The sequence below is a fragment of the Micromonospora pisi genome, assembly GCF_003633685.1.
Lineage (GTDB): Bacteria > Actinomycetota > Actinomycetes > Mycobacteriales > Micromonosporaceae > Micromonospora_G > Micromonospora_G pisi.
In genome coordinates, this window is the sequence record NZ_RBKT01000001.1 from 2,761,834 (window position 1) to 2,819,504 (window position 57,671).

Below are 57,671 nucleotides of genomic sequence, written 5' to 3' on the forward strand. Positions count from 1 at the left end.
GTACATCGACCAGAAAGCCCGGCTCGACGCCACGCTGGCCCGGCAGACCTCGCAGGCCAAGGAACTGGACGCCGGCAAGAAGAAGATCGAGGGCGAGATCAAGAAGCTCTCCGAGATGCGCCGCAAGGCGTACGGTTCGGTGAGCACCAGCGGCAGCAAGTACACCGGCAAGATCCCTGCGGTCTCCGGCAAGGCTGGCGTCGCCGTCACCTACGCGTACAACGCGATCGGCAAGCCGTACGTCTGGGCCGCCGAGGGACCGAACGGCTACGACTGCTCCGGCCTCACCCTGGCCGCGTGGAAGGCCGCCGGCAAGTCCCTACCGCACAACGCGGAAATGCAGTGGAACCAGGTGGCACACATCAGCCGGGGTTCGCTCCAACCCGGTGACCTGGTCTTCTACAGCGGCCTCGGGCACGTTGCGCTCTACGTCGGCAGCAACCAGGTGATCCACGCACCGAGCTTCGGTGAGAACGTGACACTGGCCAGCGTCGACATGATGACCCCGTACGGCTACGGCCGGGTCGGCTAACCTGCCCGGGTGACCACGCCCGAGAGCACCGACGCGCTGGCGGGTGCGGCGATCGAACGCCTGACGCCGTACCTGCCAGCGGTCGGCACGACCGGCCCCGACACCCCAGGCGTGGATTCCGCCGCCCGGTCGCTCCACCGGACCGTCGCCGCCCGGCTGCACGCCCTCGGCGAGACCGAGGCGCTGGCCGAGTTCGTCCGGCAACCCCGCAACAATTCCCTGGTACGGCGCCTGCTCGCCACGGCGATCCGGGAGGACCCGGCGTACGCCGCCGAACTCGCCGCCGCCGTGGCCGCCGTCCCACCCCCCAGCGCCGCGTCGCAGACTCCCGCCGGCCCCGCGACGGCGACCGCCGCCGCCACCCCAACACCGGCTCCGCCCGGAACCGGACGCCGGTTCTCCCGGCGCGCACTCCTCATCGGGTTGACCGTGGTGGTCGTCGCGGTGGCGGTGGTCTGCCTGATCGCCCGGAACATCCTCGGCGACCTCGACGACAGCGGTGGCCTGACCAGCCAGTCCTCCTGCGCGGATTTCCGCCAGGCACCGAGGGAGGACCGGATGCGGGCACTCCAGGCGATCGCACTGGCGCGGGGCGTTCCCGAGTTGGACAGCCCGTTCGGGCTGACCGCGGTCACCGAGGCCTGTGCCACCCAACCGGAGCGGCGCGTCGGCGACGTGGTCGCCAGCTTCCGCGACTGACCCAGGTACGCGTGCGGCCGGCGCCCTGTCGGGGCACCGGCCGTGGCTTGCTCGCGTTGTCGGTAGGCGGCTGGCTGTTCGGTCAGGCGGCTGCTCTAGGCGGCCTGGAGGCCCTCCGCACGGGCCAGCTCGCGGAGCCGGCCGAGCGCCTGGATCTCCAGTTGACGAATCCGCTCACGGGAGAGCGAGAAGCGCGAGGCGACCTCGGTGAGCGAGTGCTCGCGGCCGTCCTCCAGCCCGTACCGGGCCCGCATGATGCCCGCCGAACGGTCGTCGAGGTGGTTGAGCAGCCCTTCGATCCGCTGCCGCTCCAGTGCGGTCAGCACGATCTCCTCGGGCGACGGGGCGTCGCTGTCGGCGACCAGGTCACCGAGGTTGGTGTCGCCGTCGTCGCCGACCGGGGTGTCCAACGACACCGTGTCCTGCGACCAGCGCACCAGCTCGTGCACCCGCTCCACCGTTACGCCCAGGGCCGCCGCGATCTGCTCCGGCTCGGGGTCGGAGCCCAGCTCACGGGTGAGCTGACGCGCCACGTTACGCATCCGGTTGACGTCCTCGACCAGGTGCACCGGGAGCCGTACGGTCCGCTCCTGCTGGGCGATCGCCCGGCTGATCGCCTGACGGATCCACCAGGTGGCGTACGTCGAGAACTTGTATCCCCGCTCGTAGTCGAACTTCTCCACGGCCCGCACCAGGCCGGTGTTGCCCTCCTGGATCAGGTCGAGCATCGGCATCCCGGAACGCACGTAACGACGGGCGATCGAAACCACCAGTCGCAGGTTCGCCCGGATGAACAGATCCTTCGCCCGCTCCCCCTCGACCACCAGGCGCTCGAGCTCCTCGCGACCGACGCCGTCCGGAACCTGCTCGGTGTCGAGCAGGTGTTCCGCGTAGAGGCCCGCCTCGATCGACTTCGAGAGGTCGACCTCCTTGGCCGCGTCGAGCAGCGGTGTGCGCGAGATCTCGTGCAGGTAGACGCCGACCAGGTCGCGCTCCTCGGCAACCTCGTCGGTACGCATCACGATGCTCTTCTCCACGTCGCTCACGGTCCCCTCGTCTGCCCCGGTTGCCCGGTTACCTGCCATCCCCACGTTCATCAGCCCTCCCCCGTAACCCCTGCTGTGCCCTGTGGCGCTGACACCTACACAACAGTTGAGACGCGTTGGGGATTCCATCTCGTGGGTCGAAAGTGTCACGAATGCCTGAGTAGTTCCTGTGAGCACGATCGAAGCTTGCTGTCAGGAGGCCCGTTCAACTGCCCGAAACCCGGTTCCGCGCTGATTCGCGGATCGGTGGCGCAGCCCTTGAGCCTGCTAAATGGCAACACCGCGACATAACGACGCGCAGCGATCCGCATCACCGCTGGCCTGCGATCCTCGTCACTGCAACAACACGCGCCAGGACCCTGGTCGGTTCACCACGGTCCGGGAATACCCCTGTGAGTGGTGAACAATCCGGCCGGCGCGCAAAGTCCCCTTGATCAACAGATCGCGGTGTCCGCATACCGACCGCCCCCGGCGCCGACAGTCAGAGCCGTCGGGCCGGGCTCCCGCTGCGGCTCGCCAATCCGACGAAGAGGCAGTCGACGACGGTGAGCTGGGCCAGCCGGCTGGCTGTCGCGCCCGTCCGGTACGTGGTCTCCCGCCCCGCGGTGACCAGTACGACATCGGCCGCCCCGGCCACCGGCGACCGGGGGAAGCTGGTCAGGGCGACGGTGGTCGCGCCCCGGTGTCGGGCCCGCTCCAGCACGGCCAGGGTCTCGGCGCTCTCCCCGGAGTGCGAGATCCCGATGGCGACGTCACCCCGCCCGAGCAGGGCGGCCGAGGCCAACGCGGTCTGCCCGTCCGGGAAACAGGAGACCAGCCGGCCGATCCGGTGCAGCTTCCGCTGGAGGTCCAGGGCGGCGAGTCCGCTGGCACCGGCCCCGTGGACCTCGATCCGGCCGGCCCGCTGGAGGGCCGCGACGACCTGTTCACAGACGACCGGGTCGAGCTGTTCCGCCGTTTCCGTGACCGCCCGGGCGTCGTGGTAGGCGACGGTCGCGATGACCTGTGCCAGACCTGCGCCGGGCGGGATGTCGCCGGCGACCACCCGACCGTCCGGCGGTTCGGTCCGCCTGGCCGCCTCGGCGGCCAGGCGGATACGTAGTTGCGGGTAACCGGTCAGCCCGACCGAGCGGCAGAACCGGACGACCGTCGCCTCCGAGGTTTCGGCCGAGGTGGCGAGATCGGTGATGGTACGGCGGGCGGCGCCGGCCGGATCGGCGAGGACGAAACGGGCCACCCGTTGCTCGGCCGGCGAGAGGGACGGCAGCAGGCCGCCGATCTGGACGATCAGCCCACCCGGCTCATGACCTGGGTAAACCTGTGCAATCTTTCCCACCAGCGAAAGCTACTGACGGGCGGCCCACTCCCGCAACACCTCCGCCTCCTGCGCGGGTTCCAACCCGCCCGCCTTCACGTCGCCGGGACTGGCCCGGATCCACTCCAACGTCCGGGCCGCGGTCTGGGCGATCGGCCGGATCCGCAGCCCCGCGGCCAGCGAGTCGGTCACGTCCCGAGCCAGGAAGCCGCCGTACTCGGGCAACGGCAACCAGAGCGGCAGGGACCGTTCCCCGGTCCAGGGCCGGACGTCCCGGGCGAGGAGGAAGTCCTGCTCGACCCAGGTCAGCTCCGGGTCGGGCCGGCCGACCCCGGCGGCGACCTCGGCCAGGAAACGGCTCCGGGACAGTGCTGCGCTCATCCCGTCGAAGGTGCCGGCGAGGCCGTTCTCGGCCGCGTACAACAACCACTGGGCCAGGTCGTCGACGTCGACGAGCTGGACCCGGTCGTCCGGGGTGCCGGGGGCAAGTACCTCACCACCCCGAGCCAACCGGGCCACCCAGTACGGGAACCGGTCACTTGGATCCTCCGGCCCGACGATCAGACCGGCCCGGCAGATGAAGGCGCGTTCCGGGCCGACGCCGTCGCGTACCGCGTCTTCGCAGGAGACCTTGCAGGGGCCGTAGAAGTCGGCGTGTTCGCCGACCGGGTTGTCGACCTCGACCGGGGCGGGGACGGTGAGCTTCGCCGTGTCGGCCCGCTGACCCGGGGTGGCGTTGTCGGCGTATACCGAGCAGGTGGAGACGTACGACCAGTGGCCGACCCGGTCGGCCAGGGCGGCCACCGCGTGCCGGGCGTGGCTCGGCCGCCGGGTCACGTCGACCACCGCGTCGAACCGCTCACCGTCCAGTGCGGACAGACCAGCCGGGTGGTCGCGGTCCACCTGGACGAACCTGGCCCCCGCCACCGGCTCGCCGGAGACACCACGGGCGGCGCAGGTGACGTGATGGCCGGACGCGCGGGCCAGCCGGGCGACCGCGCGGCCGAGGAAGACGGTGCCGCCGAGGATGAGAAGACGCATGCCACTGATCCTGCGGCCGGTCCGGCGCGACCAGCCAGCCCCGTCTGCCGAGAGCAGAAAGGCTTCGCGTTCAGCGCAATCCGACGCGGGACCGCTGCGCGTTCGACGAAACCCGCCGTTGGAGGCCGCCGGCCGGCTCGACCGTCGGCGGCCGTGGCCCCGGGTCAGCCGCCCGGGGCCTCGGCGTCCGGGGACGGCCTTTCGGGTCAGCCACCCGAGCTGACGGCCCGGCCCAGCATCACCGGAGGCGGCGGGGACGCCGCTTCAGGCGGTGCCGGCAGCCGGACCGGCGACGGTTCGGGCGACCGGACGGTCGGCGGCGGCTCCGGTGTGAGCCAGGGCCGCAGGTAGACGGCGATCTGGGCGGTGACCTCGTCCGGTGGACGGTTGGCGTCGATCACCACGAAGGTGCCGTACTCCGGCAGGGAGCGGTAGGCGGCGTCGGCCGCGATGAGGTACTCCATGCTCTCGTGGTCGGTGCCCCGGATGCCGATCCGCCGGTACGCCTCGGCCGGCTCGACCGAGAGCAGGAAGGTCACCTCGGGCTCGGGAAAGAACCGGTAGAAGAGGCGGGCCAGCCGTTCCCCGCGCCGGCTCCCGCTGTGCACCCGGACGCTGGCGTACTGGTCGACCGCGTAACGGTCCATCACCGCCAGCCGGCGGCGTACGGCGGAACGGAGCAGCGCGCGGACGATCGCCAGCCCGCGCAGTATCGACTCGACGATCAGCAACCCGGTGGGGCCGAGCAGGCGCACGGCGTCCGGGCGCCCGAGTCGCCGGGCGGCCCGGCCGAACCAGCGCCGACCGCCGGCATTGCGCCAATAGGTGGAGTGCACACCGGCCCGGTTGAGTGCCACTGCGAGCCGGTGTGCCTGGGTGGTCTTACCTGAGCCATCGATGCCGACAAGCGCGACGACGCGAAGTCGCCCCCTGCCGACCGTTTCAACGTGCCGATCCTGCGCAGATGGGGCCACGCTCAGCAACGGTACCGGGCGTTCGCACTCCTCGATGCATTTCAGGATGGTATGGGGTGAATTTCCGGAAAAACTGCACGGCTTTTCGACGACAATGAGGTAATTGTCGGCCAGGATGGATCTCGACCCGCGTGCCGTCCCAGGTGTGAAGGAGCGGGGTGCGGGGTACCGACAAATCTGCACCCAACCGACCAGATGCCCGCCACAACCCACCACGGGAGCTGTCATGGATCACCGCGGGGACGAGGGTTTGCTGCACACCCTCAAGCGGGTCGCCGCCGTCCTCAAACAATCCGAGATTCCCTTCGCCCTGGGCGGAAGCTTCGCGGTATACGCCCACGGCGGCCATTCGAGCGACCACGACGTCGACTTCCTGCTCCGTGAGGAAGACACCGAACGTGCCCTGGAGGCTCTGGTGGCGGAGGGTTTCGTCGCCGAACGCCCACCGGAGGACTGGCTGGTCAAGGTCTACGACAACGGCCGGCTGGTCGACCTGATCCACCGCCCGATCGAAACCCCCGTCACCGACGACACCCTGGCCGACACCGTGGTCCGTCCGGTCGACGCGATCCACATGCCGGTGCTCACCGCGACCCGGCTGATGGTGCACAAGCTGCTCAGCTTCTCCCAGCACTACTGCGACTTCGCCCGTGGGCTGCCGCTGGCCCGCTCCCTGCGCGAGCAGATCGACTGGGCACGGGTCCGCGAGGAGACCGGGCACTCGCCGTACGCCGAGGCGTTCCTGATCCTGCTGAACCGGCTTGACGTCGTACCCGCGACCGACGGGGCGGCCGCCACGACCGCGGCAGCCGACCTTGAGGCCACGCGGGCCGAGAAGGAGGTGCTGGCATGACCGAACCGGACCGGGTCGCCGTCGAGCGGCCCGACGACTATCTGGAAGCGGCCGTGCAACGGCTGTTGACCGAGAACGCCGACATCGCCGAACAGGGCATCAACGTGGTCCGCCGGGACCAGTCACTGGTGCTCTACGGCGAGGTGGAGAGCCAGCAGCGACGCGAGGAGATCCTGCGCCGGGTCGCCGAGACGTACCCGGACCTGCCCCTGAAGGTCGACATCGGACTCATCCGCGCTCAGGCCCCGACCGAGGTGGAGGAGTTGCCGTGAAGGAGGCGACATGGTGATCCGGATCGCCGCGGTCGGCGACGTACACCTCGACGAGGACGTGGTCGGCCGGTTCCGGCCGGCACTCGACCAGATCGCCGAGTACGCCGACGTACTGCTGCTCGCCGGGGATCTGACCCGGCACGGCTCCGAGTCCGAGGCGCGCTGCGTGGCGACCGAGTTCGGCGGGCTGGACGTACCGGTGGTGACCGTGCTGGGCAACCACGACCACCACTGCGACCAGGTGCCGCAGGTGGTGCGGGTGCTCGAGGACGCCGGCATCACCGTGCTGGAGGGCACCGGTGTGGTGCTGAAATGCGGCGAGCACCGGCTCGGCATCGCCGGGGCCAAGGGCTTCGGCGGCGGATTCGCCGGCCGGTGCGCCAGCGAGTTCGGCGAGCCGGAGATGAAAGCGTTCATCCGGACCACCACCGCGGTCGCGGATCGGCTCGGCACCGCGCTGCGGGAGCTGGAGGCGGACGTACGCGTGGCGCTGACCCACTACGCGCCGGTGCCGGACACCCTGGCCGGTGAACCGTTGGAGATCTATCCCTTCCTCGGCTCCTATCTGCTCGGCGAGGCCATCGACTCGGCACCGACCGCGCTCGCGATCCACGGTCACGCCCACCACGGCACGGAGCGCGGCACCACGCCCGGGGGAGTCCGCGTACGCAACGTCGCACACCCGGTGATCAAGCAGGCCTACAGCGTGTTCCACCTCTCAGAGGAGGCGGATCGGGCGAAGGTTTCTGCGGAAATCGGGTCGGGTATTGACCGGTCATGGACCTGATTCTTTGGATTCTCGCAGTCGTACTGGTCGTCTCCGGCGTGCTCGCACTGTTCCGGCGGCAACTGCTCTGGGGCATCGTCCTCATCATCATCGGGCTGCTGGTCGGCCCGGGCGGGGTCAGCATCTTCAACTAGCCGCCTGATCCCTCATCCCCTCGATCCGATCCCTCCCCCTCCCCGAAAGACCTCCCCTCCCCCTCCTCTCCTTCCTGTTCTGGATCACGATTCCTTCGACCCACCGGGGTCGTCGTACCGGGTTCTCGTCCTCCCCGACGGAGGCCCGGTGCGACGACCCCGGTGTCGTACCCGGCGGCTGTCGTAACCGCCGCGGCGGACATCTCGACTTGTCGATCGCTGAATCGCACAAGATCCACTATGTGGAACGGGGCCGATCGTCGCGCCGCACGTCGGAACGGCCAGCGGTAAACGAGCAGGTTTCCGAATCGTTACGGGCTCGTGCCACGGGAGGGGTGGACGGCTCCACTTGCAAGCGCTTACATATGGGCACGCCCATCGGGGCCGGCGTCACCGACGGGACCTCCCGACGACCGCCGGCGAAGGAAGGAGGACGGCATGGCGGTCTTCACCAGACCACGCCAGGCCCTCGTGATCGCCAGCGCACTCGCGCTGACCTTCAGCGCCACCGCCTGCTCGTCGAGTGGCAGCGACACCAACAGCAACGCGGACTCCCCGGAGTGCGCCGCCTACAAGGCATACCAGGGCAGTGACGGCGAGAAGGTCAGCATCTACGCGTCGATCCGCGACGCCGAGGCCGACATCCTGCAGGACTCCTGGTCGCAGTTCGAGAAGTGCACCGGGATCGAGATCGACTACGAGGGCAGCGGCGAGTTCGAGGCCCAGTTGCAGGTACGGGTGGACGGCGGCGACGCCCCGGACATCACCTTCATCCCCCAGCCCGGCCTGCTCAACCGGTTCGCCGCAGCCGGCAAGCTCAAGGCGGCATCGGCCGAGACCAAGGCGATGGCCGAGCAGAACTTCTCGCCGGACTGGCTGAAGTACTCCACCGTCGGTGGCACCTTCTACGGCGCGCCGCTCGGCTCCAACGTGAAGTCCTTCGTCTGGTACTCCCCGAAGACGTTCAAGGAGAAGGGTTGGCAGGTCCCGACGACCTGGGCCGACCTGCTCACGTTGAGCGAGAAGATCGCCGCCAGCGGCGAGAAGCCCTGGTGCGCCGGGATCGAGTCCGGTGACGCCACCGGCTGGCCGGCGACCGACTGGATCGAAGACCTGATGCTTCGTACGGTCACTCCCGACGTCTACGACCAGTGGACCACCCACGGCATCCCGTTCAACGACCCGCGGGTCGTCAGCGCGCTCGGTGAGGCCGGCAAGATCCTGAAGAACCCGAAGTACGTCAACGGCGGCTACGGCGACGTCAAGAGCATCGCGGCCACCTCCTTCCAGGAAGCCGGTCTGCCGATCCTGCAGGGCAAGTGCGCACTGCACCGGCAGGCGTCGTTCTACGCCAACAACTGGCCGGCGGGCACCAAGGTCGCCGAGGACGGCGACGTGTACGCCTTCTACTTCCCGGCGGTCGACCCGGCGAAGGGCAAGCCGGTGCTGGGTGGTGGCGAGTTCACCGTCGCCTTCGCCGACCGGCCCGAGGTGCAGAAGGTGCAGACCTACCTCGCCTCCCCCGAGTACGCCAACGCCCGGGCCAAGCTCGGCAACAACGTTTCCGCGAACAAGGGCCTGGACGTCAACAACGTCCCGAACCCGATCGACAAGCTCTCCGTGGAGATCCTCCAGGACCCGAACACCGTCTTCCGCTTCGACGGCTCGGACCTCATGCCGGCGGCCGTCGGCGCGGGCACGTTCTGGAAGGGCATGATCGAGTGGATCAACGGTAAGGACACCGCTGCCACCCTCGACCAGATCGAGAGCACCTGGCCGAAATGAGCTCACCCGGTGGTCCGGTCCGGCGTACCGGACCGGACCACCGGCTCGTCTAGTGGCCCCGGGGAGGGCGGATGAACTTCGACTTCGCGGACGAGGCACCGAAGCTCGTCATGCTGCTGTACGGGCTGGTCGCCTTCGTCGTCGTGGTCGGCGGCCTGCTGCTCCTGCTCGATGTCGTACCAAACTGGTTCGCCCGCCGGCGTGAGGCCCGGCTGGTCGCCGTCGCCGACGCCGGCCCGCCGGCCGGCGCCGCCCGAGCCCGGCGCCCCAGGCGCGCCGAAGGACTCTTCGGCCTCTTCTTCCTGCTGCCCACCGTGCTGCTGCTCCTGGTCGGCCTGGTCATCCCGGCGATCCGGACCGTGGTGCTCTCCTTCATGGACGGTGGCAGCGACGCCTGGGTCGGATTGCGTAACTACGGCTGGTTGTTCAGCCAGGACGAGATCGTCCGGGTTTTGATCAACACCCTGATCTGGGTGATCCTGGTGCCGCTGCTGGCCACCACCACCGGCCTGCTCTACGCCGTGATGGTGGACAAGGCCCGGTTCGAGGCGGTCGCCAAGTCACTGATCTTCCTGCCGATGGCGATCTCGTTCGTCGGCGCCAGCATCATCTGGCGGTTCGTCTACGCCTACCGGGGCGAGGGCCAGGAGCAGATCGGTCTGCTCAACCAGGTGGTGGTCTGGTTCGGCGGCGAACCCCGGCAGTGGCTGCAGGAGCCGCCGCTGAACACACTGCTGCTGATCGTCATCCTGATCTGGATCCAGGCCGGCTTCGCCATGGTGGTGCTCTCCGCCGCGATCAAGGCGATCCCGGGCGACATCGTCGAGGCCGCCCGGCTGGACGGGGTGACCCCGTGGCAGATGTTCTGGCAGGTGACGCTCCCGAGCATCCGGCCGGCGCTGATCGTCGTGGTGGTGACCATCTCGATCGGCACACTCAAGGTCTTCGACATCGTCCGGACCGCGACCAACGGCAACTTCGACACCAACGTGATCGCCAGCGAGATGTACAACCAGGCGTTCCGCTACGGCGAGACCGGCCAGGGCTCGGCACTCGCGGTCTTCCTCTTCGTCCTGGTGATCCCGATCGTGATCTACCAGATCCGCAACCTGCGCAAGCAGCGGGAGGTATGACATGACCACCGCCGTTCCCGTACGCGCCGGCACCGCCGCCACCGCGACCGACCAACCGACCACCGTCGGCGGCCGGGTACGAAAGCGGCTCAACAGCCGGACCGCGACCGTGGTCTCGATCGTCATCGCGGTGGTCTGGACGCTGCCCACCTTCGGCCTGTTCATCTCCTCCTTCCGGCCCGAGGACCAGATCAAGACCACCGGCTGGTGGACCTTCTTCAGCGACCCGCAGTTCACCCTGGAGAACTACCAACAGGTTCTCTTCGGTCGCTCGTCCTCCTCCGGCCAGTTGGCCAGCTACTTCGTGAACTCAGTGGTGATCACCATTCCGTCGGTGCTCTTCCCACTGGCGTTCGCCGCGCTGGCCGCGTACGCGCTGGCCTGGATCAACTTTCGCGGCCGGGACTGGATCTACATCGGCATCTTCGCGCTCCAGATCGTGCCGCTGCAGATGGCGCTGGTGCCGCTGCTCCGGTTCTTCTCGCAGGGCGTGAGCCTCGGCGGCGTCACCCTGATGCCGGCCTGGGATCTCGCTGACGAACAGCGCTTCGTCCAGGTCTGGTTCGCCCACACCTGTTTCGCCCTGCCGCTCGCCATCTTCCTGCTGCACAACTTCGTCTCGCAGCTCCCCCGGGACCTGATGGAGGCGGCCCGGGTGGACGGGGCGACCCATCCCAAGATTTTTCGGACGATCGTGCTGCCGCTGATCACTCCGGCGATCGCGGCCTTCGGCATCTTCCAGTTCCTCTGGGTCTGGAACGACCTGCTGGTCGCGCTGATCTTCGCAGGGGGCGGGGACGAGACCGCGCCGATGACCGTACGTCTGGCCGAGATGGCCGGCACCCGGGGCAGCGAGTGGCAACGGCTCACCTCGGGCGCGTTCGTCTCGATCGTCATACCGTTGATCGTCTTCCTCTCCCTACAGCGGTATTTCGTCCGTGGCCTGCTCGCCGGCAGCGTCAAGGGCTGAGCCCGGGGCACCCGACGGAGGTGGCGGGGCCGCGAGGTGGCGGCCTGACTGAGCGGAGCACGTAACACCGTGACCAAGATCGACGACGTCGCACGGCTGGCGCGGGTCTCCACCGCCACGGTTTCCCGCGCCCTGCGCGGGCTGCCGACGGTGTCGGAGTCCACCCGCGCCCGCGTGCTCGCCGCCGCCGAACAGCTCGGATACACCGCCTCACCCAGCGCCTCCCGGCTCGCCGGCGGGCGTACCGGGACGATCGCGGTGGTCGTCCCCCAGATCACCCGCTGGTTCTTCGGCACGGTGGTCGACGCGGCCGAGGAGACCCTCCGCGAAGCCGGGTACGACCTGCTCCTCTACAACCTCGGTGACCAGGAGAGCAACCGCCGGCAACTGCTCCACGCCAGCAACCTGCAGAAGCGGGCCGACGCGTTGATGCTGGTCTCCACCCCACTCTCCGAAGCCGAACTGGCGACCATCGCCCAACTACGACTGCCCGGGGTGACGGTCAGCTCCGGCGCCGCCGTACCGGGATGGCCCAGTGTCCGGATCGACGACGTCGGCGCGGCCCGGGCCGCCACCGCCCACCTGCTCTCGCTCGGTCACCACCGGATCGCGCACCTGGCCGGTGACGCCTCCGCGGAACTCTCCTTCACCACCCACATCGACCGGCGACTCGGCTACCAGCAGGCGTTGCTCGCCGCCGGACAGAAACCTGATCCCCGGCTGGACGTCGAAGCCCAGTTCACCGTCGACGGTGGCAGCCAGGCGACGCTCGACCTGCTGAGCCGGGGCGAACCACCAACGGCGATCTTCGCCGCCTGCGACGAGATGGCGATGGGTGCGATGTCCACGCTCCGCTCGGCCGGCCTCCGGGTGCCACAGGACGTCAGCGTCATCGGGCTGGACGACCACGACCTCGCCGCCGCCGTCGGGCTGACCACGGTCGCCCAGCCGGCCGCCACCCACGGCCGGCTCGCCGCCGGCCTGCTGCTCGACCCCTTGGCGGGACGCCCCCGGGCGACCTCGGCATCGATCATCCTGCCCACCCGCCTCGTCGTACGAGAGTCGACCGGGCCACCGCGCAGCGGGTGAGCCCGTCGCCCGCCCAGCCCTGGGCAAAGTGGCCAGAACACCGGCAGACTGAGACAGAACGACGCAACACCCCGGACCATGCCGGCCACCGGCCGGCTGCCCGAGTACCAACCTGCCCGACACCCATGGGGAGCACGCCCTGAACAGCCAGCAGACTCCATCCTCGACCACCGAGCTGCCGCAGACCTCGGTTGCACCGAGCGACCAGCCGGAACCCGCGCAGTGGTGGCGAGAGGCGGTCATCTACCAGATCTACCCCCGCTCCTTCGCCGACGGCAACGGCGACGGTGTCGGTGACCTCCCCGGCATCACCGCCCGCCTGGACCACCTCGTCGAACTCGGAGCCGACGCGATCTGGCTCTCCCCGTTCTACCCGTCGCCGCAGGCCGACGCCGGGTACGACGTGGCCGACTACCGCGGCGTCGACCCGCTCTTCGGCCAACTCGCCGACGCCGACACGCTGATCGGCGCCGCCCACGCGCGCGGCCTACGGGTCATCGTCGACCTGGTGCCCAACCACACCTCGGCCGCCCACCCCTGGTTCGGCGCCGCCCTGGCCGCCGCCCCCGGCAGCCCGGAACGGCAGCGCTACATCTTCCGCGACGGCCGGGGGGCCGCCGGCGAGGAGCCGCCCAACGACTGGCAGAGCGTCTTCGGCGGCCCCGCCTGGACCCGGGTCACCACTCCCGACGGACAGCCGGGTCAGTGGTACCTGCACCTGTTCGACCCCGGGCAGCCGGACCTGAACTGGGACCGCCCCGAGGTACGCGCCGAGTTCCTCGACATCCTGCGGTTCTGGCTCGACCGGGGCGTCGACGGTTTCCGGGTCGACGTCGCACACGGCCTGATCAAGCAGGCCGACCTCGCCGACTGGAGCTACCCGCAGGAACCCCTCTCCGGCGAGGGCACCGACCGACCGCGCCCACCGATGTGGGACCAGGACGGTGTGCACGACATCTACCGCGACTGGCGGGAGGTGCTCGACAGCTACCCGGACGAGCGCATCCTGGTCGCCGAGGCGTGGGTGCAGCCCGCCGAGCGGCTCGCCGCGTACGTCCGCCCGGACGAGATGCACCAGGCATTCAACTTCGAATACCTGGAGGCGGCCTGGACCGCCCCCGCCCAGTACGCGGTCATCACCCGTTCGCTGGAGGCGACCTCGGCGGTCGGCGCACCCACCACCTGGGTGCTCTCCAACCACGACGTGATCCGGCACGCGTCCCGGCTCGGCCTGCCGGTCGGACAGACCCGGCCGAACGGGATCGGCGCCGACGACCCGCAGCCGGACGGCGTACTCGGGTTGCGCCGGGCCCGCGCCGCCACCCTGCTGATGCTCGCCCTGCCCGGCTCGGCCTACCTCTACCAGGGCGAGGAACTGGGGCTGCCCGAGCACACCACGATGCCCGACGAGGCCCGACAGGACCCGACCTGGGAGCGCAGCGGGCACACCCACCGGGGCCGGGACGGCTGCCGGGTGCCGATCCCGTGGGAGTCGAACGCGCCGTCGTACGGCTTCGGCCCGACCGACCGGAGCTGGCTGCCGCAGCCCGTGGTGTACGCCGAGTACGCGCTCGACCTGCAACGAGGGGTGACGGGCTCGACGTACGAGCTGTACCGGACGGCGCTGCGGCTGCGCCGTGAACACGGCCTGGGCCGGGGCGGGGTCTACTGGCTGACCAGCCCGGACGACGTGATCACCTTCCGCAACGGGGAGCTGACCGTACTGACCAACTTCGGTCCGGAGGCAGTGCCGCTGCCGGCCGGCGCCACCGTCCTGGTCTCCAGTGCCCCGCTCGACCCCGACGACCAGGTCCCCACCGACGTCACCGTCTGGTACCACGCCTGAGGGGTAAGGACGGGCCCCTTGTTAACGCATAGCGTTAACAAGGGGCCCTTCCTTACCCGCCGTCGGCGCGGACCTCGTCGGCGCGGTCGTGCAGCAGGGTGTGCACGTCCCCGATGTCCCGTGGCGAGGTACGGGACGCCAGCCAGTACATGATCCCGGTGGGGATGAAGAAGAGCTGGAACGCGGCCAACCCCACGGCGAAGTTCAACGGTGGTGGGAAGGCCGCCCGCAGCCCCTGGAAGGCCACCCCGACCAGCCCGTTGCCGGCCGCCCGACCGACCCCGTTGACCAGGTTGCCGAGACTGTAGACGGTGCCCCGGTGCTCGGGTGGGTTGACGTCGGCGATCAGAGCGAACCAGTTCGGTGAGTTCGCCGAGGTCAGGGCGAGCGCGAGCAACGCGGTGAGCAGACTGAACCCGACCGTCGGCTCGGTCAGCACACTACCGAGCACCGCGCCGATCACCGTCCCCGCACCGGCCCCGTCCGGGACGTCGATCCGGATCGGAACAAAGAACAGGACCAGGTAGAACGGCACGGCCGCGAGGATGCCGACGGCCGCGACCAACGCCCGGCCCCGGGGCGTACGCCGTTGCAGCGCGTCGCCGACTAGTCCACCGACAATGGAGAGCACCCCGCCGAGTTGGAACAGGGTGGCGAAGACGCTGCCCACGATGATCGCGGTGGCGGTGGAGAGACCCTGGTCCTCGGCCCGCTCCTGGAACAGCACCGGCAGCCAGACCAGTGAGCCGAAGGCCGCCTGCGCGGTCAGTCCCTGCAGGATCAGCCAGCGGTTGGTCCGCCGCCCCAGGATCACCGGCAGGTCGGCCCGGCCGATCCGGTAGTCGTACTCGTGCCCGGTGGCGATCGCCCCGGCGAGTTCGGGTTCGCTCTGCCCACGCTGGATGTCGTACGTGAACAGGTAGGCGACCGTGGCGACCAGCCCGGCGACGCTGAGCACCAGGAACGGCAGCCGCCAGTCGGTCGAGCCGAGGATGCCGCCGAGCAGCGTGCCGGCGAGCGTACCGACGCCCTGGGAGAGGCCCCAGAAGCTCATCACCAGCCCCCGGCGGCTGGGCGAGATGAGGTCGGTGACGACCGAGAAGCCGACCGAGCCGACGGCACCGAGACCGATCGCCGCCACCGCCTGCGCGGCGAAGAACGCGGGCCAGCCGCCGGCCGCGCCGAAGAACTCCGGGTAGTTGCCGGCGGCGGCGCTGCCGGCCGTACCGAGCGCCCAGAGCAGGGTGCCGATCATCAGCAGGGGCTTCCGGTTGGTCCGGTCGCCGTAGTACGCCCAACCGACCGCCGCCACCGCGCTGACCAGGAAGTTGACCGCGGTGACCAGCCCGATCGCCGACACGTTGACGTGCAGTGTGTCGCTGATCGGCCGGTAGAGCGGCGGGACCAGCCCGATCGCCACGTTGTCCAGTGAGGCGAGTACGACGAAGACGACCACGCTGTAGATCCGGTGTATCGGGCCGCCGCCCCGGGCCACCCGCCCGCCACCGCTGGTCCTGGTCATCTCCGACACCTGCACAGCATGCGGCAACGCCCCGGGGTGTCGTAACACCCGGGCCGGTTGAACAGCGGCGGCGCGCTGTCAAAGCGGCGCGCTGTCAAAGCGGCGGCGCGCTCCCGAAGCGACGGCGGGCCGGCGGCGCTGCACCGTGCTCCGCTCCGGCGACGGTTCTCGCTCCACGACGATCTGAGATCTTGATTGCGTTCGGTCGCTAGGCAGCAGCCGGCCCGGTGCCGGCGTTGTTATCGGCATGAGGGACAGGTATCTACATGAACGCTGACCTGGAACGGGAGTTCAGCGACTTCGTCGAGGCGCGTACGCACGCGCTGTTCCGGACCGCGCTCGCGCTCAGCGGACACCGCCAGCAGGCCGAGGACCTGCTCCAGACGGTGCTGGCAAAGGGTGCCCGGCACTGGGGCCGAATCCGCACCGGCAACCCGGAGGCGTACCTGCGTACCGCGCTGTACCGCCAGCAGACAAGTTGGTGGCGCAGTCTGCGGCAGCGTCGCGAGGTGAGCACCGAGCAGGTGCCAGAGGTTCGGGCACCGAGGGACGACACGGCCACCGTCGACCTCCACCTCGCGCTCCGGCAGGCACTGGCCCGGCTCGCGCCCAAACACCGGGCGGTGCTCGTGCTGCGCTACTTCGAGGACCGGCCGGACAGCGAGATCGCGGAGATCCTCGACTGCGCCGAATCCACCGTACGGAGCCAGGCCGCGCGCGCCCTCGCCCGGCTGCGTGGCCACTGTCCCGAACTCGACATCCTTGGCACGAAGGAGAAGGCGGAACGATGAACCTGCATCTCACCGGAGCGCTCCGCAACGCGTTCGAGGAGCTGGCCGAGACCGCACCACCGCCGGCCGGGATGGCCCGTACCGCGCTGGTCACCGCCCGACGGCAGCGGATCGTCCAGAAGGTCGCCGGTGGCGGGATCGCCGCCGCTGTCTGCGCCACGCTGGTCGGCGTGATCGCCGCTGTCGGCCCGATCGGGACCGCGGACGGCGGCAACCAGGTCGCCGGCGGCGGGTTCAAGCCGCTCGTGGTCACCGCGTACAGCGGCATCCGGGATCGGTCGATCGAGGACCCGAGCCCGCACTTCCAGTACTCGCTCCTGCTCGACCCGAAGACCGGACGGTACGAACGGATTCCCTACCGGTACGCAATGCCCTCACCTGACGGCTCCCGGGTGCTGGTCGGGACCGGCGACAACGGCCCGAATCCCACCCGGATGGGAGTGATGGACCGCGCCACCGGGGACGTGCGGTGGATCGATGACCCCGGCGAGGCCGACTCCTTCAGCGTGCTCGGCTACTCCGACAACGGCCAGTGGTCACCGGACGGGCGGCGGATCCTCTTCACCCACATGCCCCGTCAGGGTGAGCCGCGCTTCGCCGTGGTCGATCCGGAGACCCTCCAGACCACCTTCGTTCCCCTGCCCGACCTCACCTCCGACCACCATCTGGGCCTGGGCCTGGTCTGGACGCCGGACAGCAGGGGAATCGCGCTGACGCTGACGCGGCTCCCCGAGAATCTGGAGACAGGCGCCGTGGTGACCGGAGTCCGCTTCTACGACCTGACCGGCAAGGTGGTCCGTACGGTTACCACCGACGCCGGCACCTTGACCCGCCCCGCCTTCTCACCGGACGGCAAGCAGATGGCCCTGATCACACCCATCAGCGGCCTGACCCCCGTCACTGTCACCGTCACCGACCCGACCACCGGGGCGGTGCAGCACACGATGTCCCTGCCGCGCGCCTCGGATCTGATCGGCTGGGCGGACGACGAACATCTCCTGGTCCGCGCCTTTCCCGACGAGGATTCACCGACGTCTGGGGAGCCGGCCGGCCCCGGCGCGGCGACTCCCGAGGCGAACGCCCGGCTGCTCGTCGTCGACCTGAACGGGCGGGTGGACCACTCGATGCGACTGCCGAACGATCATGCCGAACGCCTCTTTGTCGGCCCCTCCACCGGCCTGCCCGTCAGCGCCGCACCGATCACCTTCTGAACCGCCCGGCCCGCGCGCGTTGACCCAGGGTCTGTCGATCATGAAGTTGGCGCATCCGGGAGAGATCGAAACCCGCGCCAACTTCATGATCGACACCAGGGTCAGTGGGTGGGGCGGTTGATGAACAGGTCGCGGGCGGCGACGTACTGGTCCCGGATCTGCGGAGCGGCGGGGGCGTCGTACTCCTGGGTGGAGCTGGCCACCCAGGAGGGCGGCGCGTCACCGCCGAGAGCGACCCACGCGGCCTGGCGGGCGGCACCGTCGGCGACATACTCGCCGGGGGCGGGGACCAGGACCGGGCAGCCGAAGACCTCGGGCGCGATCCGACGGACCGCCTCGGAGCGGGCACCGCCGCCGACCAGGATCACCCGGTTGACCGTGGCGCCCTGGGCCACCATCGCGTCAAGCCCGTCGGCGAGCCCGCAGAGCAGCCCCTCGATCGCGGCCCGCGCCAGGTGGGCCGGGGTTGAGGTACGCAGGGTCAGCCCGTGTACGGCACCGGTGGCGAGTGGACGGTTCGGCGTCCGCTCCCCCTCCAGGTACGGCACCAGCACCAGCCCGTCCGCCCCGGCCGGAGCCGAGAGCGCCAACCGGGCCAGCTCGTCCAGATCGACCCCGAGCAGTTTCGCCGCCGCGTCCAGCACCCGCGCCGCGTTGAGTGTGGCGACCAGCGGCAGGAATCGGCCGGTGGCGTCGGCGAACCCGGCCACCGCACCGGAGCTGTCCTGCGACGGCGTCTCGGCGACGCTGAACACGGTGCCCGAGGTGCCGACGGAGACGATCACATCGCCGGGGAGCGCGCCCACGCCGAGCGCCGCGGCGGCGTTGTCGCCGGTGCCCGGGGCAAGCGGCGCGCCGTTGGCCAGTTCACCGGCCCGACCGGTGGGGTCGAGCACCACCGGCACCACCGGCCGCCGACCGAACGCCTGCTCCAGCAGGTCGAAACGGTATTCGCCGGTACGCGGGGACCAGTAGCCGGTGCCGCTCGCGTCCCCGCGGTCGGTACGGAGCGTGTCCAGTCCGCCCGCACCAGCCAGCCGCCAGGTGAGCCAGTCGTGCGGCAGGCAGACCGCGGCGGTCCGTTCCGCCGAAGCCGGTTCGTTCCGGGCGAGCCAGCGCAGCTTCGTCACGGTGAAGCTGGCCACCGGCACGCTTCCCACCGCCTCGGCCCACGCCTGCCGGCCGGCGACGAGGTCACCGACCCGGTCACCGGACTCACCCGCGTCGGCGGCACGACCGCTGACGCCGAGTTCCTCGATCAGCTCGGTGGCGGCACCGGCCGACCGGGTGTCGTTCCAGAGCAGAGCGGGCCGGACGACCGCGCCCCGCTCGTCGAGACAGACCATGCCGTGCTGCTGGCCGGCGACCGAGGCGGCAACCACGTCCGCCAGGCCGCCGGCCTGCACCACGGCATCCTGCAACGCATCCCACCACGCCTGCGGATCCACCTCGGTGCCGACCGGATGGGCGGCCCGCCCGGAACGGACCAGCTCGCCGGTTTCGGCGTCGCGGATCATCACCTTGCACGACTGGGTCGACGAGTCGACCCCGGCGACGAGCGCCATCTCCGGCCTCCGTGGCTGAGGGGGTGGGTGGATCTAGCAAGCAGGGGTACGGATACGGATGGGCTTACGGATCAACGGGCGCCGAGCAGGTGCTCGACGGCGAGCTGGTTGAGCCGGACGAAACCGAAGCCCCGCGCCGACACCTCGGCGACGTCGAGGTCCTCGAAGGCGCTCCGGTCGGCGATCAGATCGGCGTAGGTCTCGCCCTCGGCCACCGTCGGCGTGGAGAGTTCGCCGACCTTGCTGGCGGCGAGCGCCTCCTGCACCTCGGGGTCGGCCCGGAACGCCGCCGCCCGCTCCTTGAGCAGCAGGTAGGTGCGCATGTTCGCGGCGGCCGACGCCCAGACCCCGTCGAAGTTCTCGGTCCGGGACGGCTTGTAGTCGAAGTGCCGCGGGCCCTGGTACGCCGGGGCACCCTCCGGGCCGCCGAACTCCAGCAGGTCGACCAGGGCGAACGAGTTCATCAGGTCGCCGTGACCGAAGACCAGGTCCTGGTCGTACTTGATGCCACGCTGGCCGTTGAGGTCGAGGTGGAAGAGCTTGCCGGCCCAGAGCGCCTGGGCGATGCCGTGCGCGTAGTTGAGGCCGGCCATCTGCTCGTGTCCGGTCTCCGGGTTGAGACCGACCAGCTCGGGGTGCTCCAGCTCGTTGATGAAGGCCAGGGCGTGCCCGACGGTGGGGAGCAGGATGTCGCCCCGGGGCTCGTTCGGCTTCGGCTCGATCGCGAACCGGATGTCGTAGCCCTTGTCGAGGACGTACTGCGAGAGCAGGTTGACCGCCTCGCGGTAGCGGTCCAGGGCCGCCCGGATGTCCTTGGCGACGTCGTACTCGGAACCTTCCCGGCCGCCCCACATGACGAAGGTCTTGGCACCGAGTTCGGCCGCGAGGTCGACGTTGCGCAGCACCTTACGCAGGGCGAAGCGGCGTACGTCGCGGTCGTTGCTGGTGAACCCGCCGTCCTTGAAGATCGGGTGGGTGAAGAGGTTGGTGGTGACCATCGGCACCACCAGCCCGGTCTCGTCCAGCGCCTTGCGGAACCGGGAGATGTGGTGGTCCCGGGCCGGGTTGTCGGAGCCGAACGGGATCAGGTCGTCGTCGTGGAAGGTGATGCCGTACGCACCGAGTTCGGAGAGCTTGTGCACCGCCTCCACCGCGTCGAGCGGCGCGCGGGTGGCGTCACCGAACGGGTCGCGGGCCTCCCAGCCCACCGTCCAGAGGCCAAAGGAGAACTTGTCGGCGCGGGTCGGTTCGGCAGCCATCGATGACCTCCACGTAACATCCCTGATTTGTTTACCCGTTGAATTATTTGACCGGCCTATGGCATTGTCAAGACGTGACGCACCACGGCACCGGGCAGGTGGGCGCGGCGGGCACCGCCGTACGCCAGGCGAGCCTGCGTGAACACAACCTGGCCCTGGTCCTGCGGCACATCTCCGACGCCGAGCGCCCCCCATCGCGCGCCGACCTCGCCGCCGCCACCGGACTCACCCGGGCCACCGTCTCCGCCCTGGTCGACGACCTGATCGGCGGACACCTGCTGACCGAGGTGGACCCGGCACCCCGGACCGGGGCCGGGCGCCCGGCCCTCGGCCTGGTCCTGGCCACCGACGGGCCGGCCGGACTCGGCCTGGAGATCAACGTCGACTACCTGGCCGCCTGCGTGGTCGACCTGACCGGCGCGGTCCGGCACCGGGCGATCCGCCGGCTCGACCTACGCCCGCTCCCGCCGGCCGAGGTCCTCGCCGGCCTCGGCGACCTGGCCGCCACCGCACACGCCGAGGCGCAACGGCAGCGCCTGGTGCTCGCCGGTACGGCACTGGCCGTACCCGGGCTGGTCACCGCCACCGGCGTGGTACGGCTGGCACCGAACCTGGGCTGGCGCGACGTGGATCTCGTCGGCGCCCTCGAAGCCCACCCCGCCCTCAGCGGGCGGCGCGCCGCCGGGCACTGGTTGACCGTGGACAACGAGGCGAACCTCGCCGCCCTCGGCGAACTGCACGCCGGTACGTCCGGCGAGGCCACCTTTCTCTACGTCTCCGGTGAGATCGGCATCGGGGCCGGCATCGTGCTGCACGGCACCCTGTTCCGGGGTGCCCGGGGCTGGAGCGGGGAACTCGGCCACCTGCCGGTCGACCCGGCCGGCCGGCGGTGCCGGTGTGGTGCCCAGGGCTGCCTGGAGCAGTACGCCGGCCAGGAGGCGATCCTGACCGGCGCCGGACTGGCCGGACTCGGCCAACCCGCGGACGCGGCCATCGCCCGGCTGGCCGAACTGGCCGGGGCCGGGAACGGCGCCGCGATCGCCGCGCTCACCGAGGCGGCCTGCGCGCTCGGCGTGGCGATCGCCGGTGTGATCAACCTGCTGGACCTGGACACGGTCGTGCTCGGCGGGATCTACGCACCACTGGCGGAGTGGCTCCGGCCACCCCTGGAGGCGGAGATCCGGCGACGGGTGCTCACCGCCGGCTGGTCGCCGGTCACCGTACGGCCTTCGCTGCTCACCGGTGACGCCGCCGTGCTCGGCGCCGCCGGTTCGGTGGTCCGCGCCGTCCTCGCCCACCCCGCCCGCTGGTTGGCTCCGCCGGCCTGACCCCGCTCGCGCCGGGGCCCGACCGGCGGGTCAGTAGGCGCCTCGGCTGTTGATGACGGCGCCGAAGGTCTTCCAGAGAATGGTGAGGTCGGCGGCGAGGGACCAGTTCTCCACGTAGTAGAGGTCGAGCCGGATGCCGTCCTCCCAGGTGAGGTCGGAGCGACCGCTGACCTGCCAGAGCCCGGTCATGCCCGGCTTGACCAGCAGGCGTCGGGCCACGTCCCCGTCGTAGCGGGCCACCTCGGACGGCAGCGGTGGGCGCGGGCCGACCAGACTCATGTGGCCGAAGAGCACGTTGGCCAGTTGCGGCAGCTCGTCGAGGGACCACTTGCGGAGAAACTTGCCGACCCGGGTCACCCGTGGGTCGTCCCGCATCTTGAACATCAGGCCGTCGGTCTCGTTGCGCGCGGTCAGCTCGGCGAGCAGGGCGTCGGCGTTGGTGACCATGGTGCGGAACTTGTAGACGCCGAACTCGAGGCCGCCCTGGCCGACCCGGATCTGCCGGAAGATCACCGGCCCTCGACTGTCCAGTTTGATCGCCAGGGCCAGCACGGCCAGGATCGGCAACGCCAGGGTGAGCGCGGCCAGGGCCGCGGCCCGGTCCACAAAACCCTTGATGATTTTGCGCGCGCCCCGGAACTCGGGCGCCTCCACGTGGATCAACGGCAGCCCGGCGACCGGCGTGGTGTGGATGCGTGGGCCGGCCACGTCGGTCAACGCCGGGGCCAGCACCAGGTCGATGTCGGTCCCCTCCAACTGCCACCCCAGCCGGCGCAGCCGGGTGGCGGTGAGCTCGCTGGAGGCGGTGACCGCGACCGTGTCCGCACCCGAGGCGATGGCGGCCTCGGCCACCCCGCGCAACGAACCGACCACCGGTACGTCACCAAGCCGCTGCGGCACCGGCGCGAGCAGTGCGTCCGGGATGCACGCGCCGACCACCTGGTAACCGGCGTGCGGCTCCCGGCGCAGGGTGTGCACCAGCTCCAGCACGTGCGGGGTGTCGCCGACGACGAGCACCTGGCGGGCCCAACCGGTCCCCCGGGCGCGGGCCCGGTGCAGTTGCTTACGGGCGGCGAACCGGGCGACCACCAGACCGACGGTGCCGACCGCGAACGAGATGCCGAGGAAACCACGGGAGACGCCCACGTCGGCGATGTAACCGGCGATCGCCACCCCACCGGCGAGCCGGAGACTGGCCGCCATGACCCGGCGGTACTCGTCCGCGCCGTACCCGAGCACCCGGTCGTCGTAGCCACGCATCGCACGTAGCGAGAGCAACCAGATGAGCACCAGCGTCGGCGCGATGATCACGTACGAGATGTCGGAGCCGCGCGGATCGTCGCTGCCGAACCTGGCGAAGTAACCGACGAGCACCGCGAAGCCGAGGGCGAAGGTATCGAAGATGACGGTGGTGCGGAGGTACGCCCGTTGCCGCGATCTGGTCGTGACAGCGGACGCCCCCGGCGGCATTTCCGGAGGCATCGTCGCGGAGCTCAGCAGTGTTGCCGACGTCACCGGCCCTCCCCAGCTCACTCACGGAGAATCCCGGTTCAACCGCGCATCCTCCCCATCGGACCCGCGGTGCCGGGACACCTCGAACATCTTCACCTACGGATCCGATTACCGAGAGCTTCCGACAGATTACTGTCACTTCCCGGGGGGCCGGAGACCTGCCGGGCGTACCCTAACCCCCAACGTGCGCCATCCGCGTCAGTGGATCGTGGTGATGTCCGGCCGTACGGTGAATGCTCTCCGGATGGCCGGCCGACGATCAGCCGGCCGGCCATCCGGATCAGTTCGAGGCCGGCCTCAGGGCGATGGCCTGCAGGAAGATGTCGCCGATCTTGGCCGGATCCTCGGTCGCGAAGACCCCGCCACCGGTCACCTTGGTGATCGCGTCCAGCTCGCCCCGGTTGACCCCGTTACCGATACCGATGATCACCACCTGGATCGGCCTCTCCGGGTCGGCTGCCGCCTTCAGGTCGGCCAGCAGCTTCGCCTGGGTGATGCCGTTCGCGTCCTCGTTCTCCCCGTCGGTCAGCATCACCACCGAGTTGACCCGGCCCGGCTCCCAGCCGTCCTGCACCGCCTTGTACGCCGCGAGCACCGTGTCGTAGAGGCCCGTGCTGCCGTTCGGCTTCGGGGAGATGCCGGCGAGGGCGCTCTTGAGCTGGCTGCGCTGGTTGGTCAGCGGGCCGATCGGGACGAGCTCCCGGTAGTCCCGGGCACCGACCAGTTCGGTGGAGAAGATCCAGAGGCCGACCGCCCAGGACTCGTCGAAGAGGTCCAGGCCGCCCTGCGCGGCGGCCAGGGTGACCTGGGCCCGGGTCGCGTTGTTCGCCGTCGGCACCTTCTCCAGCATCGAGCCGGAGACGTCGATCACCGCGAGCATCCGCGACGGCAGGGTGATGGCGGTCCAGGTGGAGAGCGCCCGGCTGAGTGCGGCCGGGTCAGCCCCACCCGCGGCCGTGCCGCCCGCCGCCGCGGAGCTGGACGGAGTGCCGGCCGGGCTGGGCGCACCCTGGGGAGCGCTGAATCCCTCACCCCAGGTGCCGTCGGACGCCCGCAGGTTCTGCTTGGCGAGCCGGTCCCGGAAGCTGCCCTCGGTGAGCACCTTGAACAGGCCGGCCGCCGCCGCCGACCGGGCCGGCTCGATGCCGGGCATCACCGCGTACGGGTAGTCCAGCGACATCGCCGCCGGTTCCACGTAGAGCGCGGCGAGCGGGATCGGCGGCTGCTTGGCGTTGTACTCCATGACGTCCTCCTCGCTGAGCGCGGCCGCGCTGAGTCCGGAGGCGATCGACGCCGGGTCGGTTGCCCGGGGGAACTTGGCCAGCAGGTCCTGCCGTACGGTCGAACGTCCGGTGGCCAGCGCCCGCAGCGCCGAGGTGGTCGCCTGCCTGCCCTGGGCGCCACCGGCCGCCCCGGCGGCGGCGCCGAGCGCGAGCAGCCCGGAGAGTCCGGCCGCGTCGCGGGTCGGCTCGACGATCCCGGTGCGCAACTTGGTGCCGGTGGTGACCTGCTTCAACAGGTCCCCCCAGGTGATCTTCTTCTCTGGCCAGCCGACCGAGGCGGCGACCGGCTGCGGCATGGCGACGACGACCGGACTGCGGGCGATCGAGGCGTTGTTGGTCGGCGCGAAACCGGCGGCCTCGGAGCTCAACCGCAGCAGCCAGCTGCTCGAGTCGGGCAGCCAGACGTCAGGGGTCACCGCGGCGCCGGGAGCCTGTCCCACCCCGGATAGCGACACCCCGTGCTGACCGGCGAGAACGGCCGCCACATCGACCGGGTCGCTCGCGGTGACGTCGACCGCGACACAGACACCCTCGGCGGCGGCGCCGTTCTCGGACCATTGGGCGGCGGCGGCCTGCACGGCCGGCGCGATCTCGGGAGCGGCGGCGACGGTCAGCCGGAGCTGGCCGGCACAGGCGGGTTCAGCAAGCCTCTGATAGCCGAACCACGCTCCCGCCACGACAAGGACAAGCGCCATCGCCGCTGCGATGGCGCCTGCTCCACGAATACTGCTACGCATACGATGGCGGCCCGACACGATGACCATCTTGCGTAATGATTCGACATAATGCCAGTCGCGTTGGGCCGGAAGTTACTCACGAGATACGGATCGCCGTTCAAATTTCACAGCCTGTAGTTGATCGACGGCAAACTGTCTAGTAATCCGCCCACCAGAGCAGCTTTCGCACCCATGCTTTCCAACAGAGCATGTCGCGCATTTGACATCTTCCACCAGATATTCATTTATGCTGGTAAAAATTATCATCATCAGTGGAAGTGCTCAGCGGATCGCTTCCGCCGGTGGGGCGGGCGGTCCCAACACGCAGGTGGGACTCGGCACCGCGACCGACCCGGCCGGCTCGGGCACCCCGCCCGTCGGGTCGACGACGAACACACTCACCACATCGGACCGTTCGTCCGCAACGTAGAGGTGCGTGCCGATCAATGTGAAATGCCTCGGCCAGGTACCACCGGTGGCCACCTCGGTCACGTAACGCGGCACCTCGGCATCGAGCGCGAACACTGAGATCGTGCCCACGCCACGGTTCCCGACATACAGGAAACGGCCGTCCGGCCGTACCGTGATCTCGGAAGGCTGCACGAGCCCGTGCCGTGCGCTCGCCGCGACCCGGCCACGTTCGCGCAGCGTGCCCCCGGACTCCCGGCTGTACGCCACGACCGTCGCGTCCAACTCTCCGGCCAGGTACAAGCGGTGACCGTCCGGGTGCCGGGCCAGGTGTCGGGGGCCGGTCCCGGGCCGGGTCCGGGTCACCGGCTCCCGGGGCAGCAGCCGCCCCCGGGAGTGGTCCAGGTCGTACCGGTAGACGGTGTCGGTGCCCAGGTCCACGGCGAGCAGCGCACCGCCCGCCGGATCGGGCGAGACCATGTGCGCGTGCGCCCGCTCCTGCCGCTCCGGATCGGGACCATGTCCGTCGTGCACCCGCAGGTCGGTCCGCTCACCCGGCACTCCCGCCAGATCCAACGGATGTACGGACACACTGCCACTGCCGTAGTTGGCGGCGAAGATGTATCCACCATCGGGCGCCACCGCCAGATGACACGGGCTGTCGCCCCCGGTGGACCAGCTGCCCAGCGGGCGCAGACCGGGCCGCGCCGGGGCGTCGGCGTCGATCGCCCAGGCGCTGACCGTTCCCTCGGCCGACTCGTTGACCGCGTACAACACGGGCAGACTCGGGTGCCGCACGAGGAAGGAGGGCGACTCGGTGGGCGCCACCGTGCCGAGCGGGTCGAGCGCGCCGGTGACCGGGTCCCGGCGTACCGCGACGACGCCCTCTCCGCGTCCCCCGGCCTCGGCGGTGTAACAACCGACGTACAGGATCTCGCCGCCGTCGACCATCCACACGCTCCGTCCGCCACCGGGGCGACCCCACGTCCGCCACCTCCACTTGATCCAACCAGAGCCCACCCACTCTGTGGGGTAAGGAAGGGCCCCTTGTTAACGCATAGCGTTAACAAGGGGCCCTTCCTTACCGAGGGGTGATCCTATAGGATCTTCGATCGTGATGGACGGGGTACGGCCCGCGCGGCGGACGACGCTCGCCGACGACGTGTACGAGTCGGTGCGTACGTTGGTGATGGATCATGCCGTGGCACCCGGCGAACGGATCAACATCGACGCCCTGGCCCGGCAGTTGGAAGTCTCCCCCACCCCGGTCCGGGAAGCGCTCGCCCGGCTCGAATCCGACGGGCTGGTCCGCAAACGGGCGCTCGCCGGCTACACCGCCACCCCGCTGCTGACCCGGGCCGAGTTCGACGAACTCGTCGAGATGCGACTCATCCTGGAGCCGCTCGCAGCCGTCCGGGCCACCCGCCGGATCGCCGACGAGACTCCCGCCGGGAACGAGCGGGCGAGCACCGACGAGGGCGCACCGGCCCACCCACTCGACCGGCTCCGCTCGGCGGCCGACCTGCCCGGCCCGGCACCGGGAAGCGAGGGCTTCGCGGCCATCGCCGAGTTCACCAACACCGACGCGCGGTTCCATCACCTGATCGCGGAGCACGCCGGCAACCGGCTGCTGTACGACGCGATCGTCCGACTCCGGTCCCACCTGCACCTGTTCCGGCTCTATTTCCCCACCACGCATCACGGCATCAGCGGCGAGGAACACCACCGGGTGGTGGACGCGATGGCGGCCGGCGACGCCGACGCGGCCGGCGACGCGATGCGGGCCCACCTGCTCTCCGCCCGGGACCGGCACCTCCCCTTCTTCGCGCAGACCTGAGATGCCCCGCACCGACCGGCGCTACGTCCCAGGGCAGGCCGGCCCGCCGCGACCCGTCGACCTGCCGCTCCGCACATACCTGCCCCTCCACGCCGAACTGCCGCTCCACGCCGAACTGCCGCTCCACGTGGACGTGCCACGAAAGGAGAACCCGTGCGCATCGCGCTCTTCGTGACCTGCGTCAACGACCTGGTCTTCCCCGGCACCGGGCGGGCGGTGGTGGAGATTCTGGAACGGCTCGGCCACACCGTCGAGTTCCCGGCCGAGCAGAGCTGCTGCGGGCAGATGCACGCCAACAGCGGTTACCGGGCCGAGGCGATGCCCCTGGTCCGCCGGTTCGTCGACACCTTCGCCGAGTACGAGGCGGTGGTGGCGCCGTCCGGGTCGTGCGTCGCGATGGTGCGGGAGTCGTACCCCCGGCTCGCCGCCGACGACCCGGGCCTGGCCGAACGGGTGGCCGAACTGGCGCCGCGTACGTACGAACTCTCCGAACTGCTGGTCGACGTGCTCGGCGTGACCGACCTGGGTGCCTCCTTCCCCCACCGGGTCACCTACCACCCGACCTGCCACGGCCTGCGCATGCTCCGCCTCGGTGACCGGCCGCTCCGGCTGCTCCGGGCGGTCCGCGACCTCGAACTGGTCGAGCTGCCCGGGGCCGAGGAGTGCTGCGGGTTCGGCGGCACCTTCGCGGTCAAGAACGCCGGCGTCTCCGGTGCGATGCTGGCCGACAAGTGCGACTCCGTCTGCTCCACCGGCGCCCGTTTCGTCGCCGCCGCCGACAACTCCTGCCTGGCGCACATCGGCGGCGGGCTGTCCCGCCGGAGCGACCGGCCCGGCACCGGCGGCGACCAGCCCGGGGTACGGGCGGTCCACTACGCGGAGATCCTGGCCGGAACCGTACGGACACCGGCCTCGACGGTGGGAGGAACCAAGTGACCGGCACCGGGAACATCGTCGCGCGGCAGCCGTTCCCGCAGGCCGCCAAGGTCCGACTCGCCGATCCGCAGTTGCGGAGCAACCTGCGGCGGGCCACCCACACCATCCGCGACAAACGGCTGCGGGTGGTCGGCGAACTGCCCGACTGGGAGGCGCTGCGGGTCTCCGGGGCGGCGATCAAGGACGACGTCCTGGCCCGCCTCCCCGACCTGCTCGACCAGTTCGAGGCGGCGGCGACCGCCGCCGGGGCGACCGTGCACTGGGCCCGCGACGCCGAGGAGGCGTGTGCGGTGGTGACCCGACTGGTACGGCAGACGGGCACCGACGAGGTGGTCAAAATCAAGTCGATGGCCACCCAGGAGATCGGGCTGAACGAGGCCCTGGAGGCGGCCGGTATCGCGGCGGTGGAGACCGACCTGGCCGAGTTGATCGTGCAACTCGCCGACGACCAGCCCTCACACATCCTGGTGCCGGCGATCCACTACAACCGGCGGCAGATCCGGGACATCTTCGCCGAACGGATGCCCGGGGTGGACGTGTCAGCGCTCACCGACGAACCGGCCGCGCTCGCCGAGGCCGCCCGTCGGCACCTGCGTGCCAAGTTCCTCTCCGCCCGGGTCGCCATCTCCGGAGCGAACTTCGCGATCGCGGAGACCGGCACGCTGGTGGTGGTCGAGTCGGAGGGGAACGGGCGGATGTGCCTGACCCTGCCCGAGACGCTGATCTCGGTGGTGGGGATCGAGAAGCTGCTACCGACCTTCGGTGACCTGGAGGTCTTCCTGCAGCTGCTGCCCCGTTCGTCGACGGGCGAGCGGATGAACCCGTACACCTCGATGTGGACCGGGGTCAGCGACGGCGACGGGCCGCAGCAGATGCACATCGTGCTGGTCGACAACGGGCGTACGGAGACCCGGGCCGATCCGGTCGGGCGGCAGGCGCTGCGCTGCATCCGCTGCTCGGCCTGCCTGAACGTCTGCCCGGTCTACGAGCGGGTCGGCGGCCACGCGTACGGCTCCGTCTACCCCGGTCCGATCGGCGCCATCCTGTCGCCGCAGATGACCGGACCGGACGCGGGCGCCAACCGCACCCTGCCGTACGCCTCGACGCTCTGCGGCGCCTGCTTCGAAGCCTGCCCGGTCCGGATCGACATCCCCGAGGTGTTGGTGCACCTGCGCCAACGCGGTGTGGACGCCCACCGGGGTCGGCCGTCGGCGGAGCGCACCGCGATGGGGGCGATGTCCTGGGTGATGCGGGACCGGCGCCGGTACGCCGCCGCGCTGCGCGCGGCCCGGCGGGGAGCGGCCCCGCTACGGCTCGGGGGCCGGCGGGACCACGTACGCCACCTGCCCTGGCCGCTCTCCGGTTGGACCGGCACCCGGGATGCCCCGCTGCCGGCGGCGCAGACCTTCCGGGAATGGTGGGCCGGCCGTGGCCGGGGATGACGTGGTCGGCCGGTCGCTGGCCGGGGATGCCCGCAGGGCGGGTGGAGGGGCTGACATGACGGCACGCGAAGAGATCATGAGGCGACTTCGGGCGGTCCGCCCGATTCCCCCGGTCACCGTCCCCCGGGGATACGACCGCGGGCCGATCGCCGCCGGTCCGGCACCGACCGGGCCCGCAGCGGACGGGAACGCGCCGGCCACGACGACATCAGGCGGAACCGATGCGAGCGGAACCGACGCGAGCGCGCCGGAGCTGATCGAACTGCTGGTGGACCGGCTGGTCGACTACCGGGCCACGGTCACCCACTGCGATCCGGCCGGTTTGGCGCGGGCGCTGGCCGGGCTGCTCGACGACGTACCCGCCGTGGCCGTCCCACCGGGGCTGCCCGGGGGCTGGCTCTCCGCGTACCCGGGAACGGTCCGGCGCGACGGCGCGCCGCGCCCCCTGACGGTGACCGACCTGGACGAACCGGGGCTGGCCGTGGTCACCGGCTGCGCGGTGGCGGTCGCCGAGACCGGCACCCTGATCCTGGACACCGGCACCGACCAGGGCCGCCGCCTGCTCACCCTGGTCCCCGACCACCACATCTGCGTGGTCCGCACCGACCAGGTCGTGGACCGGGTGCCGGAGGCGCTACGCCGGCTCGCCGATCCGACCCGACCGGTGACCCTGGTCTCGGGACCGTCGGCGACCAGCGACATCGAACTGAACCGGGTGGAGGGGGTGCACGGGCCCCGACGACTGGACGTGCTGATCGTGGCCGGTTGACGCCGACCCGGTCTCCCGGGCCCCGGCGTGCCGGTCAGTTCGCCGGGGCCGGTACGCCGCGCCGCGCCGCCACGTGCTCGACCAGCCGGACCAGTACGCCCTTGCCGGACTGTCGGCTGCGCGCGTCGCAGAGGATGACCGGCACGTCGGGGTCGAGGTCCAGCGCCGACCGTACGGCGTCGGTGCTGAACTGCTGCGCCCCCTCGAAACAGTTGACCGCGACGACGAACGGGGTCCCCCGGCGCTCGAAGTAGTCGACCGACGGGAAACAGTCGGCGAGCCGTCGGGTGTCGGCCAGCACCACCGCGCCGAGCGCCCCGAAGGCCAACTCGTCCCAGAGGAACCAGAACCGGTCCTGGCCAGGGGTGCCGAAGAGGTACACCTGCAGGTCCTCGTTGATGGAGATCCGCCCGAAGTCCATCGCCACGGTGGTGGTGTTCTTCTCCTCGACCCCGGCCAGGTCGTCGGTGCCCAGCCCGGCGTCGGTAAGCACCTCCTCGGTCTGCAACGGCCTGATCTCGCTCACCGCGCCGACGAGCGTGGTCTTGCCGGCCCCGAAACCACCGGCGATCAGGATCTTCAACGCGAGCGGCACCCGGCGCGCCGATCCGGGCCGGTCAGAGCGCACGGAGTCCATTGACCACCGCCTTGAGGATGTCGTCTTCCGGGAAACTGGGCGCCGACGAGGGTTCGTGCATCGCGATCAACTCGGCCGTGAGCAGGTCGGCGAGGAGCACCCGGACCACCCCCAGCGGCAGGTCGAGATAGGACGCCACCTCCGCCACCGAGATCGGTTCCTGGCTCATCCGGAGGATCTGCCGATGTTCCGGCTGCAATCCCTCGGCCCGGCCGTCACCGCTGGCCACCGCCGCCACCACGAACGCGACCAGGTCGAAGCCGCCGACCGCCGGACGTACCCGGCCGCCGGTCATCATGTACGGCCGGACCACCGGCCCCGCGTCGCGATCCAGCCAGTCATGCTCCGGGTCGGGCATCTCGTCATCGCGCATCGGCACTCACCCCGTTGGCCCGGCTCGGCGTACTCAGGTAGTCGCCGACCCGGGTCACCAGCATCGCCATCTCGTACGCGATCAGGCCGATGTCGGAGTCGGCGGTGCAGAGCACGGCCAGGCAGGCCCCCTGACCGGCGGCGGTGACAAAGAGAAACGCGGACTCCATCTCGACCACCGTCTGCCGCACCGGCCCGGCGGCGAACTGCCGGCTGGCCCCCTTCGCCAGGCTCTGGAAGCCGGCGGCCATCGCGGAGAGATGCTCGGCGTCCTCCCGGTCGAGATCCCTGGAGGCGGCCATCAACAGTCCGTCCGCGGAGAGCACCACAGCCTGTTCCGCGGTCGGTACGCGCTCCACGAGGTCGTCAAGGAGCCAGGCGAGATCGGCCGGCCTCGTCAGGTGTACCACTACGCGTCCCTTCCCGTTTCGCTGGAGCCCGGGTCGACGACCGGGGCCTCGACTGAGCTGGCCGGTGCGCTGTCCACCGGGGCATCCCCGGCACCGGTGGCCGTGGATGCGGTACTCGCCGTCGCGGGCGTGGCGTTCGCCGTCGCGGGCGTGGTGCTGGTGGCGGCAGGGGTCGGCGGGACGGCCGCGTCCCGTCGGCCGCGGGCGGTGCCGGCCTGCATCGCCGACATCATCGCCCGGACCTCTTCCGGTGTGCGGTCGGCCCGTTTCGCCCGTTCGCCGGTGGTGGCACCGGCACGGCTCGGCGGCTCCGCCGTCCCCTGCACCGGCTCCCGCAACTGCGGCGCCAGGCTGGTCTGCCGGATCCGCCGGGGCAGTCCGTCCGCACCGACCGGTGCGGCGGCCCGCTCTTCGGCGACCGGTCCGACCGGTCCGACCGGTCCGGTGCCGCGTTCGACGGTGGGTGCGGCGGTTGCGATCGACAGGTCCCGGCCGGCCGAGGGGTTCGGCTCGGTCGGAGCGTTCGGAGCGTTCGGCTCGGTCGGAGCGTTCGGCTCGGTCGGTGCCGTCACCGGCTCCGGTGCGGGCGACCCGAGCAGCGACGGTATGGGCGGTACGACCGGGGGCTTGAGCTCCTCGGGTTCGAGCCGGTTCGGAACGGCGGTGAGCCGGCCCAGGGTACGGGCCCGACGTGCCGGCGTGTCCGCTCCGCCCCGTGCTCCGGCACCGGCACGTCCGGGCGAACCGGACCGCTGTCCGGCACCGCCCCGGGAGGCCGTCAGGACGCCCGACAAGGTGCCCGGCTCCGACACCACCGTGGACGGATCCGGGGCCGGCTCCGTACCGAGTTGCGCGACCGGGACGGGGCGGCTCGGCGGGCCGGGGTCGGCCGAGCCGCCGGGCAACGCCAACGGGCCGTTGCCGGGTGCCACCAGCTCGCCCGGGATCAACGCCACCGCGGTCACCCCGCCGTACGGCGACGGCCGCAGCTGCACCCTCACCCGGTGCCGGGCGCCGAGCTGGGCCACCACGAACAGGCCGAGCCGGGCGCTGTTCACCGGGTCGAACTCGGGCGGGTCGGCCAGCCGCCGGTTCGCCGCCTCGAATGCCTCGGGGGTCATGCCCAGGCCACGGTCCTCGACCTCGATCGCGTACCCGTTCGGCACCAACTGCCCGCTGACCCGTACCCGGGTGTGCGGCGGTGAGAACGAGGTGGCGTTCTCGATCAGCTCGGCGAGCAGGTGGATGACGTCACCGACCGCCGGGCCGAGGGTCGATCCGGGTTGTACGGTGGCCACGTCGACCCGTGCGTAGTCCTCCACCTCGGAGATGGCGCCCCGCATCACGTCGATCATCGCCACCGGGTTGCGCCAGCCCCGGCCGGGTGTCGCACCGGCGAGGATGACCAGGTCCTCCGCGTGGCGGCGCATCCGGGTGGCGAGGTGGTCGACCCGGAACAGGTCCTCCAGCTCCTCCGGCTCGGTGACCCGCCGTTCCATCCGGTCCAGGAGCGCGAGCTGCCGGTGCAGCAGGGTCTGGCTGCGCCGGGCGATGTTCAGGAAGACCTCGTTGAGTCCGCGCCGCAGCGTCGCCTCGTCCACGGCGGAACGTACGGCGCTGCGCTGCACCTCGCTGAACGCGTGCCCGACCTGCCCGATCTCGTCCCGCCCGTACTCCAGTTCCGGCGACTCCTTGGCGACGTCGACCTCCTCGCCCCGGCGCAACCGGCCGACGACGTCGGGCAGCCGGGTACCGGCGAGTTCCAGCGCGGCCGTACGGAGGCTGGTCAGCCGGCCGATCAGCGACCGGCCCACCCGGATGGCGAGGAACATGGAGAGGATGACGGCGGCCAGGCCGAGCAGGCCGGCGAGTCCGAGCCGGACCAGGATCCGGGCCGCCACCGGTGTGGTCCGTTCGGTGAGCGAGTCCGCGGCGTCCAGTTCGAAGTCGTGCAGTTGCCGCTGGGTGGAGTCGTAGCTGGTCCGCCACGCGTCGGCGGTGATCGGCGGCGCGGCGCCGTTGCGTCCCTTGGCGACCAGGTCGGCGAGCATCGCCCGGACCCGGACGAAGTCGTCACCGTCGATCATCCGCTGGTACGCGGCGCGGTCTTCGGCCGACAGGTCGGCCACCGCCTCCTCGTAGAGGAACCCCTGGGTGCCGACGGCCTGCACGATCTGCGCGTACTCGCCGTCGGCGAACCGGCCTGAGGTGAAGGCTCCGGCGAGTACGGCGTCGGCCTGGTCGAGCACCTCGCGGGCCTGACCGAGCGCGATCAGGTTGAGCGACTGGAGGTTGACCCCGTCGTACGCCCGCGCCGCCATCGCGTCGAAGACCCGGTAGGTCAGCGAGATGGTGCTGGTGTAGAGGCCGAACGCGCCGCCCCGGTCCATGTCCCGCCGGTCGATGAAGCCGCGACCGGAGGGGAGCGCCTCCAGGTTGGTGAAGAGCTGCTGGACCCGGCCACGGAGCAGGTCGCCGTTCGAGTCGAGCAGGCCGCTGTCGTACGTCCGGCGCCGCATCTCGGCGATCGCCTGGTCGGTACGGGTCCGCTGGGCGGTCAGGGCGGCCAGGTCCCCGCCGGCGAGGTACCGGATGGAGAGCCGGCGTTCGGCCTGTAGCTCGCCGACCACGGCGGTGCCGGGGCGTCCCATGTTGTCCAGCAGGGACTGTGAGGAGAGCAACCGGGTGACCGGCTCGACGGTGAGCAGGGTGGCGAAGATCCAGAGCGCGAGGAGCGCGGAGATCGGCACGGCGACCAGCGCGATGATCTTCGAGCGGATCGTCCAGCTACGGCTATTCATCGGACCTCGCCCGGGGTGGCAGGGGGAAGAACCGGGCCCGGCCGGTCCGCGGCCCCGGCCGGAGTCACGGAATCGGACGTGCGCCCCCGGCAGGATACGTAATCAGGGACGTATGCACTACCGCACGTTCCGGGTGGGCTTCCCGACGCTCTGTTCAATCGCCCCCATTCGGGGCGGGTACCGATCCGCGAACCGAACCGGCGCCATTTTGTCACCGGGCCGCCACCGTTATTGCCGGCAAGCGACTTCATCGATGAAACAGCTGGCGCCCCCTCACCCCACCGACCATTTCCGGTGGCCGAAAAGTGTCACCGGCATCGACCCGAGCAGGTTGACGAGGTTCTTCGCCAGGTCGTCGCGCCCAGCCAAGCGCGTTTTCTGGAATGAGTCAAGTTAACGGAGGGGAAGGGTAACCACGTTCCTCGCCGGGCAGCCGGGTCCTCGGCCTCATTTCGGACGCCTCATGACAGAACAGACGCGCGATCGGGGCCGGCGCCGAAAGTCGCCCACTTCGGGATTGGCGATCACTCCAGAGCGGGAATACCAGATGCGAAGGAGGAACCCATGTCACCCACGCAGATCATCGTCATCGTCGTGGCCGCCGTACTCGTCGTGGCCGTCGCCACGGCAATCTGGGCGGTCGGCCGCCGGGCGGCTCTACGGCGTCGGTTCGGCCCGGAGTACGACCAGGTGGTCGCCGACCGGGAGAGTCGCGGCGACGCCGAGCGGGAGTTGCGCGACCGTACCCGGCGGCACGCCGAGTTGACCCTCACTCCCCTCTCCCCCGAGTCCCGCCAGCGCTACGCCAGCACCTGGGCCGAGATCCAGGCCAGGTTCGTCGACGCCCCCAACGACTCGGTCGGCGAGGCGGACGAACTGGTCACCCGCCTCATCGCCGAACGGGGCTACCCGACCGGTAACTACGACGAGCAACTTGCCTCCCTCTCCGTGGAACACGCCCGCACCCTGTCCCACTACCGCGACGCACACGAGATCCGCGAACGCGACCAGCGCGGCGAGGCTGGCACCGAGGACCTCCGCCAGGCCCTGGTGCACTACCGGGCGCTCTTCGCCGACCTGCTCGGCGCGGATCCGGTACGCCCCGACGGTCCGGCCACGAAAACCACGCCGACAGGATCGGACAACCCGGAGCAGTCGGCACAGCAGACCTCAGAGCGCGCTCCGCGGCACACGCCGCAGGACACGCCGAGCCGTTGAGGAGAGACCCCACCATGCGTCAGCAGGACCAGCAGATCCAGGACGAGCAGCGGACCGACCGTACGGCGGTCAAGGTCGACGACCGGGACCGGGCCGACGACCCGGAGCGGGCCGACACCAACGACCGGACCGACAACCTGGACCTCGAGAACGCCCGGAACCACACCGACGACCTGGTACGCGACGACGGGAACCGGACGGACGACCCGAACCGGGTCGATCACCTGGACCGCGTCGAGTACCACGAACCGGCGCCACTGCCGACCACGTTCGGCGCCCCGACGGTCGGCGGTGCGGTCGCCGCGTCCGCCCTGGCCAGCGGTGACCGGACCGAGGAACCGGACCCCCGCGAGGAGAGCACCGTCGCACCCGACAACGGGGTTGGCGACGGCCAGGTGAACGACGCCGTCACCCGGGTCAGCCCGACCGGTACGTCCGACCGGTCGTCGGCAGGACCCGGTACGGGAACCGTCACCCCCCTGCCCGGCGAGGGCGACGGGATCGGAAGCTTGCTCGACACGGAGACCACCGAGCGGCTGCGGGAACGCTGGCGCGGCATGCAGCTGCGCTTCGTGGACGACCCGCCGGGCGCGCTCGACGAGGCGCGTGAGCTGGTCGACGAGGCGGTCCGGTCGTTCACGACGGCCCTGACCGAGCAGCGCACCCGACTGGACGACGACGGCGGCACCGGCTCGGCCGGCAGCGGCGAGACCGAACACATCCGGCTGGCGATCCGCCGCTACCGCGACTTCCTCGACCGGCTGCTCGACCGTTGACCTCGGAGCCGTGCACCGCGAACGCCGCGCACCCTGGCGACGGACGAATCCACACAGCTTGAGCGCCGACGGCATGGTGTCGGCTATCCGGGGTAGCCGTACGGGTGGGAATGACGCCGCCACCGGACAGGAGGGCAGCAACGATGACGGAGCGCGATCCGGGCCTGGCCCGGCCGTTGGAGGAGTCCCCGGAGATGGCCTCGGCCGCCGACGACGAGAGCACCGTGCCCCAGCTCCGCACCGGCGGCGGCCGGGACCGGGACACGCCGGAATTCATCGGGTCGGATGACGTGCCGGGAGACTTTCCGCCCACCGACGAACTCATCGGCGATTCGCAGGGAGGCGGCCTTCCCGGCTCCGACCGGACCCGCACCGGGGCCGAGCAGCCCTGGGAACCGGAGGACCTGGTCGCGGCCTGGGGTCAGGACGCCACCCCGCAGAACCTCGAACGGGCCCGGCGGATGCTGGCGGAGCAGGGTCCCGCCGCGATCGAGAAGACCGTGCCCTGACCCTGGTACGCACGGATCCCTGGTCCGACCGACACCGGCCGGACCAGGGATCCTGTGGTGTTGTACGAGGGCCTACCCGACCACCTACAGCGGCGGGTACGCGTTCTGCATCAGCTGCTGGAACTGCGCCGAGAACCAGTGACCCGAGAGCGGGGCGTTGGCCAGGGCGCCACTCATGTTGTTGTTGTTACGGGGGTTGCCGGTGTACGTCGGGTCGCACATCCGGTCGAAGCCCTTGCCCTCGTCGTTCTCGATCTCGGTGCTCGCGCCGTCCGACTCACCCGGGGGCTTGATCCAGACGTACGCGTCGATACCGGCTGCCGGCGCGGCCCGGGGCCGCTCGCCGATGCCGGCACCGCTCTGGTTGCACCAGTTGCCGGTGTGGATTCGCCGGTCGAGCCGGCCGCCGTCGACGAAGGTGTCCACATTGGTCTGCGCGCCGGGGCCGGTCGGACGGGCCGAGCCACCCCAACCGTTACGACTGGTGTCGATCAGCATGCCGACATTGGAGTTGAACCCGGCGCTGATGAGCTGGGTACGGAAGCCCTGTGCGAACGACTGCTCGTCCACATAGCGGTTCCAGTCGACCCACCTGGACTGCCGCACCGACGTACCGCCCACGGTGCTGTTGATGTTGAAGTACGGCTCGGTCAGGGCGCCGTAGTTGGCGGTGTTGACGATGAAGCCGTGCACGTTGTTCAGCGTGCTGCCGGAGGCCCGAGCGGCCTCGGCGAACAGGGTCGCCGACGGGGCGAGGTTGTCGTCCCAGCCGATCCAGCCGTGGTGTCCGGCGTCGATGTAGTTGTAGGTGTTCGGCAGCGCGCCCAGCTTCGCCAGGGCGTACCCGACGCCGTTGACGTAGTTGCCGTTCGCCTTCATGACGTCGCACGCCGGGACGGCGGTGGGCCGGCTGCCGGTGTTGGTGACCAGGTTCGGCAGCGAGTCGATCTCGATCACGTTGATGATGCGGAGGTTGCGGTACTTGGCATCGCCCATAATCGCGGCGATCGGGTCGATGTACTCCGTCTTGTACCGGTCGATCTCCGTCGGCTCGAGTTCGCCAGCGGACGCCAGCGCGGAACAGTCCCGGCCGGGCAGGTTGTAGATGACGACCTGGATGTACCCGGCGCCCTGCGCCACCGCGGTGTCGAGGTGTGCGCGCAGACCACGCGCCCCGGTCGTGCCGTTGATCGCGGCGATCCGGTCCATCCAGACCCCGGTGGGGTTGTTGGAGATCCGGCTACCGCCCGGCTCGGCGTCCGCCTTCGCCTTCCAGTCCGGGTTCACATAACCCGTGACACCCACGTACGGGTTGTCGACCCTCGGTCCGCCCGGCGGCGGCGTGGTGGTCGGCGGCGGAGTCGTCGGCGGCGGAGTGGTGGGCGGCGGAGTGGTGGTGGGCGGCGGGGTGGTCGGCGGGGTGCCGCCGTTGCACACGGTGCCGTTGATGGTGAACGAGGTCGGCGCCGGGTTGCTGCCGCTCCAGGCACCGTTGAAGCCGATGCTGGTGGAGGCGCCGGTGGCGAGGCTTCCGTTCCACGACATGCTCTGCGCGGTCACCTGGCTGCCGGACTGGCTCCAGGTCGCCGACCAGCCCTGTTGCACCCGCTGGCCGCTGTTGGGGAAGGTGAAGCCGAGGGTCCACCCGTTGAGCGGGTCACCCACGTTCTGAATCGTCAGACTGGCGGTGAAACCGCCCTGCCACTGGTTGGCGGAGTACGTGACGCTGCACTGGGTTGCCGCGTGTGCCACGGTTCCCGGGATGGCGACGAGGCCGGCGGCTACCAATGTGCTCGCGCCGGCGAGTGCCAGCACCTTGCGTCGGCCGGACCATCTGCTCCGTAAATTCATGCGACTGATCTCCTTGGGCCAGCCGGTCCCTGGTGGCGGGACCCGGCGCGGCGGCCTCGGAACGTGGACCGGTGGGGGTCGTCCGTAGGCGCCATGGGGAAATGCAGGGTGTCGCCCGACCCGGACGGGCTGACGGGTGGTGGTGCCGGCCGTAGTCGACGGCCGGGCGAACGCCGTCCGGAAGAGACCGGCTGCCCTCGGCGTCGTACTGCGCGGTGTGGCTCCCCTACACAGTGGATGAATTCTTGCATGGGAGCGCTTCCACCACAACACCTCGGCAACGATGCCTGCCGATCCCTCTCCCCACTATCCCCGCCGCCGCTCGCCACCTCAACCCTCGCCCGGTAGCGACCCGAGCACGGGCGGCGTGGCCCGACCGGGCCCACCGACAGCACGGCTCCGGCAACCGAGCCACCGCTTCTGATGCCACCGGCGGTACGGACCCGACCGCGCTTCTCGGGTCCGTTGGGAAAGGTGTGACTGGAGTGAACCGGGCACCAATCCATAAAGGGCCGGAAACGGGAGTATCAGGAACTGAATCGGTCACCCCGTTCCAGGGAAGACGAGAGCTGACATTACCGCCCGCGCGGATCGGGTCACCCCGATCAATCAGCAGTCGGCTCCTACCGCCCGATGGCCGGGATAGCACGGTGCATCACCCGTTCGGGGCAATAGTAGAAATGCCGTATCAATCCGACTAAAGCTCACAAACAAGTTAGCCTCGGTCATGGCTCGGCTCTCGTCGAGCCACGGTGAACAGGGGAAGGAGTGACGGAAGTCATGTCTAAGAAGTTCCTCGGCAAGGTCGTCGCCGGAGCCGCCCTCGGTGGCGCATCTTTGCTCGTCGGTGCCCCCGGGATCGCTTTCGCGGATGGGCCGTCCACCAGCGCGGAGCCGGGACAGGTCCTGGCGAAGCCGCATTGGGCGAAGCCCGGTCACGAGGTCACCATCGTCGAGATCTGCAAGGAGCCGCAGGAGAGCCCCTGGGTCTGGTCGAAGGTGACCGGGAAACTGGAGCTCACCCACGAACATGACAAGAAGCCCGTAAAGGGCCCCGAGCGAGCCGCAGAGGGTTCCGAGCAGACTCCGGCCGAAGAAACCGCCCGGAGCAGCCACGAGACCGAAGAATTCAAAACGTACAAGAACACCGAAAAGTACAAGGAATACAAGGCGAACGAGGACTACCAGCTCGACAAGGAATACCAGGAGTACAAAAAGTACAAAGAGTACTTGGAGTACAAGGAGTACCGGAGCAAGAAGGCACAGCCGGCCCCTGAGCAGAATGGTGCGGTCGAAGCAGCTCCGACCAGTGGGCTTCCCGAGCCGGTCGCCCCGGACGGCACCGCCGAGACGACGGCTCCCGAGGAGCACAAGGCCGCGACCGCCGCTCCGGTAGAGAGCCCGGCCGCACCGGAAGCGCCCCCGGCCGCCGATCTCGGACCGGTCGAGGAGTACGCACCGGAGCAGGTCGACCCGGCCGCCGAGCCGGACGCCCACGCCGACATGGGCGGACACGAGGGCACCGACGGCGGACCGGCGACAACGGAGAAGCCGGCGCAGCCGGACGCCTCGGCGCCCGCCGAGGACCCGGCCAAGGCGGCCGATGGTGCCCCGACCGACTCCGACCCGGCGGCGGAGGAGAGCAAGGACCCGGCCGCCAGCCAGGGCGAGTCCACCGAATGGAGCGAGAAGCCCGACGCCCACGGCAAGTCCGACGGCTGGGACCCGAGCGCCAAGGACGAGGCGGGGGCCAAGTCTGACGAGGGTGCCAAGGACGAAGCCGGCGCCAAGTGGGACGAAGGTGCCAAGGACGAAGCCGGCGCCAAGTGGGACGAGGGCGCCAAGGACGAAGCCGGCGCGAAGGACGACGCGGGCGCCGCGTGGAGCAAGAAGGACGAGCAGGAGAAGGTCCACACCTACTCGACCACCACCACGATCCCGGCCGACGCGAAGCCGGGCCACTACCAGCTCAAGGGCTCCTGCGGCTTCGGCACCCTGGTGGTCGTACCCACCGGGTGGGTCGAGGGCGGCGACGGTGGAGCCAGCGACAACGGTCTCGCGACCAGCGGTGCGGCAATGCTGGGCGCGGCGGCGCTCGGCGGCATCGTACTGATGCGGCGGCGACGGATCGATGGCTCGCTCGTCTGAGACGTCGGGGGGAAGGGCCGGCGGCCGTCACGTTCTCACGTGGCGCGCCGTCGGCTACGCCCTCGTCGCCGTACTCGCCATGGTCGGCTCCGGGCTCATCGGGGCCTCGCTGAACGCCACCCCGACACCTCCACCGCAGCCGGCGGCGGAAGCCGCGCCGGCCTACCTCCGCCCCACCCCGGTCGAGTCGGCGTCACCGGTCGACCCGGACCTGGCACCGGCGCCCGACGCCGGACTGACCACAGCCACGCCCGGCCCCGCCGGGATGCCCCGCTCGGAGCCGACCGACATCACCATCAAGAAGATCGGCGTCGCCGCGAAGCTCATGTCACTCGGGGTCGATCCGCACGGGATGATCGAGGTGCCCCCGTTGACGCAGGCAGAACTCGCCGGCTGGTACCGGCTCGGCCCCAGCCCCGGCGAGATCGGCAACTCGGTGATCGTCGGACATGTCGACTCGCACGAGACCGGGCCAGCGGTCTTCTTCAAACTGGGCGCATTGAAGGCCGGAGACACGATCGAGGTGGCCCGCAAGGACGGCAGCGTCGCACAGTTCACGGTCGAAGGCGTCAAGTCGTACCCGAAGGACTCCTTCCCCACCGACCTGGTCTACGGACCGTCGGAAAAGGCGAGTCTCCGGCTGGTCACCTGCGGCGGCCAGTTCGACCAGAAGAAGCGGAGTTACCCGGACAACATCGTCGTGTTCGCCACCGCGACCACGAACACGGCCACCACGCCGCAATAACACCGGTCGCCGTACGAATTCACGTGCCTCTCCCAACCCTGGCCGGGTCCCGCATCTCGGGGCCCGGCCAGGTTCAGCTTCTTTGCCCACCGTTCATGTGCGGGATCGATTCCGCTTGTCTGCCCGTGCGACCTTCCATGGTCGACCCCGAGCAGCATCGGAGACACAATGCCTGCCAAAAAGATATATACGGCACTGACCGTGGCGGCAGTCGCCGCGAGCACCCTCACCGGCGCGGGAACCGCGGCCGCGCACGGGAAGTCGGATCGCCCGCTCTCCTTCGACCGCACCGCGACCTACCCGGTCTTCCAGAACCGGCCGGCGGGTGAGGACCCGGCGACGCCGACCGTCGCGGAGATCTCCGCGGTCAGCGACGACGGCCGTACGTTGATCTACACCGACGCGTTGGCGCGGCGGATCGGCTTCCTCGACCTGACCCGTCCCGACAAGCCCCGTGGCCTGGGCACACTCTCCCTGTCCCAGTTGGGCGACGCCGAGGACGAGCCGACCTCGGTCGCCGTCGTCGGCCAGTACGTCCTGGTCGTGGTCAACACCAGCCCCAGCTTCACCGCGCCCTCCGGCCGGCTCGACGTCATCTCGCTGCGTACCCGGCAGCGGGTGACCAGCCTCGACCTCGGCGGACAGCCCGACTCCATCGCGATCAGCAAGGACAAGCGGTACGCGGCGATCGCGATCGAGAACGAACGCGACGAGGACGCGGCCCCGCCCGGAGGTGAGGACGGGGACCTGCCCCAGGCCCCGGCCGGCTTCCTCCAGATCGTCGACCTGACCGGCGGCAACCCGAGCCACTGGCGGACCCGGCCGGTGGCGCTGACCGGCGCGGACGGCAGCGCCCTGCCGGCGTTCGTCGCCGCCGGCTTCGCCGCACCGACCGACCCCGAGCCGGAGTACGTCTCGATCAACCGGAACAACGAGGTCGCGCTCACGCTCCAGGAGAACAACGGGATCGTCCTGGTGGACCTGCCGTCGGGTCGGATCATCCGGGCGTTCAACGCGGGTACCGCCTCGATCAGCGGCATCGACACGGTCGAGGACGGCGCGATCGACCTGACCGGCTCGATCAAGGACGTACCGCGTGAACCCGACGCGGTGGCCTGGATCGACGACCGGTACCTCGCCACCGCCAACGAGGGCGACTGGCGCGGTGGCACCCGGGGCTGGTCGGTCTTCGACAGCCGTACCGGTCGGGTCGCCTGGGACGCCGGCAACAGCTTCGAGCGGCTCGCGGTCACGTACGGGCTGCACAACGAGGACCGGGTGGAGAAGAAGGGCACCGAGCCGGAGGGTGTCGCGGTCGCCGAGTACGACGGCGTCCGGTACGCCTTCGTCGGCTCGGAGCGGAGCAACTTCGTCGCCGTCTACGACATCAGTCGTCCGGCCAACCCGGTCTTCAAGCAGGTGCTGCCGGCGACCAACGGCCCCGAGGGGCTGCTCCCGATCCCGGGACGGAACCTGCTCGCGGTCTCCAGTGAAGAGGACGACGCCTCGGTCGGTGTACGCGCCTCGGTGACGGTGTACGAACTCGGCAAGGGCAAGCCGGCCTTCCCGACCATCGTCTCCGCCACGCAGCGGTCGGGCGTGGACAAGGCTCCGATCGGTTGGGGTGCGCTCGGTGCGCTCTCCGCCGTACCGGGCAGGTCGCACCTGCTCTACAGCGTGACCGATGCGGCGTACTCGCCGAGCCGGATCCTCACCATCGACCCGACCGCCGAGCCGGCCGTCATCACCGCCGCGCTCACCGTCTCCGATGCCGGGGGCAACGCCGTCGGCTACGACGCGGAGGGCATCTTCGCCCGGCCGCAGGGCGGTTTCTGGCTCGCCGTCGAGGGCACCACCGGTGCCGGCAACAAGCTGGTCCGGCTCGACCGCGACGGGGTTACCAAGCAGGTCGTGGAGTTGCCGGCCGAGGTCGCGAGCGGCCTGGCGAAGCAGGGCTTCGAGGGCGTCACCGCGACCACCGACTCGCGCGGACGCGAGGTGGTCTGGGCCGCCCTGCAGCGAGAGGTCTCCACCGATCCGGCCGGCGTCGTCCGGCTGGGTCGCTACGACGTGGCGGCGGGCACCTGGAGTTGGTTCGGCTACCGGTTGGCGAGCACCACCACCGCTGGTGACTGGATCGGGCTCTCCGAGATCACCGTGGTCGGCGACAAGCTCGCGGTGATCGAGCGGGACAAGCTCAACGGCCCGGCCGCCCGGATCAAGCGGATCTACACCGTGGACCTGCCGCGCACTGCGGCGGCGCCGGGTCCGCTGCGGGTCCTGCCGAAGACCCTGGCGTACGACGTGCTGCCCGAACTGCGGGCGACGAACGGCTGGACCCAGGAGAAGCTCGAGGGCATGACTGTCGCGGGTGACGGCCAGGTCTACGCGGTCACCGACAACGACGCGCTCCAGGACGCCACCGGTGAGACGGTGTTCCTGCACCTCGGCTCCAGCAAGCGGGTCTTCGACCAGCGATAGTCCCAGCCTCCCCAACCGACAGATGCCGCTGGCCGGGCCCGTTCACAGGGGACCCGGCCAGCGGCCGTTCTGCTTACTTGGTCCAGACGTCCTGGACGATGTGGGCGGCCTGGTTCTCCCACTGCGCGTACGCGTCCGGGAACGCCGACACCTGAACCTTCTGCGCCGCCACCGTCAGCGGCAGATCCTGCCAACCATCAACCTGCTTCAGGTTGCTCAGGAACGCCGTCGCCGCATAGGTCGGGTCCGTGATCTGCTCCGGAGTACCCCAACCACTACTCGGACGCTGCTGGAACAAACCCAGGGAGTCGTGGTCGTTCATGTCACCCAGATGACCCAGGTTCTCCAACTTCGACTCCTGCATGGAGGTGGCGACCGCGATCACGGCACCTCGCTCACCCATGCCGAGCTTCTTGGCCACATCAGTAATGGCCTTGGCGTTGTCGGTCTGCTCCTTCGACAGGCTGATCTCCGACTGGGAACCCTGGGTGCCGTGCGGCACCAGCTTGTCCATGGCCGGCTTGTCACTGGTCACAGCGGCAACCGTGGTCATCGCCGGGGCGGTGTGCACGGCCGGGGACGCGAACGCGTGCGACGCGGGACCGGCGACGGCGCCACCAACAAAGGCGAGGCCAGCGATACCAAGAGCGGTCTTACGAACGAACGAAGCTTCGGTAACAGCGGTGAAAGTCGTCTTCACGATGGTTCACCTTCCAATCGGGGGTACCGAAGCGCACACAAGAAAAGGGGGAAAACAGGTGCGTCACTCGGGAAGAAGTACGAGGCCACAGGCCCTATGAGGCGGGGGACACCTCGGCGCTGCTCCGGTCGTACGCGATGTATAACGACCCCACCCCCGCCAACATTCCGCCGACCACGCCCCGAACCAAGTCGATCAAGCCAAAAAACCTCGCACCGGAGACACCCGGCACGAGTGGCGGGCAAACGTCAACGGGGCTGCGGTGAGCGCGAAGAGTGGGGCCTCCTGAAGGCGCGTTAGGAAGGGCCCCTTGTTATACAAAAAGCGATAACAAGGGGCCCTTCCTTACGGCTAGCTGCTGGCGCCGGAGGTGCGGACGAGGGTACGGATCTGGCGCAGCAGTACGGAGAGGGCGGCCAGGTCGGAACGGGACTCGTCGAACTCGCCCATCGCCTTCTGAGCGCGGTTGATCGAGGTCTCGTTCGACTCTTCCCACTCCCGTACGCGTTGCTCCGCCGGCACCGAGTCGGAGGTCGACTGGAGCACCTCGGCGGTGAGGGCGGCGAGGGCCGCGTACAGGTCGTAGCGGAGTGCCATCCGGGCCAGGGTCTGCCAGCGGTCCTCCCGTGGCAGCAACGAGATCTTCGACAGCAGCGAGTCAACCCGGAACCGGTCGGAGAGGACGAAGTAGACCGAGGCCACCTCGCCCACGTCGCGTCCGGTGACGGCCGCCGTTTCGACCACGTCGAGCAGGCCGAAGCTGTACATCAGCCGGGTCGCCTGTTCGGCCAGGTCCTGCGGCAGGCCGCGGGCGACGAGCAGGTCGACGTGGGCGGCGAGCGCCTGCCGTTCGCTGCCGCAGAAGAGGTGTCCCAGTTCCGGCAGGAGCCGGGAGACGCCGTCGCGGAGCCGGGCGATCTCGGTGGGTACGTCGATCGGCGAGCGCCGGTTGGTGACCAGCCACCGTACGGCCCGGTCGAGCAGGCGCCGGGTGTCGAGGTAGACGCCGGTCTGCACCTCGGTCGGCACCTTGTTGTCGAGCGCCTCGACCGCGTCCCAGATCTCACGCAGCCCGAACACGTCGCGGACCACCACGTACGCCCGGATCACGTCGGCCGCGGTGGCCGCGGTTTCCTCGACCACCCGGTAGATGAACGAGATCCCGCCCCGGTTGATCGCCTCGTTGACCAGCACCGTGGTAACGATGTCGCGGTGCAGCCGGTGGTCGGCCATCCGGTTGGCGAACCGCTGGCGCAGCGGCGTCGGGAAGTAGCCGGCGAGCACGTCGGCGGTCCACGGCTCGTCGGGCAGCTTGTCAGCGAGGATCTCCCGCTCCAGGACGATCTTGACGTACGCGAGCAGCACCGCGAACTCGGGTGCGGTCAGCCCGTTCTCGGTGCGTACCGCCAGCTCCTCGTCCGGCGGCAACGCCTCCAGCGCACGGTTGAGGGCGCCGGACTTCTCCAGGTCACTGATCATCCGGCGGTGCACCGGCAGCAGCGAGGCGGCCTGGGCCTGCGCGTTGCCGATCGCGCGGGCCTGGTCGTAGTTGTCCCGAAGCACGTGCTCGGCGATTTCCTCGGTCATCTCGGCGAGGAGTTCGTCGCGCTCCGGCACGGTCATTTCGCCGTCCGCGACCGCCGCCCCGAGCAGGATCTTGATGTTGACCTCGTGGTCGGAGGTGTCCACCCCGGCGGCGTTGTCGATGAAGTCGGTGTACATCCGCCCACCGGCGAGCGCGTACTCGATCCGGCCGAGTTGGGTGAAGCCCAGGTTGCCGCCCTCACCGACGACCTTGGCGCGCAGCGCCTTGCCGTCGACCCGGATGGCGTCGTTGGACTTGTCCCCGACCTCGCTGTTCGACTCGGCACTGCCCTTGACGTACGTACCGATGCCGCCGTTCCAGAAGAGGTCGACCGGTGCGGTGAGGATCGCCTTCATCAGCTCCTGCGGTGACATGGCGTCCACCCCGCCGTCGAGGCCGAGCACCGCCCGGACCTGCGGCGTGATCGGGATGGTCTTCGACGTACGCGGGAAGATGCCGCCGCCCTCGGAGATCAGGTTGGCGTCGTAGTCCTCCCACGACGAGCGGGGCAGGTCGAACAGGCGCCGCCGTTCGGCGAACGAGGCCGCCGGGTCCGGGTCCGGGTCCAGGATGATGTGCCGGTGGTCGAACGCGGCCACCAGTTTGATGTGCTCGGAGAGGAGCATCCCGTTACCGAAGACGTCACCGGACATGTCGCCGACGCCGACCACGGTGAAGTCCTGGGTCTGGGTGTCGATGCCCATGTCGCGGAAGTGCCGCTTCACCGACTCCCAGGCGCCCCGGGCGGTGATGCCCATCTTCTTGTGGTCGTAGCCGGCGGAACCACCGGAGGCGAACGCGTCGGCCAGCCAGAAGCCGTGCGACACGGAGATCTCGTTGGCGATGTCGGAGAAGGTCGCGGTTCCCTTGTCCGCCGCGACCACCAGGTACGGGTCGTCGCCGTCGTGTCGGACCACTTCGCGCGGCGGCACGATCTGCCCGGCGGAGAGGTTGTCGGTCACGTCGAGCAGGGCCGAGATGAACTCCTTGTAGCAGATCACCGCCTCGTCCCGGTCGCCCGGCTTCTGCTTGAGTACGAAGCCGCCCTTGGCGCCGACCGGCACGATCACCGCGTTCTTCACCATCTGCGCCTTGACCAGGCCCAGCACCTCGGTACGGAAGTCCTCGCGCCGGTCGGACCAGCGCAGCCCGCCCCGGGCCACCGGCCCGAACCGCAGGTGTACGCCCTCGAACCGGGGTGAGTAGACGAAGATCTCGTACTTCGGGCGGGGTGCCGGCAGTTCCGGGATCGCCTGCGGGTCCAGCTTGAAGGCCACGTACGACTTCGGTCGCCCGTCGGTGGCGCGCTGGTAGAAGCTGGTCCGCAGGGTGGCCTGGATCAGCGTCAGGTACGACCGCAGGATCCGGTCCTGGTCGAGGCTGGTCACCTCGTCCAGTGCCTCGCCGATGCTGGTCACCAGTTGCTTGCTCTGCAACTCCCGCTGGCTGGCGTCGAGTTGCGACGTGGGCGAGAAGCGGACCTCGAAGAGTCGTACCAGCAGTGAGGCTATCTCCGGGTAGGCGATGAAGGTCGACTCCATGTACTCCTGGGAGAAGACCGTGCCGGCCTGGCGCAGGTACTTCGCGTACGCCCGCAGCACCACCACCTGCCGCCAGGTGAGACCGCCGCGTAGGACCAGCTCGTTGAAGCCGTCCACCTCGGCCTCGCCCCGCCAGGTGGCGGAGAAGGCGTTCTCCACGTGCGGACGCACCTCGGCCAGTTCCCGCGCCCCGTCCTGCAACTGGAGGCCGAAGTCGTACAGGTAGATCCGGCCGTCGACGCGTTCCACCTCGTACGGGTGCTCGTCGACGACGCTGACCCCGAGCGAGTGCAGGACCGGCAGCACGGCGGAGAGCACCATCGGCTCGCCGTACCGGTAGACCTTGAACCGGACCTCCACCTCGTCGTCGGTGGGCAGGCCGGCGGCGCCGGGACGGGGCGAGCGCTGCTTGCGGAACATGTGCATCTCGAGCTGGCCCGGCTCTTCCAGCAGCTCCAGCTTGGCCAGGTCCTTCATCGCCTCGTACGGCGTGTGGTCGTCCTTGTAGCCCTCGGGGAAGGCGTCGGTGTACCGGCGGAAGAGGCGCTTGGCCTGCTCGTCGCCGAGTTTGCGTTCCAGGACGAGGCGGTAGTCGTCGTCCCAGAGCCGGGTGGCGTCGGCGAGCCGCTCGGCGAGCAGGTCCGCGTCCACCGCGCCGGGCGGGTTGGTCGGGTCGGTCCGGACGATGAAGTGCACCCGGGCGAGCATCGACTCGGTGACCCGGGTGGTGTAGTCGACGCCGATCCCGTTCAGCTCACGGAGCAGGATCTCCTGCATCCGCAACCGGTTCTGGGTGGTGAACCGGTCCCGGGGCAGGTAGATCAGGCAGGAGATGAACCGGCCGTAGCCGTCCCGGCGCAGGAAGAGCCGCAGTTGGCGGCGGCCCGCCATGCGCAGTACGCCGATCACCGCGTGGTACAGGTCGTCGGTCTTGATCTGGAACAGTTCGTCGCGCGGGTACGTCTCCAGGATCTGGAGCAGGTCCTTGCCGGAGTGGCTGCGCGGGCTCAGGCCGGAGCGCTCCAGCACCTCGGCGACCTTGCGTCGGACCACCGGCAGTTCCCGCACGCTGGTCCGGTACGCCGACGTGGAGAAGAGGCCCAGGAAGCGGCGCTCGCCGACCACCTCGCCCGCCTCGTTGAAGATCTTGAAACCGATGTAGTCGAGGTACGCCGACCGGTGCACGGTGGCGCGGGAGTTGGCCTTCGTGATGATCAGAAGGCGCTTCTCCAGCACCTTGTCGTGCGCCTCCGGCGTCATCGAGGCGAGCACCCGGGGCGAGGTCGAATCCTGCCGCAGGATGCCCAGGCCGGTGCCGAGCACCGCCTCCAGCGCCTGCTCCGCGCCGCTGCCGTCCGGGCCCACACCGGTGTCCGTGCCGACCCCGGCACCCTCCGCGTCGACCAGCCGGTACTCCCGGTAGCCGAGGAAGGTGAAGTGCTCGTGGGCGAGCCAGCGCAGCAGCTCCACCGAGTCGGTGATGTCCTTCTCCGGCACCGGCGGTCGGTTCTCCGACGTACGGGCGGCGGCCAGCTCGTCGGCGAGCGCCAGGGCCCGCTGACGCATCTTCGGCCAGTCCTCGACCGCTTCGCGTACGTCGGTCAGCACCCGCTGCAACTCGCCACGGAGCTTCTCGCGTTCGGCCGCGTCCCGCACCGGGTCGATTTCGATCCGCATCCAGCTCTCGACCACGTCGCCGTCGATCGCGTCGTCCGGCTCGACGTCGGCGGCGACCTCGGTCAGCCGACCGAGCGGTTCACGGCGCACCACGACCAGCGGGTGCACCAGCATGTGCAGGTCGAGGTGCTGCGCGGTGAGCAGCGCGGTCACCGAGTCGACCAGGAAGGGCATGTCGTCGGTGACGATCTCGATCACCGTGTGCTGCTGTTCCGGGGCCGGCTCGTGGATCCTGAGCTTCAGCTCGCCCGGCACCCGCTGCTGGGCCAGGTCACGGTGGGCCTGGGCGGCGGAGAGCATCTCGGCGGCGGTGAAGCCGATCAGTTCCTCGTCCGGAGCGAACCGCCAGAACCGGTCCACCAGGGTCGCCGCGTCGTGGTCGTCGCCGGCCAGCGCGACCGCCTGGGCGACCAACCGTTCCGCGTTCGGGACCGGCTCGTCGAGATCAGCGTCCTCGACGTCGTCGGCCAACGCGTCCGCGGGCAGGCCCAGATCATAGAGGGTGTCGACGCTGGCACCCGTCACGCCGCTGTCGAGGCGAGGGCCGTGCCCGTCGTCGTCGATCACCGGGTCAAAGCCGTCGTCCCGGCTGGTCTCTGCCTGCCGGAGATCGGACTCCGGAAACTTTATCGCCGGACGCCGGTCCATCGGTGCCACTCCCCTCGACCCACCGCGTTGTGGGTGCTCAATCCGCCCAGTATGCCTCTGTCGGTTCTCTCCTTGATCGGCGGACCGACAGCCGGACGTATGGATCGCGACTTCGCCCTTTCACCCCTTGTGGGTACGGAACACGGGTGCTCCTGAGTACCCCTACTCAGCGCGTCATCACACCTGGATCTCGACTGGTCACGAACCGGGCTCGCAGGCGCGACCAGCCTCGACGCCCGTACTACCGTCAGGGGTCGAATCGGGGATGAACGACTGAAAGGTGGTCGCCAGCGCATGCGCCCACACGAACACCACCGCAACGACAACCTGAGCCGACGGCGCCGCCTGCGGCGGCCGATGCTCGCCGCGTTCACCGGACTCGGTCTGGTGGCCACGCTGCTGACCGGATGCTCCCGGGAGGCCCCGGCGGAACAGGCGGTGGACGAATTCCTCCGGGGGTGGCAGGAGGGGAAGCTCGACCAGGTCCGGTTCGTCGACGGGCAGGGACAGCAGATCACCGGGCCCAAGGTGGTCGAGGAGATCGCCTTCCTCCGTGGCGACCTGCCGGCACCGGCGGTACGCCGCGAAGGCGAGGCGTCGGTCGGCGGGGACGCCGCGACGGCGAAACTGACGGTGGACTGGACGCTGCCTGGTGGCACCCACTGGGCGTACCCCACGACGGTGCGGCTCAAGCGTGACACCGAGGACCGCTGGCGGATCATCTGGGAGCCGCGGATCGCCCACGAGCAGCTGACCGAGGGAGATCAACTGACCGTACGGCGGGTCAGTGCCACCCGTGGGGCGATCCTCGACGGCGCCGGGGCACCGATCGTCACGACCCGGCCGATCGTCGTGGTCGGCGTTCAGCCGAGCGAGGTCACCGACGTACCCGCCCTGGTCAAGCAGCTGGAGGCGGCGTTCAAGGCGATCCGGCCGGCCATCAGCCCACCGATCGAGCTCGGTGACCTGCCGGATCGGATGAAACAGGCGAAGCCGGATGCCTTTGTCGAGGTGGTCAGTCTCCGGAAGGAGGCGTACCAGCAGATCAAACCGCGCATCTACGACCTGCCGGGCACGAAGTTCCGGGAGGAGCAGCGTGAACTCGCCCCGACCCGGGAGTTCGCCCGCGCCCTGCTCGGCTCGGTCGACCCGGTGCAGAAGGACGACCTCGACGCCAACCCCGGCGTCTACGTCGAGAGCGACCTGGTCGGCCACGGCGGCCTCCAGGGGCAGTACGAGAAGCAGCTCCGGGGCACCCCGGCGAACACCGTGGTGATCAGCCGGAGGAACGCCGACGGCAAGATCGAGCCGACCGACACCGAACTGTTCCGTACCGAGCCGACCCCGGGAGCGCCGCTGCGGACGACCATCGACGTCAAGACCCAGAACGCCGCCGACGCCGCCCTCGCACCGGACCCGCACCGGACCGCGATGGTGGCGATCCGGATCAGCGACGGCTCGGTGCTCGCCACCGCGAACGGTCCCGGCGGTGGGGCGGAGAACCTGGCCCTGACCGCACAGGTGCCGCCCGGCTCGACCTTCAAGATGGTCAGCACCCTGGGCCTGCTCGACGGGGGTGCGGTCAGCCTGGACGCCCCGGTCTCGTGTCCGAAGACCTTCACCGTCGACGGACGGTCGTTCAAGAACTCGAACGACTTCGAGCTGGGCAACGTGCCGTTCCGTACGGACTTCGCGAAGTCCTGCAACACCGCGTTCGCCGCGTTGGCGCCGAAGCTCGGTGACACCGGGTTGGCCGACGCGGGCCGCAGCCTCGGCCTCGAAGCCAAGTGGGAGCTGGGCGTCGAGGCGTTCACCGGCAAGGTCTCGACCGGCGGCTCGCCGGCCGAACGGGCCGCCGCCGCCTTCGGCCAGGGCACCACCCTGGTCAGCCCGATCGCCATGGCCGCCGCCACCGCCGCCGTCGCGAAGGGCCAGTGGCAGCAGCCGAAACTCGTCCTGGACCCCGCTCCGGCCGCACCCGCGCCGGCCGGCCCGCCCCTCAAGACCACGTCCGTGGAGCCGTTGCGGACGATGATGCGCGAGGTGGTCACCGTCGGCAGCGCGACCGCGCTCAAGACCGTTCCGGGCGGACCGGTGCAGGGCAAGACCGGAACCGCGGAGTACGACGACAACCCGGCGCACACCCACGCCTGGTTCGTCGGCTGGCAGGGCGACGTGGCGTTCGCGGTCTTCGTGGAGAACGGCGGCGGCAGCGGTGAGACCGCGGTCCCGATCGCCGAGCGGTTCCTACGTAACCTCGCCGCCCGCTGACGTCACCGTACGCAGGGCCCTGATCGTCGGTCGCCGCCATGCCGGCGGCGCCGTCGGTCAGGCGGGTTCGGCCGCCGTGCCCGGGGCGTCGACCTCGGTCGCGGCGGTGCCGGCGGCCGGTTCCACCGCCGGGGTACGCCGAAGGCGCCCCGGACCGGCGGACGGCGGCGGTCCGACCGGCTCCGGCGTACGTGGCAACGGCGCCGAAGCGGTGGCGCCGCGGCCCTCCGCCGGGTCCTCCGGTTCCCGGCCGGGGGCCGGTGGGGAGGCGGCCGCTTCGGTGGTCGGAAGGTCCTCGTCGCCCGGCGCCGGTCCGAACTCCGTCGGACCGGAGACCGGGGCAGGGGTGGGAACCGGGACCGGCGCGGGTACCGGCTCGACCGGGATCGCCTCCACACCCATCCCGGCGACCGACGACAGTCCACGCCGGGGTGCGTTCGACGCCTTGCCGGCACGGGCCGACGCACGATCGGCACCAACGTTCGCCACCTCGGCGCCGAATGCGCTGACCGGGCCGAACGCGCTGGTCGCCCCGGGTCGTGTGGAGGTGCCGGCGGGAGCCGACGTGGCGGACGCCGGAACGGCTGCTGGTTCGCGTACGGACCGCAGCCCGCGACCGGTGGCGGAGGGCTGGGTCGGCAGCAGCCGGGCCGGCGGGGTCTCCGGGGTCGTGACCGGGGCCAGTCCGGCCGCCAGGGTGCCGACGATCTCGGCCGCGTACGTGCCCTCCGGGTCGTAGTCGGGGTCGAAGACGGTGATCTCGACGCCGAGGCAGTGCGGGGTGTCGACCAGCCCGGCGAGGAGCAGCTCCAGCTCCGGGAAGGCGATGCCACCGGGGTCGGGCGCGTCAACCGCGGGCATCACCGCCGGGTCGAGCACGTCCACGTCCACGTGCACCCAGTAACCGGCGCAGTCGGCGAGCTGGTCGTGCGCCCACTGGGCAGTCCGGGCCGCCCCCTCCGCGCGGAGCATCGGCACCGGGCGGGTCACGATGCCGGCCGCCTGGAGATCGAGCCGGTACTCGTCCTGGGCCCGGACCCCGAGCACCACCACGTCGACGTCGCGGAAGTACGGTCGGCGCCCCTCGATCGAGGCGAGGTCGGGCTGTCCCCGCCCGGTCACCAGCGCCAAACCTTCCCCAGCCGCGGCGCCGACGTACGACGCGTTGCCGGGGTGCCGGAAGTCGGAGTGGCCGTCGACGTAGACCAGACCGATCCGGCCACCCACCGCCTCGCCGAGGCGGTGCATGGCCAGTGCGGAACCGAGCACGATCGAGCAGTCGCCGCCGAGCACGACCGGGAATTCGCCCCGGTCGATGATGGCGCCGATCCGCTCGGCCAGCGCCCGCGAGTACGCCGCGATCGCCCCGGCGTGGGCAACCCCGTCGCCGGGGCGCCAGTCGCCGGGGTCGTACCGCGACGGGGTGAGGCAGCCCGCGTCCCGGGCGCCGAGCCGGGCGATCAGGTCCTGGTCGCGCAGCGCCCCCGGGGCCTTCGCACATCCGGGCACCGATGTGGCGGTGGGTGGGCGCAGGCCCAGATTCGAGGGTGCGTCGAGGACGGCGATCCGGCGCATCATGGGCTCCCGTCCTCGTTGCCGACCGCAGGGCTGACCGGTGTGCTGCTCGTACTCACCTGGTCAGGCCTTCCGAACCCATGTGATCACACTTTCCCCACGCCCAGGGTCAGGCATTTCGCACTTGCCTCAGCCGACTTTTCACGCTCCATGGTCATCCGTTGCGCCACCGCCTGGCCGCCCGGCCAGCCGGGCGCTGGTCAGAACAGCGCGCTGGCGAGCGCCCGACGGGCCCCGGCCACCGCCGGGTCGTCCGGACCGGCCACGGTGAACAGGGAGAGCAGGTGCCGCCGGATTCCCTCCCGGTCATCGCCCGAACTGCGCCGGACCAGGCCGACGAGCCGCGCGTACGCCTGCTCGGCCTGCCCGCTGAGCACCTCGATGTCGGCGGCCAGCAGGTTGGCCGCCACGTCGTCGGGCTTCTCGGCTGCGGCGGCGAGGGCGGCCGTCGGGTCGACTCCGGTCACCCGCCGGGCCAGCGCGACGTGCGCCAGGCCCGCCTCGGCGGCGGCGTCCGCCGGGGCATCCGACAGGATCTTCTTGTACGCCTGCTCGGCGGCGTCCAGGTCACCGGTGATGAGTGCCTCGTCGGCCTCACCCAGCCGGGGATCCTCCGCGGTGGCCACTGCCGCTCCGCCGGCCTTGAGTACGGCGTCGATCCACTGTCGCAGCTGCGACTCGGGCACAACCCCGGAGAAGGCGTCGACCGGCTGACCGCCGATCACCGCGTAGACCATCGGGATGCCCTGCACCCGGAACATCTGGGCGATCCGGGGGTTGCTGTCCACGTCGATCTTGGCGAGCACCCAGGCGCCGCCGCCCTCTTCGGCCAACCGCTCCAGCACCGGCGAGAGCTGCTTGCACGGCTCGCACCACTCGGCCCAGAAGTCGATCACGACCGGTGTGGTCAGAGAGCGTTCCAGCACCTCCGACTGGAACGTCGCCTCGGTGACGTCGATGACCGCGACGCCACCTCCGGCGACGCCACCTCCGGCGACGGCGCCGGACGGCGCGGCAGCGGGTGTGGAAGGGCTGGCCGGAGGCGTTCCGGCGGGTCGGGCGGTCGGCTGGGCGGCGCTGCGCAGCGCGCCGAGGTCTACCGCGCCGCGAGTGAAGATCGACGAGGTGATCCGTGGGTCGCTCATGGTTGTCTAGTCTCGCACGCGCGACGCCCAACCCAGACCCGCCGCCACGGCCGCGAACATCACCCCGGCCAGCGCCCATGGCACAAAAATCGGGAATAGATCCGGCCAGCGAGGTGGCGTGAGCGGGAACTGCCGCTCGACGAAGATCGGCAGATGGTCGCCGGCCAGCCACCAGGCCACCCTGGCGGCGACCAGTCCGACCATCGCGGCACTGGTCAGCACCGGCAGGTACGACCACCGCGCCGCGCTGCCCCGACCACCCGCGTAGGCGGGCGGGCGGGCCCTGCCGACGTAGAGCCCGGCCGTCCTCGGCCCGCCGCCACCCGTCGACGGTGACCATCAACACCAGCCCGCAGAGGGCGAGCACGTACGACCCCTGCCCCCGCAGCCACCGCGAGGTTAGGAAGGGCCCCTTCCGCTACCGAAAACGATAAGAAGGGGCCCTTCCTTACCCGGGGTCAGAAGCGGGCGGGCTCGCGGTAGATGCCCCACTCGGCGCGGAGGGCGTCGCAGATCTCACCGAGGGTGGCCTCGGCGCGTACCGCGTCGAGCATCGCCGGGATCATGTTCTCCTCGGTCCGGGAGACCGCCACCATCCGGGCCAGGGCCGCCTCGACCCGGGCGGAGTCCCGGGCGTCCTTGCGTTCGGCGAGGACCCGACGCTGTTCCAGCTCCACCTCGTGCGAGATGCGCAGGATCTCCAGCTCCTTGGCGACCGTGCCGGTGTGCACGTTCACTCCGACGATCTTCTTGTCGCCCTTCTCCAACGCCTGCTGGTAGCTGAACGCCGCCTCGGCGATCTGGCCGGTGAACCAGCCGTCCTCGATCCCGCGCAGGATGCCGGAGGTCATCGGGCCGATGGTGTGCGGCCCGTCGCCACCGAGTTGACGGATCCGGGCGAAGATCTCCTCCGCCTCGGCCTCGATCCGGTCGGTGAGCGCCTCGACGTACCAGGAGCCGCCGAGCGGGTCGGCGACGTTGGTGACACCGATCTCCTCCATCAGCACCTGCTGGGTACGGAGGGCGATCTCGGCCGAGGAGTCGGTCGGCAACGCCAGCGTCTCGTCGAGGGCGTTCGTGTGCAGCGAGTTGGTGCCGCCGAGCACCGCCGCGAGCGCCTCCACCGCGGTCCGTACGACGTTGTTGACCGGCTGCTGTGCGGTCAGCGAGACGCCGGCGGTCTGGGTGTGGAAGCGCAGCCAGAGCGCCCGTTCGTCGGTGGCGCCGTAGACCTCGCGCAGCCACCGGGCCCAGATCCTGCGGGCCGCCCGGAACTTGGCGATCTCCTCGAAGAAGTCGAGGTGGGCGTCGAAGAAGAAGCTGAGACCGGGGGCGAAGACGTTCACGTCGAGTCCCCGGGAGAGTCCGAGTTCGACATAGCCGAAGCCGTCCGCGAGGGTGTACGCCAACTCCTGCGCGGCGGTCGAGCCGGCCTCCCGGATGTGGTAGCCGGAGACCGACAGCGGCTTGTAGCGCGGGATCTCCTGCGCGCAGTACGCCATCAGGTCGCCGATCAGACGCAGGTG

General features: G+C 70.3%; 45 protein-coding genes and 1 pseudogene (2 of these 46 only partly in view). 26 read left to right on the top strand and 20 right to left on the bottom strand.

The window, feature by feature from the left end; genetic code table 11:
* Positions 1-532 carry the 3' portion of a C40 family peptidase gene (locus BDK92_RS11300; protein ID WP_121156670.1) on the top strand. The gene continues 431 nt to the left of window position 1, outside the view, so 532 of the gene's 963 nt are visible here — the last part of the coding sequence; its start codon lies beyond the left edge, outside the window; it ends in the stop codon at positions 530-532.
* A 9-nt stretch (positions 533-541) separates the two neighbouring features.
* A complete protein-coding gene (locus tag BDK92_RS11305; RefSeq protein WP_121156671.1) occupies positions 542-1,231 on the top strand; it encodes a hypothetical protein in 690 nt (229 codons plus the stop codon).
* Positions 1,232-1,326: 95 nt separating this feature from the next.
* On the opposite strand, the gene BDK92_RS11310 is transcribed toward BDK92_RS11305, so the two are convergent.
* The 4 genes from BDK92_RS11310 to BDK92_RS11325 all read right to left on the bottom strand — a co-directional run bounded on the left by BDK92_RS11310 (position 1,327) and on the right by BDK92_RS11325 (position 5,616).
* Positions 1,327-2,316 carry a sigma-70 family RNA polymerase sigma factor gene (locus BDK92_RS11310; protein WP_121156672.1) on the bottom strand — a complete coding sequence of 330 codons (990 nt, stop codon included), beginning with the start codon at positions 2,314-2,316 and terminating at the stop codon, positions 1,327-1,329.
* Between the two features lie 442 nt (positions 2,317-2,758).
* Positions 2,759-3,613 (bottom strand): MurR/RpiR family transcriptional regulator, encoded by an 855-nt coding sequence (locus BDK92_RS11315; protein ID WP_121156673.1) that lies wholly within the window; start codon positions 3,611-3,613, stop codon positions 2,759-2,761.
* A 9-nt stretch (positions 3,614-3,622) separates the two neighbouring features.
* Positions 3,623-4,633 (bottom strand): NAD-dependent epimerase/dehydratase family protein, encoded by a 1,011-nt coding sequence (locus BDK92_RS11320; RefSeq protein WP_121156674.1) that lies wholly within the window; start codon positions 4,631-4,633, stop codon positions 3,623-3,625.
* Positions 4,634-4,839: 206 nt separating this feature from the next.
* Positions 4,840-5,616: a dTMP kinase gene (locus tag BDK92_RS11325; RefSeq protein WP_246016965.1), complete on the bottom strand. Its 777-nt coding sequence runs from the start codon at positions 5,614-5,616 to the stop codon at positions 4,840-4,842.
* Between the two features lie 217 nt (positions 5,617-5,833).
* On the opposite strand from BDK92_RS11325, the gene BDK92_RS11330 reads away from it, so the two are divergent.
* The 9 genes from BDK92_RS11330 (at position 5,834) to BDK92_RS11365 (ending at position 14,476) form a co-directional block, all read left to right on the top strand.
* Positions 5,834-6,460, top strand: coding sequence for a nucleotidyltransferase family protein (locus BDK92_RS11330; RefSeq protein WP_121156676.1), 627 nt, complete (start codon positions 5,834-5,836; stop codon positions 6,458-6,460).
* Entirely contained in the window at positions 6,457-6,732 is a 276-nt protein-coding gene (locus tag BDK92_RS11335; protein ID WP_121156677.1) for a hypothetical protein, read from the top strand. Before BDK92_RS11330 ends, BDK92_RS11335 begins: the two co-directional genes overlap by 4 nt.
* A gap of 10 nt (positions 6,733-6,742) precedes the next feature.
* A complete protein-coding gene (locus BDK92_RS11340; RefSeq protein WP_121156678.1) occupies positions 6,743-7,519 on the top strand; it encodes a metallophosphoesterase family protein in 777 nt (258 codons plus the stop codon).
* Positions 7,510-7,653 carry a GPGG-motif small membrane protein gene (locus BDK92_RS38935; RefSeq protein ID WP_170208550.1) on the top strand — a complete coding sequence of 48 codons (144 nt, stop codon included), beginning with the start codon at positions 7,510-7,512 and terminating at the stop codon, positions 7,651-7,653. Before BDK92_RS11340 ends, BDK92_RS38935 begins: the two co-directional genes overlap by 10 nt.
* A gap of 438 nt (positions 7,654-8,091) precedes the next feature.
* Complete coding sequence (locus BDK92_RS11345; RefSeq protein WP_121156679.1) at positions 8,092-9,438, top strand: ABC transporter substrate-binding protein; 1,347 nt, start codon at positions 8,092-8,094, stop codon at positions 9,436-9,438.
* Positions 9,439-9,509: 71 nt separating this feature from the next.
* Positions 9,510-10,571 (top strand): carbohydrate ABC transporter permease, encoded by a 1,062-nt coding sequence (locus BDK92_RS11350; protein WP_121156680.1) that lies wholly within the window; start codon positions 9,510-9,512, stop codon positions 10,569-10,571.
* A gap of 1 nt (position 10,572) precedes the next feature.
* Entirely contained in the window at positions 10,573-11,541 is a 969-nt protein-coding gene (locus BDK92_RS11355; RefSeq protein ID WP_121156681.1) for a carbohydrate ABC transporter permease, read from the top strand.
* A 69-nt stretch (positions 11,542-11,610) separates the two neighbouring features.
* On the top strand, positions 11,611-12,630 hold the full coding sequence (locus BDK92_RS11360) for a LacI family DNA-binding transcriptional regulator (RefSeq protein ID WP_121156682.1): 1,020 nt from the start codon (positions 11,611-11,613) through the stop codon (positions 12,628-12,630).
* A 175-nt stretch (positions 12,631-12,805) separates the two neighbouring features.
* Positions 12,806-14,476: a glycoside hydrolase family 13 protein gene (locus tag BDK92_RS11365; protein WP_121156683.1), complete on the top strand. Its 1,671-nt coding sequence runs from the start codon at positions 12,806-12,808 to the stop codon at positions 14,474-14,476.
* A 52-nt stretch (positions 14,477-14,528) separates the two neighbouring features.
* Here BDK92_RS11365 and BDK92_RS11370 read toward each other — a convergent pair whose 3' ends face one another.
* Positions 14,529-15,998: an MFS transporter gene (locus tag BDK92_RS11370; protein WP_121161982.1), complete on the bottom strand. Its 1,470-nt coding sequence runs from the start codon at positions 15,996-15,998 to the stop codon at positions 14,529-14,531.
* 266 nt (positions 15,999-16,264) lie between these two features.
* Here BDK92_RS11370 and BDK92_RS11375 point away from each other — a divergent pair, with 266 nt between their 5' ends.
* Positions 16,265-16,789 (top strand): SigE family RNA polymerase sigma factor, encoded by a 525-nt coding sequence (locus BDK92_RS11375; protein WP_121156684.1) that lies wholly within the window; start codon positions 16,265-16,267, stop codon positions 16,787-16,789.
* Positions 16,786-18,000: a PD40 domain-containing protein gene (locus BDK92_RS11380; RefSeq protein ID WP_121156685.1), complete on the top strand. Its 1,215-nt coding sequence runs from the start codon at positions 16,786-16,788 to the stop codon at positions 17,998-18,000. Before BDK92_RS11375 ends, BDK92_RS11380 begins: the two co-directional genes overlap by 4 nt.
* A 101-nt stretch (positions 18,001-18,101) precedes the next feature.
* Here the strand turns inward: BDK92_RS11380 and BDK92_RS11385 are convergent, their stop codons facing one another.
* Both BDK92_RS11385 and xylA read right to left on the bottom strand, forming a co-directional pair.
* Positions 18,102-19,565, bottom strand: a complete 1,464-nt coding sequence (locus BDK92_RS11385; protein WP_121156686.1) for a xylulokinase — start codon at positions 19,563-19,565, stop codon at positions 18,102-18,104.
* Between the two features lie 71 nt (positions 19,566-19,636).
* The gene (gene xylA / locus BDK92_RS11390; protein ID WP_121156687.1) at positions 19,637-20,824 is read right to left on the bottom strand and encodes a xylose isomerase; all 1,188 of its coding nucleotides are present in this window, start codon (positions 20,822-20,824) and stop codon (positions 19,637-19,639) included.
* Positions 20,825-20,898: 74 nt separating this feature from the next.
* On the opposite strand from xylA, the gene BDK92_RS11395 reads away from it, so the two are divergent.
* Positions 20,899-22,152, top strand: a complete 1,254-nt coding sequence (locus BDK92_RS11395; protein ID WP_246016966.1) for an ROK family protein — start codon at positions 20,899-20,901, stop codon at positions 22,150-22,152.
* A 30-nt stretch (positions 22,153-22,182) separates the two neighbouring features.
* Here BDK92_RS11395 and BDK92_RS11400 read toward each other — a convergent pair whose 3' ends face one another.
* The 3 genes from BDK92_RS11400 to BDK92_RS11410 all read right to left on the bottom strand — a co-directional run bounded on the left by BDK92_RS11400 (position 22,183) and on the right by BDK92_RS11410 (position 27,022).
* Entirely contained in the window at positions 22,183-23,667 is a 1,485-nt protein-coding gene (locus BDK92_RS11400; RefSeq protein ID WP_425462223.1) for a sugar transferase, read from the bottom strand.
* Positions 23,668-23,944: 277 nt separating this feature from the next.
* On the bottom strand, positions 23,945-25,684 hold the full coding sequence (locus tag BDK92_RS11405) for a VWA domain-containing protein (protein ID WP_425462224.1): 1,740 nt from the start codon (positions 25,682-25,684) through the stop codon (positions 23,945-23,947).
* 261 nt (positions 25,685-25,945) lie between these two features.
* A complete protein-coding gene (locus BDK92_RS11410; RefSeq protein WP_121156690.1) occupies positions 25,946-27,022 on the bottom strand; it encodes a lactonase family protein in 1,077 nt (358 codons plus the stop codon).
* A gap of 166 nt (positions 27,023-27,188) precedes the next feature.
* Here BDK92_RS11410 and BDK92_RS11415 point away from each other — a divergent pair, with 166 nt between their 5' ends.
* From BDK92_RS11415 to BDK92_RS11430, 4 genes are all read left to right on the top strand, one after another.
* Complete coding sequence (locus BDK92_RS11415; RefSeq protein ID WP_121156691.1) at positions 27,189-27,908, top strand: GntR family transcriptional regulator; 720 nt, start codon at positions 27,189-27,191, stop codon at positions 27,906-27,908.
* 153 nt (positions 27,909-28,061) lie between these two features.
* Positions 28,062-28,844: a (Fe-S)-binding protein gene (locus BDK92_RS11420; RefSeq protein ID WP_121156692.1), complete on the top strand. Its 783-nt coding sequence runs from the start codon at positions 28,062-28,064 to the stop codon at positions 28,842-28,844.
* Entirely contained in the window at positions 28,841-30,286 is a 1,446-nt protein-coding gene (locus BDK92_RS11425; protein WP_121156693.1) for a LutB/LldF family L-lactate oxidation iron-sulfur protein, read from the top strand. The genes BDK92_RS11420 and BDK92_RS11425 overlap by 4 nt, the downstream gene beginning before the upstream one ends.
* Before the next feature lie 55 nt (positions 30,287-30,341).
* The gene (locus tag BDK92_RS11430; RefSeq protein ID WP_121156694.1) at positions 30,342-31,055 is read left to right on the top strand and encodes a LutC/YkgG family protein; all 714 of its coding nucleotides are present in this window, start codon (positions 30,342-30,344) and stop codon (positions 31,053-31,055) included.
* Positions 31,056-31,089: 34 nt separating this feature from the next.
* On the opposite strand, the gene BDK92_RS11435 is transcribed toward BDK92_RS11430, so the two are convergent.
* Genes BDK92_RS11435 through BDK92_RS11450 form a run of 4 tightly spaced genes read right to left on the bottom strand, consistent with a single transcriptional unit; the run spans position 31,090 to position 35,275 of the window.
* Positions 31,090-31,692, bottom strand: a complete 603-nt coding sequence (locus BDK92_RS11435) for a GTP-binding protein (protein WP_121156695.1) — start codon at positions 31,690-31,692, stop codon at positions 31,090-31,092.
* Positions 31,673-32,065, bottom strand: coding sequence for a DUF742 domain-containing protein (locus tag BDK92_RS11440; RefSeq protein WP_121161988.1), 393 nt, complete (start codon positions 32,063-32,065; stop codon positions 31,673-31,675). The genes BDK92_RS11435 and BDK92_RS11440 overlap by 20 nt, the downstream gene beginning before the upstream one ends.
* The gene (locus BDK92_RS11445; RefSeq protein ID WP_121161986.1) at positions 32,055-32,474 is read right to left on the bottom strand and encodes a roadblock/LC7 domain-containing protein; all 420 of its coding nucleotides are present in this window, start codon (positions 32,472-32,474) and stop codon (positions 32,055-32,057) included. The genes BDK92_RS11440 and BDK92_RS11445 overlap by 11 nt, the downstream gene beginning before the upstream one ends.
* Positions 32,474-35,275: a sensor histidine kinase gene (locus BDK92_RS11450; protein WP_246016968.1), complete on the bottom strand. Its 2,802-nt coding sequence runs from the start codon at positions 35,273-35,275 to the stop codon at positions 32,474-32,476. Before BDK92_RS11450 ends, BDK92_RS11445 begins: the two co-directional genes overlap by 1 nt.
* A gap of 564 nt (positions 35,276-35,839) precedes the next feature.
* Here BDK92_RS11450 and BDK92_RS11455 point away from each other — a divergent pair.
* The 3 genes from BDK92_RS11455 (at position 35,840) to BDK92_RS11465 (ending at position 37,778) form a co-directional block, all read left to right on the top strand.
* Complete coding sequence (locus BDK92_RS11455; protein ID WP_246016969.1) at positions 35,840-36,493, top strand: hypothetical protein; 654 nt, start codon at positions 35,840-35,842, stop codon at positions 36,491-36,493.
* Between the two features lie 14 nt (positions 36,494-36,507).
* On the top strand, positions 36,508-37,269 hold the full coding sequence (locus BDK92_RS11460; RefSeq protein ID WP_121156696.1) for a hypothetical protein: 762 nt from the start codon (positions 36,508-36,510) through the stop codon (positions 37,267-37,269).
* A 143-nt stretch (positions 37,270-37,412) separates the two neighbouring features.
* Entirely contained in the window at positions 37,413-37,778 is a 366-nt protein-coding gene (locus BDK92_RS11465; RefSeq protein ID WP_121156697.1) for a hypothetical protein, read from the top strand.
* Positions 37,779-37,862: 84 nt separating this feature from the next.
* Here the strand turns inward: BDK92_RS11465 and BDK92_RS11470 are convergent, their stop codons facing one another.
* A complete protein-coding gene (locus BDK92_RS11470; protein WP_121156698.1) occupies positions 37,863-39,629 on the bottom strand; it encodes a glycoside hydrolase family 6 protein in 1,767 nt (588 codons plus the stop codon).
* Positions 39,630-40,409: 780 nt separating this feature from the next.
* On the opposite strand from BDK92_RS11470, the gene BDK92_RS11475 reads away from it, so the two are divergent.
* The 3 genes from BDK92_RS11475 to BDK92_RS11485 all read left to right on the top strand — a co-directional run bounded on the left by BDK92_RS11475 (position 40,410) and on the right by BDK92_RS11485 (position 45,003).
* Positions 40,410-41,777, top strand: coding sequence for a hypothetical protein (locus BDK92_RS11475; protein ID WP_121156699.1), 1,368 nt, complete (start codon positions 40,410-40,412; stop codon positions 41,775-41,777).
* Positions 41,761-42,522: a class F sortase gene (locus BDK92_RS11480; RefSeq protein WP_121156700.1), complete on the top strand. Its 762-nt coding sequence runs from the start codon at positions 41,761-41,763 to the stop codon at positions 42,520-42,522. The genes BDK92_RS11475 and BDK92_RS11480 overlap by 17 nt, the downstream gene beginning before the upstream one ends.
* A 168-nt stretch (positions 42,523-42,690) precedes the next feature.
* Positions 42,691-45,003: an esterase-like activity of phytase family protein gene (locus BDK92_RS11485; RefSeq protein ID WP_121156701.1), complete on the top strand. Its 2,313-nt coding sequence runs from the start codon at positions 42,691-42,693 to the stop codon at positions 45,001-45,003.
* 73 nt (positions 45,004-45,076) lie between these two features.
* Here the strand turns inward: BDK92_RS11485 and BDK92_RS11490 are convergent, their stop codons facing one another.
* Together BDK92_RS11490 and BDK92_RS11495 are read right to left on the bottom strand one after the other, a co-directional pair.
* Positions 45,077-45,703: a hypothetical protein gene (locus BDK92_RS11490; protein ID WP_121156702.1), complete on the bottom strand. Its 627-nt coding sequence runs from the start codon at positions 45,701-45,703 to the stop codon at positions 45,077-45,079.
* A gap of 351 nt (positions 45,704-46,054) precedes the next feature.
* Positions 46,055-51,154 carry an NAD-glutamate dehydrogenase gene (locus tag BDK92_RS11495; protein WP_121156703.1) on the bottom strand — a complete coding sequence of 1,700 codons (5,100 nt, stop codon included), beginning with the start codon at positions 51,152-51,154 and terminating at the stop codon, positions 46,055-46,057.
* A 294-nt stretch (positions 51,155-51,448) separates the two neighbouring features.
* Between BDK92_RS11495 and BDK92_RS11500 the strand changes: the two genes are divergently transcribed.
* Complete coding sequence (locus BDK92_RS11500) at positions 51,449-53,425, top strand: penicillin-binding transpeptidase domain-containing protein (RefSeq protein ID WP_425462225.1); 1,977 nt, start codon at positions 51,449-51,451, stop codon at positions 53,423-53,425.
* 662 nt (positions 53,426-54,087) lie between these two features.
* On the opposite strand, the pseudogene BDK92_RS40240 reads toward BDK92_RS11500, so the two are convergent.
* Together BDK92_RS40240 and BDK92_RS11510 are read right to left on the bottom strand one after the other, a co-directional pair.
* Positions 54,088-55,003: pseudogene (locus tag BDK92_RS40240) on the bottom strand (arginase family protein); the annotation flags it as partial.
* 197 nt (positions 55,004-55,200) lie between these two features.
* A complete protein-coding gene (locus BDK92_RS11510) occupies positions 55,201-56,145 on the bottom strand; it encodes a tetratricopeptide repeat protein (protein WP_121156704.1) in 945 nt (314 codons plus the stop codon).
* 118 nt (positions 56,146-56,263) lie between these two features.
* Here BDK92_RS11510 and BDK92_RS38940 point away from each other — a divergent pair, with 118 nt between their 5' ends.
* Entirely contained in the window at positions 56,264-56,413 is a 150-nt protein-coding gene (locus BDK92_RS38940) for a hypothetical protein (RefSeq protein WP_170208551.1), read from the top strand.
* Positions 56,414-56,603: 190 nt separating this feature from the next.
* Here the strand turns inward: BDK92_RS38940 and icmA are convergent, their stop codons facing one another.
* Positions 56,604-57,671, bottom strand: partial view of a coenzyme B12-dependent isobutyryl-CoA mutase large subunit gene (gene icmA, locus BDK92_RS11520; protein WP_121156706.1) — the 3' portion only. 621 nt of this gene lie beyond the right edge of the window; only the last 1,068 of its 1,689 coding nucleotides appear in the window; the start codon falls outside the window, past its right edge; it ends in the stop codon at positions 56,604-56,606.

Coding starts and splice junctions, on each gene's coding strand:
- BDK92_RS11310 (WP_121156672.1), bottom strand. CDS start 2,316: ATGGCAGGTAACCGGGCAACCGGGGCAGACGAGGGGACCGTGAGCGAC.
- BDK92_RS11320 (WP_121156674.1), bottom strand. CDS start 4,633: ATGCGTCTTCTCATCCTCGGCGGCACCGTCTTCCTCGGCCGCGCGGTC.
- BDK92_RS11330 (WP_121156676.1), top strand. CDS start 5,834: ATGGATCACCGCGGGGACGAGGGTTTGCTGCACACCCTCAAGCGGGTC.
- BDK92_RS11335 (WP_121156677.1), top strand. CDS start 6,457: ATGACCGAACCGGACCGGGTCGCCGTCGAGCGGCCCGACGACTATCTG.
- BDK92_RS11340 (WP_121156678.1), top strand. CDS start 6,743: ATGGTGATCCGGATCGCCGCGGTCGGCGACGTACACCTCGACGAGGAC.
- BDK92_RS38935 (WP_170208550.1), top strand. CDS start 7,510: ATGGACCTGATTCTTTGGATTCTCGCAGTCGTACTGGTCGTCTCCGGC.
- BDK92_RS11345 (WP_121156679.1), top strand. CDS start 8,092: ATGGCGGTCTTCACCAGACCACGCCAGGCCCTCGTGATCGCCAGCGCA.
- BDK92_RS11350 (WP_121156680.1), top strand. CDS start 9,510: ATGAACTTCGACTTCGCGGACGAGGCACCGAAGCTCGTCATGCTGCTG.
- BDK92_RS11355 (WP_121156681.1), top strand. CDS start 10,573: ATGACCACCGCCGTTCCCGTACGCGCCGGCACCGCCGCCACCGCGACC.
- BDK92_RS11370 (WP_121161982.1), bottom strand. CDS start 15,998: ATGACCAGGACCAGCGGTGGCGGGCGGGTGGCCCGGGGCGGCGGCCCG.
- BDK92_RS11375 (WP_121156684.1), top strand. CDS start 16,265: ATGAACGCTGACCTGGAACGGGAGTTCAGCGACTTCGTCGAGGCGCGT.
- BDK92_RS11380 (WP_121156685.1), top strand. CDS start 16,786: ATGAACCTGCATCTCACCGGAGCGCTCCGCAACGCGTTCGAGGAGCTG.
- BDK92_RS11385 (WP_121156686.1), bottom strand. CDS start 19,565: ATGGCGCTCGTCGCCGGGGTCGACTCGTCGACCCAGTCGTGCAAGGTG.
- xylA (WP_121156687.1), bottom strand. CDS start 20,824: ATGGCTGCCGAACCGACCCGCGCCGACAAGTTCTCCTTTGGCCTCTGG.
- BDK92_RS11405 (WP_425462224.1), bottom strand. CDS start 25,684: ATGCGTAGCAGTATTCGTGGAGCAGGCGCCATCGCAGCGGCGATGGCG.
- BDK92_RS11410 (WP_121156690.1), bottom strand. CDS start 27,022: ATGGTCGACGGCGGCGAGATCCTGTACGTCGGTTGTTACACCGCCGAG.
- BDK92_RS11415 (WP_121156691.1), top strand. CDS start 27,189: ATGGACGGGGTACGGCCCGCGCGGCGGACGACGCTCGCCGACGACGTG.
- BDK92_RS11430 (WP_121156694.1), top strand. CDS start 30,342: ATGACGGCACGCGAAGAGATCATGAGGCGACTTCGGGCGGTCCGCCCG.
- BDK92_RS11435 (WP_121156695.1), bottom strand. CDS start 31,692: ATGGACTCCGTGCGCTCTGACCGGCCCGGATCGGCGCGCCGGGTGCCG.
- BDK92_RS11440 (WP_121161988.1), bottom strand. CDS start 32,065: ATGCGCGATGACGAGATGCCCGACCCGGAGCATGACTGGCTGGATCGC.
- BDK92_RS11450 (WP_246016968.1), bottom strand. CDS start 35,275: ATGAATAGCCGTAGCTGGACGATCCGCTCGAAGATCATCGCGCTGGTC.
- BDK92_RS11455 (WP_246016969.1), top strand. CDS start 35,840: ATGTCACCCACGCAGATCATCGTCATCGTCGTGGCCGCCGTACTCGTC.
- BDK92_RS11460 (WP_121156696.1), top strand. CDS start 36,508: ATGCGTCAGCAGGACCAGCAGATCCAGGACGAGCAGCGGACCGACCGT.
- BDK92_RS11465 (WP_121156697.1), top strand. CDS start 37,413: ATGACGGAGCGCGATCCGGGCCTGGCCCGGCCGTTGGAGGAGTCCCCG.
- BDK92_RS11470 (WP_121156698.1), bottom strand. CDS start 39,629: ATGAATTTACGGAGCAGATGGTCCGGCCGACGCAAGGTGCTGGCACTC.
- BDK92_RS11475 (WP_121156699.1), top strand. CDS start 40,410: ATGTCTAAGAAGTTCCTCGGCAAGGTCGTCGCCGGAGCCGCCCTCGGT.
- BDK92_RS11480 (WP_121156700.1), top strand. CDS start 41,761: ATGGCTCGCTCGTCTGAGACGTCGGGGGGAAGGGCCGGCGGCCGTCAC.
- BDK92_RS11485 (WP_121156701.1), top strand. CDS start 42,691: ATGCCTGCCAAAAAGATATATACGGCACTGACCGTGGCGGCAGTCGCC.
- BDK92_RS11495 (WP_121156703.1), bottom strand. CDS start 51,154: ATGGACCGGCGTCCGGCGATAAAGTTTCCGGAGTCCGATCTCCGGCAG.
- BDK92_RS11500 (WP_425462225.1), top strand. CDS start 51,449: ATGCGCCCACACGAACACCACCGCAACGACAACCTGAGCCGACGGCGC.
- BDK92_RS11510 (WP_121156704.1), bottom strand. CDS start 56,145: ATGAGCGACCCACGGATCACCTCGTCGATCTTCACTCGCGGCGCGGTA.